This window comes from Haloferax sp. Atlit-48N (genome assembly GCF_003383015.2).
GTDB lineage: Archaea > Halobacteriota > Halobacteria > Halobacteriales > Haloferacaceae > Haloferax > Haloferax volcanii.
This window is the reverse complement of the sequence record NZ_CP137691.1, coordinates 112555-170225: the sequence shown is the minus strand read 5'-3', so window position 1 is coordinate 170225 and position 57671 is coordinate 112555. Positions and strand designations below refer to the sequence as shown.

The window sequence follows — 57671 nt, the reverse complement described above, 5'->3', positions numbered from 1 at the left end:
TCCGCCCCCTCTGCCGCCGAGTCCCGCGACGGCACGTAGCCGAGGGCGTCGACCAGCCCCGACGCCTGTCGAAGCGTCGTCTTCTTGTGGGAGACCAATCTGACCGTCACGCCCTCGCGGGCGGCCGCGACCGCGCTTGCCATCCCGGCGAGTCCGCCGCCGACGACGAGCACGTCGCTCTCAATCGCCATGGCTGCCCTCCGGAACTTCGGTCCGTCCCCCGTCGAAGGCGCGGTACTCGATGTTCTCGTCGCCGGCGACGTGATTCGCGTCGTGATTCATCGTCGTCGCGTGAAGCATGGCGTTGAGCATAGCCTGCGAGAGCTGTTCGCCCCAGAGGGCGTGACGCTGACCCTTCCAGCGCTCCTGATACAGTTCGTCGACGGCGTCGCGGGCGACCTCGGCTCCGTGGTCGGGATAGAGTTCGGCTCCCAGCCGATGGCTACAGAAGCCGCCCTGACAGTTCCCCATCGACGCACGGGTTCGGAGGCGGACCCCGTTGAGGTCCGCGCCGACCTGGTCGATGGCGTCTCTGACCTCTGCGCGGGTGACGGCCTCGCACTCGCAGAGCGTCGGGTTCGGCTCGTCGATGTCGAGCACCTCGGGAGCCCTGTCGCCGAGTCGCTGACCGCTTCTGCGGGCGATGGGCGAGCGCAGGTCGAACTCGTCCATGTACTCGTCGAGCGCCGAGGGGTCGGCGCTCCCGGGGAGCGGAACCTCGTCCGTCCGGCAGGGTTCCTCGACGCCCAGTACCTCGCAGACGTGGTCGCTGACGGACTCCGCCATCTCTCGGTAGGTGGTGAGCTTGCCGCCGACGACGGAGGCGAACCCCGCGACTCCGTCGCGCTCGGCGTGGTCGAGCACGAAGTAGTTCCGCGTCACGTCGCCGGGGTCGGTCGTCGACTTCGGGTTCGGGTCGTACAGCGGTCTGACGCCCCAGTAGGCGCGTATCATGCGGGCGTCGGCGACCACCGGAACCATCTCGGAGGCGATGTCAATCATCATGTCCACTTCCCACTGCTCTTCGGGGTAGTCGTCTGGGTCGTCAACCGGGTCGTCGTTTGCGCCGAGCAGGACCGTCGTCTCGTGGGGGATGATGGTATCGCCCTCGCCCTTCGGGAGACAGCGGTTGATGACCGTGTCCAACTGCCGGACGTTGGTGACGACCATCGCGCCCTTCGAAATCGCCATTTCGAGGTCGACGCCGGCCATCGCCGCCAACTGTCCCGCCCACGCGCCGGTCGCACTGACAACGTAGTCCGCCTCGAACGTCTCGGTGTCGCCCGCCGCGCCCTCGCTGTGGTGGTTCGGCCCCTGTCGCTTGACTTCGACGCCGGCCACCCGTCCGCCCTCGACGACAAGGTCGACGACTTCCGCGTGCGTCTCGATGCGCGCGCCGTGTTCGACGGCGCTCGCGGCGTTCGCCACGCAGAGGCGGAACGGGTCGACCGCGCCGTCGGGAACCCATATGGCACGCTCGACCGCGTCGGTGAGGTAGGGTTCGCGCCGTCTCGCCTCCTCGCCCGAGATGACCTCGGTCGGGATGTCGCACTCCGCACACCCGGCCAACTTCCGTTCGAAGTAGTCGTCGGAGTCGCCCTCCAACTGGACGAACAGCCCGCCGGTGTCCTCGATACAGTGGCCCGCGATGCGGTGGAGCACCCGGTTTTCCCGCATGCAGTCGACGGCGCTCTCTTTGTCCGACACCGCGTAGCGGGCCCCGCTGTGGAGGTGGCCGTGGGTGCGCCCGGTCGTCCCCTCTGTGAGATTCCCCCGCTCCACGAGCGTCACGTCGAAGCCGCGCATCGCGAGGTCGCGGGCGGTCCCCGTACCGGTGGCTCCACCGCCGATAACGACGACTGAGTAGCTCATATAATTATGAAAAACCATGGGTAGCGACGTAATAATTGTTGTGCTCACCGAATTTTCCGCGGTCGCGGGTCGGACGCGGCGGCGGCACCGCTCACGCGCCTTCCGTGACACGGGTCTCGATTCGGCGATGCTCCGAGCCGTGACCGGCGATTCGCCGGTGTGCCGACTCGACGGTCGCTCCGAGGACGGCCCGTTTAGTGGTCCTGTCCGTAGTCGGCGAAGCGGTCGAGGAGGGTATCGATTTCCTCGTCGGGGAGTAGCGAGGGCTCGCCGATGTTGAGCGCCTGGTAGTGGATGCGGGCGCAGTACTCGACCATGAGCGCCACCTCGTACGCCTCCGCGACGGAGTCGCCGACGGCGACGACGCCGTGGTTTTCGAGGAGACAGGCGTTGTAGTCGTCGCCCAGTGCCTCCAGAGCGAGGTCGGCCAGTCCCTGCGTCCCATAAGTCTCGTACCCCGCGACGGGAATCTCGTCGCCGGCAAAGGCGATGAGGTAGTGCGAGGCCGGAATCGGCTCGCCGAGGCTCGCGAAGGTGCTGGCGTACGGGGAGTGATTGTGGACCACCGCGCCCGCGTCCTCGCGCTCGCGGAGGATGCCGGTATGCATACGGACCTCGCTCGACGGCTTGCGGTCGCCGGCGACCCACTCGCCGTCCAGCGTGACGACGGGCACGTCCTCGGATTCGATCTCGTCGTAGGGCATCCCCGAGGGACTGATGGCGACGAGGTCGTCGGCCTGCGCGCTGATGTTTCCGCCGGTCCCCTCGGTCAGTCCCTGATGGAGCATCTCACGGCCGAACTCGCTGACCGCCGAGCGGTGCGACGCGAGGTCGGATAGTCGGTCGGCGGGGACGCGATTCTCCCCGGTCGGGTCCGGCCCGTCCTCGTCGGCCGACTGCGTCTGCCCGTAGTCGGCGAAGCGGTCGAGGAGAGTGTCGATTTCCTCGTCGGGGAGCAGCGAGGGCTCGCCGACGCTGCGCGCCTGGTAGTGGATGCGGGCACAGTACTCGACCATGAGCGCCACCTCGTACGCCTCCTCGGCGGTCGCACCGGTAGCGAGGACGCCGTGGTTTTCGAGGAGACAGGCGTTGTAGTCGTCGCCCAACGTCTCCACCGCCACGTCGGCGAGTTCGGCGGTCCCGTAGGTTTCGTAACTCGCCACGGGAATCTCGTCGCCGATGAACGCGATGAGGTAGTGCGAGGGGCCGACTGGTTCGTCGATACTGGCGAAAGTGCTGGCGTACGGGGAGTGGTTGTGGACCACCGCGCCCACGTCCTCGCGCTGGCGGAGCACGTCCGTGTGCATCCGGAACTCGCTCGATGGCTTGCGGTCGCCGGCGACTCGTTCTCCGTCGATGTCGAGTATCGGTACGTCTTCGGGTTCGATTTCTTCGTAGGGCATCCCCGAGGGGCTGATGGCGACAGTTCCGTCGTCCGCCCTGACGCTGATGTTTCCGCCGGTTCCTTTCGTGAGGCCGTCTGCCAGCATGCGCTTGCCGAGCGTACTGACTAGACGCTGAGGCTCGTTCACCGTCATGATTGTTCTATCCAGATGGGGGGTGATAATTCTAGGGGTTGCAACAGCGACGGTCCGACGCGACCCGTGTTTTTCTCGGCGTTCGTCGCGGGCGGGCCGCCGCAGTCGGACAAACTACTTTACGACCGCGGATCGTCGGTTCGCCCATGGAAATAACCGGGTACGAACTGTTCGAAGTCCCGCCCCGGTGGGTCTTCCTCAAGCTCGAAACCGACGCGGGCGTCTGCGGCTGGGGGGAGCCAATCGTGGAGGGCTACGCGAAGACGACGAAGGCCGCCGTCGAGGAGATGGTCGACAACTACCTCCTCGGGACTGACCCCCTCGAAATCGAGCGCCACTGGCAGGCTATGTACCGCGGGCGGCACTTCCGCGGCGGCCCGATTCTCATGAGCGCTATCGGCGGTATCGACCAAGCGCTGTGGGACATCAAGGGGAAACACTACGGCGCACCCGTCTACGACCTCCTCGGCGGAAAGGCCCGCGACCGGATTCGGGTCTACCAGTGGGTCGGCGGCGAGACGCCCGAGGCCATCGCGCGCGCCGCGGCCGAGGAGGTCGACCGCGGCTACGACTGCCTGAAGCTCTCCGCCGTCTCGCAGTTAGACCGCATCGACTCCCCGGCCGCGGTGGCCCGGGTCCGCGAGCGCCTCGAAGCCGTCCGATCCGAGGTCGGGGACGACGTGGACATCGTCGTCGACTTCCGTGGGCGCATCACGACCGGGATGGCGAAATGGGTCGCCGACGAACTCGACCCGCTCGATCCGATGTTCTACGAGGAGCCTGTCCTTCCTGAACACGCGCGCTCTCTACCGCGCATCGAGAACCGAACCAAGGTCCCTCTCGCGACCGGCGAACGCCTGTACTCCCGCTGGGACTTCGAGCGGACGCTGGAACTCGACGCCATCGACGTGCTTCAGCCCTCCCCGTCCCACGCCGGGGGTATCTCGGAGGTCCGCAAGATAGCCACGGCGGCCGAGGCGAAAGATGTGCTCGTCTCGCTTCACTGCCCGCTGGGGCCGATTTCGTTCGCCTCCTGTCTCCACCTCGATATGGTGCTCCCGAACGCCATCGCACAGGCGCAGAACCTCGAAATCCACCGCGCCGACGGGAACGACCTCCTCGGGTACCTCGACGACCCCGCCGTCTTCGGGTTCGACGACGGCTTCGTCTCCGCTCCCGACGCCCCCGGCCTCGGCGTGAAGATAGATGAGGAGGCCGTCCGCGAGCACGCGCAGTCCCGCGTCGACTGGCAGAGCCCGATATGGTACCATGAGGACGGGAGCGTCGCCGAGTGGTGAACCACCGACGCGGCCGATTCGGCGATAGTGAATACTTTTATGGTAAACTCCGTTCTTCGTTTGGCCATGAACGAGCGCGGAGACCCACCGGTGAAGGCGACGACGACGAGCGGGCGCGTGCTGGACGCGCTCTCGAAACTCGGCGACGCCAACCTGACCGAGGTCGAGACGGAGGTCGGCCTCTCGAAGAGTTCGGTGCACAACCATCTCGAAACGCTCCGACAACTGGGGTTCGTCGTCAAGGAGAACCAACGGTATCGACGCAGTCTTCGGTTTTTCGAACTCGGCTGTTCGGTCCGGTCCGAAGCCCCCTTCTACGGGGTCGGGAAGTCGGAGGTCGACCGACTCGCGCGGATTTCGGGACTCGCCGCGGGCCTCACCGTATTCGAGCGCGGACGGGGCGTCTGCATCTACGAGCGGACCGGCCAGAACGTTGAGGCCCCGCCCGTGACCGAAGGACAGACGGTCCCACTCTACTGCACGGCCCCGGGGAAGGCGATGCTCGCACAACTCCCGGCGGACGACCGCCGCGACGCCGTCGATGCGACGTCACTTGACCGCCACACGGACCAGACGATTACGAGCGCGGCCGCACTCCGTAAGGAACTCGACACCGCGGAGACTCGCGGCCTCTTGTCGGACCGCGAGGAGTGGCAGACCGACCTCCGCGGTCTCGCCGCTGGCGTCGTCGACCCCGAGGACGGTCGGGTCGGGTCGATATTCGTGTTGAGTTCCTCGGAGAGCATGTCCGGAAAGCGTTTCCAACAGGACGTGCCCGGACTCATCATCAGTTCCGCTAACCAGATTCGGAAGGCGCTCCGCGAGTCGGTCTGAGTCGCGGCGCTCCGTGCCTCGCGGCCGCTCAACGCCTACTTCTGTTCTCTCTTCGTCCGATAGCAGCTTCGACCACCGAGCGAGTTCGCACCCCACACGGAGCATTAGTGGACGACTCGTCCCCTTCGAATTGTGTTCACTATATCCGAATACTACGTTGGGACACCCATTACTGTCGTGCCTGTGTCATTACGTGTCTTCACCGACGGTCAAGACATCCGTCTCATGCCGCACAGTAGCGATACGATAAGGATTAGTGACTGTATCATTTGTTCATACCTCGATCGGAGGTGGTAAGCGCACGGTCTCAGCCCCGGCACCAGACAGTCGCCCCGACGACTGGGTGGGAGGACCCTCAACTGGATGTTCATATCAAAAATGGAACGTACAATCACGAGGGCGGTGTCGCTTTGAGTCGGTGTGCGACTCGTAGATCGTCCATACATGACAGACGCACCGCTGTAACGTTATAAATTACAGAATTACATGTGTAATTGAGGACCACCTCATCAACTGTTACGAGGCGTGGAGCGAACGGTCATTAGGTCGCCAGTCAAGAAGAGGGTCTACCCGTGTGGGCCACAACTCTACTTACCGCCAAGAGAGTCATAAGAGTGTTCAGTTTTGTGAGCCACTAATTTTAGAGAGATTGAATGAAACTACTGTATATCGTAGAATGAATGGAGATGTGTGAATTATATGACTTATTCAGATACTCAATCAACAGGAAGTCTAGTTAAGCCAGTTTGAGGCACGAGCAGGTCGTTGAGTATGTTTGGGATGAAGCCCGCAGACCTGCTCAGTGAGTACTTTGCGACAGATTTAGAAGAAACGTGGGAGCGTGAGCGGACGGCGATACTCGTCAGGGCGCTCGCCGTCCAGCTCCACACGACTGGTTGTTCACTCAGAAAGACAAAATAGATTCTTCGATATCTCGGCATTGAGCGCTCTCTCCAAGCTGTTTGGCAGTGAGTACATCGGCTTGCTGACAGTTATCACAACCCGCCTGAGGCGAAACCGAAGCGGGTTGCGGTCGACGAGACTGCTATCAAAATCAACGGTGAGTGGTCTTGGTTGTACGCTGCAATATACTTCGACATAAAAGTGATGCTTGACGTTGCGCTGTTCAAGCGTCATGGAACCGATCCGGCGGTTGCGTTTCTCCACGGAGTCTGTAAGAAACACGACGGTTCAGAGGCGGTGTTTCTGGCTGATTCCTTCGGATATCAGACTTCCTGCTCTCGATTAGGGTTGAACAGTCGGGTTGATTACACAGACCGAAACCTGATTGAAAAATGGTTTCACACATTCAAAATGAGAGTTGACCGTTTCCACAATTCATGGGTGGAAGTCGGCTGAGCGTCCGCCAATGGCTTGCAGTTTTCATCCATTACTGTAATTTTCAGCGACCGCATCAGTCGCTCGACGGAAGAACGCCAGCTCAGGAGGTTAACTAGACAGTGCCCTGGCTCAGATTGAGTCCACAACCTAAGTTAGGAACAACAAACCACCGGCCTCACGGTGAGTCAGACTCCTGTTTCGACCGGCACCTAGCTCGTCGAACGACGAATGTACCAACCAACATAGCGATTACTGTAAGTACAACGCCGAATCCCGGTGAGTCACTAGCCGTCGTGGCTGGCTCGTCAGTTGTGTCTATCGTGTCCGTTATGTCCGATTCGGTTGTCGCGGCTGACTCGTCAGTTGTGATTGTCGTGTCGGTCGTGTTTGCAACTGGAGTCGATCCGATTACGAACGTCGACAGTCCTGGCGATGTGGCTTCCAGCGTATACCGCGCATCAGTCTCCTCAACGATAGTGGTTGGTAGTCGATTCCACTGAGTCGTCTCGGCGCGGTAAAGCGCGACGGAGTCGGAATTGAGGCCCGAGTCGGCGAACTGTGACTTGCGGAGACTAACGGTGAATATCACGTCTTCGATATCCTCGTCGGCAATCGTATGGTCGACGGTAATCGTCCCCATCGACTGCGCTTCCGTCCCAGAGGTAAACGACGGCTCGGTTTCGCCACTTCCGGCGTCACTGGTCGTGATGTCGAGTTCGAAATCCGAATCGTCGTCGATATTCATCTGCAGGCCGGTGAGTGACAGATTGCGTTCGGTATCGTCAGAACTGGTGTCGCTGAGTAGGATCTCGACTGGTTCGTCAGTCGAGGGGTCCGAGACGTCGACGCGCCACGTACCCTCTCCCTTATCTCCGGCGGTTACACGAACTTCGGGATCATTACTGGACGACGAAGATGACCCCAAATCATGGGGCGTTGGTTCGTCAACGCCGATGATCGTTACCGTAATCGTCCCACGTGCAGTATCACCGTCGACATCCGAAACAGTGTAGGTAAAGTTGTCTGTCGTATTTTCCCCATCCTCAAGGGACTCGAACTGCCCGTTCGGGTCGTACGTCCAACTTCCGTTCCCATAGACGGTGAGGTTCGCCCCCGAGCCGAGGGTGAGGACTCTACCGCCGCTGAACATCGTGCCGTTGACCGCCGTCAGTGAGTCGCCAGCGCTGGTAGCGGTCCCTAGTTGTATGAGGTTGACGCTCTCGCCGTCGGCGATGGAAAGCACGGTGTCCTCGCGAGTTGTTTGTGAGCTGTTGTCGGGTGCGATCCGGGGTTCGGCAGCATCGATCACGGTAACGGTGATTGTCTCGGTGGTGTTGATGCCGAACTCATCAGCCGCCTGCACGTCGACCACGTACTCGTTGTCCCCGTCGGCATCGGTCGCGTTCTCGAAGTCCGGTGCGCTGTCGAACGAGAGGGTGCCGGTGGTTGCGTTGGTGCTGAATGCTGATCGATCTACCCCACCGACAAGCGAGTAGGTGATGTTGGTATCGTTGCCGTTTCCGTCGGTAGCGTTCACGTCGGCTACAATGACGGTGTTTTCCGCGACGGCCCAGTTCTCACTAGTGGTGAACGTCGGCCCTGTGTTGTCGACGGTGAACGACTCGCCGCCCGTATAGCTCCCGTCGGTACTCCCGGCTGCTCCGGATTCGACCAGCGCGTTACCGTCGGCGTCGGTAATACTGTCGTCGTCGACGAGGTCGACTCCGAGGTCGCCCGTGCCCGAGACGGTGTCGACGGTGACGATGTACCGGCTGTCAGCACCGGTAACCGAGATGTCGTCGTCTCCATTGGCTGTTGTCGCAGTACCAGTCGTTGCAAGCGTGAAATCGTCAGCGTCCACGCCGGTGACCGGCTCCGAGAATGTCACGGTGAGGTTCACGCGTTCGGCGGTGGTTGCCTGAACGTCTGGGTCATTCCGGGTAATAGACTCGACGACTGGCTTTGCAATACCCTGCGCTTGAAGCTGTTCCGTCCGGTCGATTCCCCGCAGTATCGGATAACCGTCCATCGCCGCGTCCGTATCCTCGCGTTCGACCATTCCCCACGTGTTGGTGAAGTCGAGACCGGTCATGTTCGTCTCCGCACTCGCCCCCTGCATCTCGGGAGCGGGAGCGGTGTCGGCCGTCGCTCCGAAGCCGCTGACGTCGGTGAAGGTTATCGGCTCCCACCCATCTCCCGTACTCACACTGTCCTCGTTCGTCGTTCCTACGTCCCAGTAAGCCTGCTCCACGGTAGTCGGTTCAACAGCGGAGCCACCGACGAGGCCACCAATCCCCTGCGTCTCGTCGTCGATACTGAGAGACCCAGTGGCGTACGAACGCTGAACCGTTCCTCCAGGGTCCGCTTGGAACGACCCGAGTACTCCACCGGCGTACCAGCTCGCAGTAACCGTGCCAGTAGCGTAGGAATCCGCTATCGTTCCCGTGGAGACGCCGACCAGTCCGCCAGCAGACGTGCTGCCTCCCCCTCCGTCGACGGCTCTTGCAGCGAAGGAGCGATTGACCGTCCCCTGGTTGAAACCGACCAGTCCGCCAAACCAATCGCTTCCACGAGTCGGTTCTCCAATCGCGTAGGAGCGACGAACCGTCCCATCGTTACGGCCGACTAGGCCGCCAACTCGATAAGTCCCGGTAACCTCACCAGTGACGTGAGAGTTCTCGACGGTCCCATCGTTATACCCGGCGAGCTGTCCGGTTCTTCTCGCGCCGGTGACGGATCCACCCTCGAGACCGATGTTGGTGATCGTTCCTCCCGACGCAACCTCACTAAACAGGCCAACGGAGTATGTCCTTCCTCGGTTGATAGTCAGGCCGGAAATCGTGTGGTCGTCGCCATCGAAGGTGCCCGTAAACTCGTTGTTTTTGTCCCCGATCGGGTCAAACCCATTGTTGCTGTCCCACGTCGATGTCTCGCTCGCGTTGATATCTCGGGTTAGAACGTAGTTATTCCCCAGTCCCTTGTCATCGATACACTGGAGTTTGTCCAGCGTATCGACCTCGTAGTACGTTTGCCCCGAGATGGTCTGATTGGTCCATGAAACGGCGCTACACTGCGATGTGTCCGGCATATCGGCGGCTGCCACCCCCGAAAAGGCGGTGACACCGACACCCAAGGAAACGACGAGGAGTGTTATTACCACGAGTAGCCACCGACTGACCCTCGCACCCATCAGACACTTACTCCGTCCAACCTTCGGTTGCGTCGATCGCGGTCCACGGTCGCCCGTAATGCGGTTTTATTCATATATTCAGTACGAATTCAACCGCAAGTATAGTCATTGGCTGAGACGGTGTTTCACGGCATGAGACATCAGTCATTCAGACAACAAGAACCGCAACCACAGCTGTGTGACGGTGACGCCGACACTCCGACTGCGTGGCGTGATATATTGGAGGAGACGAAATACGTATCATTCATAGCCTCATGATAGTCGTATGAATCGCTACAGTCGTGATCCCACCCGACTGTTGAACCACCAGCCACTATTGGCTGTGGCCCGTGCTCGGTCGGTCGACCGGTCGACATTAGAGACTGAACTTGACGTGTCAAGAGCGACCGTCTACCGCCAGACCTCCGCGCTGGTCGACGAGGGACTGCTCAAACGGACCAACCGAGGGTACCGGACGACTGGCGCGGGAACGGCTGTTCTCGACGCTGCCGAACGTTTCGAGCGCTCGCTGGCGGCGGCAGACCGACTGAAGCCGCTGCTCGAACACCTCTCGCCGTCCGTCCTCACCGAAAACCTCCATCTTTTCGCCGACGCGACGGTGATGGCAGTCGACCCTGAGTCACCCTATGCCATTGAGCAACGCCTCGAATCCGTCATCAGCGATGTCGACGAGCGAATCTACGGGGCTGCAACGAGTTTCGGCTCACCGGTGACGCTCGCTCGGACCGTTGACTGCGTTGAGGGAGGCGTTGACTTCGAGTGGGCTCTCCCGCAGGCGGTCCTAGAACGCCTCGAATGCCAACACGGCGAGCTGCATGAAACAGTACGAGCCCACGACAACGCTTCCGTCTACGTCACCGAGGACGTGGTTGACCTCTCGTTGTACGACGACACGCTCGTGCTCACAGGGTTCGACACCGACCGGGGGACGCTGGCGGCCGTCGCCATGACCGACAGCTCTGCAGCCGTCGACTGGGCTTGCGACGTCTTCGAAACCCACCGTGAGCGCGGCGAGCGACTAAGCTAAGTGGGCCACGGCGGCGCCACCACCGAAACCCACGGTGAATAACCTTCTCGCTCCGTATTGGTATAATTCTGAATGTGTGATTTTCATTGCTCAATAGGGCACTGTCTAGTTAGTGACCTCCTCAATCGGTGTTCCCATCGAGCGCTTGATGCGGTCTCTGAAAATTGTAGTATTGCACAAATTGTATGGAAGATTTAGTTAATCCTACGGATTGGCGTGGAATATCCAGCCTGCCATCGACGGTGGACTGCGTAGGAAGTGTCGGATTCACTCCCGCCGTAAACGGCGGGATGCTCTCCTCGAAGAAAGATAGCCTATTGGACATTCCATAGTGCCGTGTCGAACGCAGTCAGATTGCGGATGTGACGGAACGGTCCGGACTGATCGAACGCCTTCTGGGTGTCTCCTCGATTTCACTAGCACAGCGCGGTAACAATCTCATACACTCTGCTGTCTCGATACTGCCGACATAGCAGTCTTCAATCTCGGTAAGCAACCCGTTAGCGTCTGATCTTGTCAGTTCGGGAGAGGTCACGAAAAGCCAGCCGATTTACAGTCTGGACGAGGGGTGTGTCACCATCGAAACCATCTGCAGGGGAAGAACAGTTTCCACTCTCAGTCACTTCATTCACTGCCGCTAGAGAGCGTGACCTCTTCCTAGAAGTTGCAAAGACGATGGAGCGGGCATTCGACAAGGCTCAAGTGGAGGCGTAAGTATGCCACGAGGAATGGTTGAGCGGTTCGAGAATCCATCAGACGAAGGGGACGATGAGAACACTAAGGCCGAAGAGGAAACTGCAGCGACGTCGTCAAAAACAGAAGCAGAAACTCGAGGGTCAGGGAAGGCCACGGGTAACCAGTCGAACCAGCAACAGGGCTCGACCGCGGGTACCACCGAATCGTCCGCAAGTGAAGCGAGAGAGACAGACGACGAGCCGTAGAATATCCGTGAGGACTGAGACTCAGCCACGATATACGTAGAACCGGAGCAGAGCGAGGATATCGAGATTACATCTACTCGCCTGAAAAAGCAGCTGAAACGCGAGGGTGTCACGCTGGAGAAGAACAAACACTTCTATCGTGGGATCTTCGAGGTGGCGTTTGGCGAACACCAAGAGGAAACGAAAGAGAAGATTCGGGACTCGCAAAGCAAGACGCCAATCAGTGAATCACTGATTCACGGAGTGTCGAATCTATATCAGGTCACAACTTCACTTTCGACTCGATAACGGTGGCCAATCGACATTTTGTGATTGATTCAGACGTTAACCAACAGAATCACAAGCTCGGAGATTTTTGTTGGTTAAGGAATCGAGAGTTTGACTCGAATTTCTGAACCGGAAGGAGAAAATTGTGGGAACACACACCCCTCGTCAAGAGTGAAAACGATTGAAAGGGTGAGGGGTGTTATCCACAAGAAACAGAGGTCGAAAAGACAGAACACGGACGAACCCACGGAGAGAGTCGTTAAGACTGAGATTGACGGCGAAATAAGAGGAAAGCAGATGAGTAGTTCTTCACGAGATCCAGACGAATACTAATTCGTCTCTTTTGTTGTGGAGAATACAGTTAATGGGCTATTCGAACCAATAAGATATAAATCTTCTAGATAATACTAAGAATTCTGATGGGTGTGCGTTCTGGTTGATTCCCCGGAAGCTCGATGCGTGTGTTTCCGTCTCTCTTCCTGTGATTCGTGTCGTTTGCAGGCGATACAGTCGTGCAATTCTCATCTTGCTACCCGGATCTTCTCGTGCTGTTTCACTCTGGACGAGGGGTGGGTGGGTGTCTTTACGTCGTGACTTTTATGTGATTATTCTCTCGATACCCCAAACTCTCGACACCCTCAAGATTGGTGCAGAATACAGGTCAACAGCTGTGTTTTGTGTCGATGGCTACGACTGAAAACAGGAAGCATCTCCTCGAACTTCTGTTCAACCGAATAACGAACCTCGCGACTGTTTTCACTCTGGACGAGGGGTGTATGCCGTGCGTCAGACGTCTTTGTGTCTGCTCAATGTTTGACGTCTTTGCTCTGATTGAGTTATACTCTTGATGGGGGGTGTGCATTTTCGAGCCCAGTGGAAGATTAGTGGTAATTCACTCGGGACGAGGGGTGGTCAAATATTGGTTTCTGTCCGCTATACAGTCTTGGTGAGGGGTGTTTCATCGTCCAAATCACTTGCACGGGAAGGACGCCTTTCACTCTGGATTACCTCGTCTCTTTTACCGACTGACATTGGACGCTCTAGGCAGTAGGTCCTAGTCATGGGCTGATTTACACTCTTGTCGAGGTGGGAGAATAATTAAGTAGCCAGGTTGCGCGGTATCTGGTATCGATGGCTGATGACCCGTCGCAACTCTCTGACTTCAACGACCGGTACGAAGACCCGGCTGAGGATCCGCTGTTCAATATCGATGGAGACGATCCCGACCGGGTCGACATTTTCACTCGCAAGGAACTCCTGAAGGTTGGTCACGTCCCGGAAAGTGCCCGAATCGTCGGCCGTGACGAAGAAATCAAAGACATCGCTGCTGAACTCAGGCCGATCGTTCAAAATGACCCGCCTAACAACGTCATGATCTACGGCAAGACAGGGACGGGCAAGTCGCTGGTTGCTCGCCATGTCACAGAACGTGCCCGTCGAGCCGCAGAGTCAAATGGGGTTTCGGTCGGGACTGTCTACGTCGACTGTGCACAGCACAATACTCAGACCCGTGTTGCCCGAACAGTGACACGGGAGCTCAACAAGACCGAAAAAACTGACTTCAACGTCCCACGCGCGGGGATTGGCAGTGGGGAATATTACGACTACCTCTGGGAGATATTGAATCTCGCCTATGATGCAGTTGTCATCATTCTCGATGAGGTTGACCGCCTGAACGACGATGATATTCTGATGCAGCTCTCACGAGCCCGTGAATCTGGGAAAGCCGATTGTCACCTGGGCGTTATCGCGGTGAGTAACAAAATCGAGTATCGGGACCAGTTGAACGAGCGCGTCAAGTCAAGCCTTCGTGAAGAAGAGTTCGTCTTCCAGCCCTACGACGCGAATCAACTCCGTGGGATAATGAAGCACCGCCGTGACGCGTTCCACGACGACGTTCTCTCTGACGACGTCATCCCGCTAACTGCGGCACTCGCCGCACAGGAACATGGCGACGCCAGGAAGGCGATCGAGATTCTCCGACACGCGGGCGAACTCGCTGAGCGAGAAAACGCTGACCAGGTCGTCGCAGAGCACGTTCGCGATGCTCAAGAATGGGCAGAGGTTGACCGATTCGAGGAGTTACTTCGTGGATCGACGACTCAGGTCAAGTTCATTCTCTACTCACTTGCATTGTTGACCGAGGAGAGCTCGAACGAAGACGAATTCTCGACAAGCCGTATTTACAAGCGCTACCAGAACACTGCTGAGACGGTCGATGCGAAGGTTCTGAGCGAACACCGCGTCTATGAACTGCTGAAGGAGCAGGCGTTCCTCGGCGTGGTGGAATCGACCCGAACTGGCGGTGGACGGGGAGAAGGGAGCTACCTTGAGCATCGACTGGTTCAGGATACTGGTATTGTGCTGAAATCTGTGCTCCGTGATAGCCGACTGGAAGATCTCGCGTAATCTCCGTTTTCCCCGACTACACACCCCTGGTCACGAGTGTAAGTTCTGACTTGTTCAGTCTGGTAACCCACACCCCGTGTGCAAAGTGTAAATATGCGCTATTCATGCGCGAGAGCGCTTAAGGAACAGTTGAGGTCTTTGATTATTCATCTTGTACACGGGGTGTCTCCCTCTCAACTTGTCATTCGATTATCTCTCACACGGGGTCCACGGATGATGAGAAAATTCACTTCGCACACGCGGTGTGGTGGCCCTCGATCTCATGGAAGTTGCCCTTCCTATTCACCGGAATTGACTGGTCCTTTATACTTAGACTTGATTTTGTCACCCTCTCGCCACTGCCAGTAGTAGTAGCGATTGTCGTTGATCTCTTTGATCGTAATCGTCGCCTTCGTGGGGACATCATCTGGAAGGTCATCCGACCGTTCTTCGAGTTCCCCTTCCGGTGGCTCTTCCTCGCGACGAACCTCACGCTCCTTGTGTTCGGCCAACTCTTCGGCATAGCGGGCAACGTCTCGGAGACTGTTCGGCGATAAGTTATTCAGGGCGTCGACGACTTCTGTGGAGAGGCTCGTCGGCGGCGTCGGTGGTTCGTAGGACATCGGCAGCTGCCTCGTGTTAACCAACACAAGGGCTAATCAAAAATTTTGTTGGTTAAACTGCTGATGCCGACTTCCCGTTTTCCTCTGGTTGTAACGCTACTCGAAACTGGTATATCAACAAGTTTCGCGCTACGTTACACATGCTGCGAGGAATCGACCAACATCCGGACGCAAGCCTAGACTTCCTCGTGAACAAGTAGCGCCAGTTCGTCACTCTGGTCGGACGACCTCGTCGCAGGAATAGCACTCAGCGAAAACGCCAGTTGACCCATCCGCCATCCTCGAACTCGATGATCGACTGGTATGCCTCAATCTCTTCGCCGCAGTCAGAACATCGACCAAGCGCCGTCGAATCACTCGTCATGGGGGTGGAGACGCATGTGACACAGTCCGGTTCGATAAGGGTCACGCGATGCCACAGCAAAGTTGTTTGGTCGAGCCGGTGACGCCGAAAGTAGTTGGTGAACCGTCGGGCTACTTGCGCCTCAGGCTTCCAAGAGCCGTGAGTTACACGCTGTTGGTTATGTCATCTAACCCAAACAGCCGCAAGTCACCCCGCTTTGCAACTGCTTCTTGGACAGTTTGGGTCGCCCCGCTCCGAGTAAATAGTGCATACTCTTTGTCGATATCTCCGCCACTGTCAGGGGTCCATCTGATCTCTTCTGTGTGTTCTTCGAGTGACGCAAGAGCACTGTAGTCGAGCGGAGCATTCGTGAATTTACACTCGCCGACGACCATTGTCCCCTCCGTAGTAAAACCGACGACGTCGACTTCGTGTTCTTTGTACCACCACCGGCCGAGATCTAAGAACGTTTTGTCTGGATACAATCCAGGAAGTGCGTCTTGACAGAGGACTTCAAATTGTGAACTCACGAAGTCAGGGAGTTCGGGCTCGATGACTGCCTTATACGCTTCGTCGCCCAATCGCTCGTATCGGTCTTCGTTCCCGTAGACAAATCGGAACCAGAACCGAAACAGTGGGTCGAGAATCCGGTAGCGGCCACGGCGGGAGCGAGCTTTCTCTTCTGTGAGTGGAACTTCGCGTTCGATGAGCCGAAGGCGCTCTAATTTCTGGGTGTAGGTCGAAATCTGCTTTCCGTCGATTCCAACCATCTGTGCAATCTCATTTGACGTGGTATTCCCTGCAGCGATGGCCTTGAGAATCGCAAAGTATCGATTCGGCTCAGTTAACTCAGTTCGGAGGACGTACTCCGGTTCGTTATGGAGATATCCCCGCTGTGAGAGGAGAGATTCAGAAATCACGGTTCCAAAGTCGTGATCAAGATCGATGCCATCGAGATAGTATGGAACACCACCGAAGACACCCCATGCAAATATCCGGTCTTCAGGCGTGTAGCTTTCTGGGAAGAACTCCTGGGCAGCAGCAAATCCGAGTTGTCGGAGATCGATTTTCTCGGTGAATCGCCCGTAAAGCGGGCTGTTTCCTAACAGCGTTGCTTCCTCCATCATACTAATCGATGACCCAACGAGAATGAGTGTTCCACTCGTGTTCTGGAGGCGTTGGTCCCACAATCGCTGAATCACCGAAGGAACGCTCTTGTCGGCGTCGATGAGATATGGGAACTCGTCGAGTACGACAATTCGTCCCTGTTCGACGAGGTACCCGAGTAGTGACTCCCAATTCTGTTTGATGTGTTCAATTCCAGGGAAGGAACCTGAGGCGGCGTCAACGAATTCGTCGAGTTGCACCTGTGGTGTCGTCTGCGTCGCTTGGTATACGACGGCATCATCTCTCTGCGTGAGTGAGTGTTGAACGAGTTGCGTTTTTCCGAGACGACGCCGTCCAAAGATGACAATCATCTCTGGGCTGTCGGACGCGTAGCACTCTCGCAGCCGAGATAGTTCGATTTCCCGATCCACAAAGCGTTCCATGAACCTCATATATTCTCGCAAGAAGTTAATCGTGCCGATAACCAAATTCAGAATAGGCTATTCTGAAATAGGCTATTTTCGATTGCTCTGTCAGACACACCACTATTGCCAGTAAAACCAGCACCCATCAACAGTCGCTATGAAGACGTGATTTAGAATCGATAGTGACCCGGCACTCACATAGTAGTAACTCGGTCGAGAATGGCGATTCCGTTCCTCGTCACGGGAGTTCCTCGGCCACGTCAACTAAGTCACTCATTCAGATTCATTTTGGTTTACCCCAGAGTGATTTACCCGAAGGTAAACTACTTTGCGTCAGAGTGTGAACTGTGATGTATGAGTACCGATCTGGGAACCGCTGGTGGAGAGAGGTCCCGTGAACTGATCCATTTCGTCACCCAGCAGACGCGGTTCGCGCTCGTCAATAACATCCTCCAGCATCCCAAGCAGCCTTCGATGTACGAACTTGAGGAGCTCAACCCCAGCGTCAGCGATGCCACCGTCTACAAGCACATCCAGAAGTTGATCGACGCCGGCATCGTCAAAGAAGTCGCACTTGACGACGACCAGCGCCGACAAGGCTATCCTTGGAAGTTCTACGGCCTGACTGAGGACGGTCGAACATTCCTTGAGGAACACAATCTGCTCGCCGCTGAGGAGACGCTCCAGCAGATCTACGAGACTATCTCCGACAAGCCCGAGAAGATGGTCAAGTACGAGAACGCGCCCCGTCCAGAACAGCAGTAGTCAAGCTACTCCTGTGCAGCGACCTCGGTATCATCCGCCTCAACGCCAAGGTCGTACTCTACGTGGATATGGCTGTACCAGATGATCGGCCGCTTTGATCGGCCATCCTGCTCAAATTCGACAAGTCCGAGTTCTGCGAGGTCGTTGATCGCGGTCGAGACGTTCTTGATGTCACGATCAACGAGTCGTGCGAGTTCGCGGAGACTCTTCGGTTCTTCGCGGGCAGTAGTCCGGATAAGTTCGAGATTTTTTTCGCTCAGAACACGTGCAAGTGCAGTCTCGTCTGGAAGTGAGACGCCAGTGTGGTCATCAGTCAGTTCACCAGCGTCGGCTTTCGCTGCGGCTTCGAGTGCACGGTCGAAGAACTCGTCGTTCGATTCGACACGGACGGTGAGTGTGTTTCTAGTCATGGTTTGTGGTGGAGATGATTCCTATTGGTATTCCAGTGCATTTCTACAGGCAGAGCAGCCCAACCGTTCTGTGAAATTGAGTTCCGCTGCATCTTGAATCTCCCCGAGAAACTCGCAGAGAACTTTAGGCCAAGAGTAGGCGACTCCCCCCTGACAACGCCCATTGATGCGGATACTGTGCCGTCTCTGGCTTTCAACAGTCCCTCGCTAGATAACTCGCCACTCTGCGGATACTCTGTCAGACACACCACTCTTGCCAGTAAAAACTAGTGTCCCCCAACGACTTCAGATTCATCGCACTTCTTTTGGGAGAACGCGTCGATCGAGACCTTCCAGCGTCCAAAGAGTACTTTGGAACAACTACTCCGGCAAGTCTATTACTTCCCGTTACATACTGTTATATATCCCCGTTGATTTCGAAAACTACCAGCCATCGGATCTTCCAAGACCGAATACGAATGGACGGACCATTCTTCGCTTCCTTGCAGCGACTCCAGAAACAGGCTATCGAGCGGGTGAGATTGATGAGGCGCTCGACATCCCACGAGGAAGTGTTGGGACGACGCTCAGCAGACTCCATAACCAGGGGTTTGTGCGTCACAAGGGCGAGTATTGGGCGATCAATCCCGATGCACATACTGCGAGCTTGATTGGCCTCTCGGCCGTGAGCGAGCAGTTTGTGGGCGACTACTACGACGAGAATCCGAATTGGGACGCAAATCTCCCAGGTCTCGATGAGTCTGAAGATACAGACACTGGTACAGAGTGAACCACCTCGGGGTCAAGCTCCGAGGCACTCGGGTTGATACCTGAACTGCGATTGCGCTGCCGCCCTTCGTTACGACGGCTCGAGTCTACTAACAAGCCCCACGGGTCCAGTTGGGATCACTAACAACGAACCGGTGTGTACAACACGAGAGCTACTGTCTGCTTGGTCCAGTTTGAAAAGCGAGCAGATTGTGCGTGGTTTGGGTTGTGATCTTCCCACCGAGAGGGCTGACGTTTTAGCCAGGCAAGTATTTATACGACAGAAGAATCAAGATTAGATTGACCAATGAGTCTTGATGAAGCGGTTGACGAAGCACTCGCGACGTACAACATGTCGCGCAGCGAAGAGGCCGAGGAAACAGGCCGAGCAGTCGCCACGCTCCAAGACTAACAGAACCGTTTAGTTGAGGTTCCGAATCTTTTCAGCGAACGCTGTTTTCAATCGACCTGGCGTTTCCTTCAGCTCCGGATAGTCTGCGCGTTCGACAGCCTCCTCAACGAACTCTGTCCAGAGTTCTTCGTGTTGCTCCGCGTGAACTGCTTCGGGGTCAAGCCCCGAGGCACTCGGCCTTCTCCGCCTGTAGAACCGCAGCGAGCGACTGCCTCTCGGCGAGTGGCAAATCGATTGTGAGTTTGGTCCTTCCCCGAATGTCTTATCACGAATTATGGATAATTCGTAAGTAAGATGGCGCAGTCACCTCCACGGTCAGGCCGCCCACCGATTCAGCAGCTTCAGACGGTGGCCAACCTCCTCGACACACCCACACTTGCTCGGCTGTATGCCCATACCTTACAACACGGACCGGTCACCGTGTCCGAGTTGGTCGACGAACTCGATATCCCACAGGGAACTGCTTACGACTATATGCAGAACCTCGAAACAGCTGGGTTAGTAGAGAAAGTCCGTGAGCAGCGCCCGTACGAATACGATGCCGAGTCCATCGCACTTACGCTCTCGACAGACGGTGAAACCCAAACAATCACACCAGCACTTATCGCCGCTGTTGCCCGCCGCGACCAGGACGAAGATATCGACATCTACATCGAGCGACATGGTCTCGACGGGCTTGCTGTCGCCCTCGAGTACGCTTCCGAGTACGTCGACGGTACGGTCAATCATCGGATTGCGTCCCGGGAACTTGACCTTTCACCGCTTGAAGCCGAGATCATTCTCCAGGCGCTGGAACCAGTTGCCACTGAGTACGCCGATTCCGGTGCATGACGACGGTGTATATCGCCGATACCGGTGTCTTCGTTCGGTGTGGTGGGCCCGACAAAGACAAATTTCAACGGCTCCGTCGAGCACTCTAACAGGCTGGTGTCTCATTGCGTGTCCCCCAACGCGTCTACGAAGAACTCGGTGGCGATCCGGCAGCGGACGCGTATCCCTCGGGAAATATTCCCTATCCCGATGGATTCGAGGAGGGCTGGATCGTGGTTGCCGACGAACTTGACTACACCAACCCGCTTGTCTCGACGGTGATGGACGAAGCCCGCCGGTTTATCGCTAACGAGACTGGCCGTGACGAAGATATCACCGAGAAAGCGGACACGGCACTCGTGGAGCTTGCTGCTCAGGTACTCGATACAGAGCAGGCGAATCACGTCGTTCTCTTGACGACCGACAAACCTAACGACGAATGAGTCAGCCATCACAGAGCGTATCGACCGCTTCATCGAGACGGGACACCACGAACGAATCTGGCGAGATTGGAACCCCGGTGAACGGACCATCCGTGTGCTCAGAGATGCGATTCGAGACGCTCCAGACGAGGTCGTCTCACTGGGGGAGTTCCACTCGGCGAAGGAGTTGTTTGAAGCAGTGGAGGCGTACGACCCGGAAGGGGGCTGGAAGCGAGACGTGTGTAATCGCATCTCGAGTCCTCGGAGTCTCGGAAACCTTCTCGCATCCCAGCGCAACCACCGGAGCCTGACCATTCGAGAGCACGGAAGTACGAACCAGTATCGGATTCAGGGGTCTTCGCGTGGCGTCCAGTCCATCGACGTCGAGACAATCGAAGACCTGTTCGAGCTTCCCTGTATGGCGAATATGGCCGAGCGCCTCCACGAGAAGAAGCCAGTCCGAAAGGACCTGTACAACTTTGCCCGGATGGTGATGTGGCTTCCCCAGTACCAGGATAGTGACCTCGAGACGATTGTCGCAGACCTCAAGGACGTCTTCTCGCGGTGGCCCTGGTACGACGAACAGGTCACCGATTACCAGATTCGCTACGAGTTCTCGAACACCATTGGAGGCGACACCCCGCTTCCGATGAACTGTGACAACGACGATATGCAGCGGTACTGCATCGGCCAGGAGCAGTGCCCCTACTCGATCTGGGGAAGTCTCCCATTCCCAGACGAGATGTATGACCAACTAAGTGGAACGGAGGGTAACGGAAACGAGTTCTGACGCAGATAGCCAACTCTCAGTTAGATTACTATTCTCAGCGGACAGCGATGTGACGGAGATTGAAAACCCGTCATGCACTTTTCAGGCATTCAGTCGACCAATTCGGGCAAGAATGGGTATCGTGCTGGAAGGATAGTCTCGCAACTCATCAGTTGGGGTTGGTCAGTTCTGCTAGGGCTTGATTCTAATTTGACTCCAATCCTCTCGAATACGGGGCTTTCAACACCTCGTCAAGCACAATCTCGCTGAATCACCATCTTTCGGAACCCGTCGAGGACATTAGTAACGCCTGAAAACTGCCCGACGGGCCTCTTGCTAAATCTAAGGGCGTTTCAACTCTCTCTGCACCTCCAAAATCATCCAAAGGAAGGCTGGGGTACACGGGTGCAAACGCCGCTGGCTCTCTCCGGCCGAAGGGTCATCAAACGACGACAGTCTCTAGCCGATATATCAGAACCCACTCATTAGATGAGGGTGCGATCCGCGGTGGAGTTTGTCACCCCGAGAGGGGCGAGGGGGGCTGTCGTAGGCCCCCACTCAACAACCATGTCTTCCGAACACGAGCAACAGCAATCACGACTCTCTAGCGAGCAGGCTGAGCAACCGAGCGAAGAACCGTGGACAGATCTCGAACTGACGCTCCCGCACGGCAGAAGTCCGACTGGCATCGTCTCATTTGTCGAGTGCGTACTCGTCGAACTCACCCACGAAGACGTCGGAGCTGAGTTCGTCTCAACGAGCGTAGCGGGCGTGAAGCGGACACAGTTCATCGCCGTCGACGACATCGGTCAGCGGTTCAAGAAGCGGTATTTCGACGAGCGTCTCGGCTGGCACGAAACGACAGTCAGCCGTGAAGCGGTTCGTGAAGAGTTGGTCAACCGACTCTCGCGGTCGTCACTGGGCAGTGATGTAGGTCAGCATGGCGTCGTCGACGATCAAGACAAATTCAAGGTGATGCCCGTTCGGGAGCTTTGAGTTCAGGACTGACGCCTTAACCAACAATAGCACAAGAGAATAACGCACGTTGGTTAAGATTGTGGTAAGTTGGTGAATTCCACCCCGCACAAAGACAGGAAACTATTCCTCGAAGTAAGAACTATATCCTGTGCCGCGCAAGAACGAGTATGTCCAACAGCGAGTCTCCAGATGGCCCGCCCTCTTTCGAGGATGCGTTTCGTGGCGACGACGTTGAGCAACGCATCTACGGGACGGTTCTCCAGACTCGCGAGCCGACGACAGCAAGCGCTATCGCCAACGCCGCCGACTGTGACCCGAAAACGGCTCGGAAATATCTGGGCTGGTTCAGTGAACTCGGTATCGTCACGCGCCACAATAGCCATCCGGCCACGTACGAGCGCAACGACGCCTACTTCGAGTGGCGGCGAATCAACCAGCTCGCGGCCGACCACTCCGTCGAAGACCTCCAACAGCGCGTTCGGGAACTGAGCTCGCGGATCGAGGCGTACGAGGACACGTACGGTGCCCCGACGCCAGCGGCCGTCGACGCCGTCGTCGCTGCCGAATCGAGCGACGACCGGACGATCGACGACATATACGGTGACCTCGGCGACTGGGCGACCGCTCTCGAGGAGCGAACACGCTACGAACGTGCCCGTCAGCAACGCGCCCGTAGCGACTGCCAAGAGAAATGACGGACGTCGAGTGTTACAACACGGAAGAAACGACTATTGGCTAGCGCGAGAGAGTCGCAATTGTGACTGACGACGTCGCGTATCCTTCGGTCGAGCTCATTCTCGATCTCCACGAGCAGATCGTTGACGAGGGCGACGCCACAGAACCCGGAATTCGATCGGAGGATGCAATCGAATCTGCAGTGCAGTACGTCTCTGAAGGATACTTTGGGGAGGTTCCACAGACACTGCATGAAAAAGCGGTACATCTGATGCGGCTTCTTGTTGCGGATCATCCGTTCGTCGACGGGAACAAGCGAACGGCGCTCCGAACGGTAGTCGTCTTCTACATGCTGAACGGGTACACGTTCGACTACGGTGACGAAATTCGCGCCTTACTGCACCGCTTTGCGACCGATGAATCCGCCGTCGACACTGAGACCGCAGTGATCTACTTCCGAGCGTGCGCTCGTCGCAACTGATAAAGGGACACACAGAGTATGTTCGACACAGAGATGGCGTCCAGCACCGATTCCTCGGCGACGGTCGATGAAGAAGTTCGCCGATTATACGAACGGTATCAGGCGGCCGATAGCGACGAGGAACGTCATGCGATCGCCCTTGAGATGGGGAAACTTGACGGACGCCGCCACGCAGAGATATACGCCGCACTCGAAGACGAGTAAGCCAACAGAATTCTTCTGACTCCCCGCCGACTGCCCCCACCCCCGGCGACGACGCTTCGTGGCCGACCGACCATCGCGACGTGCTTCGGCTCGTCCTCGACGAAATTGAAGACCGGATAGCGGCCCTGTGGAGTGAGTAAGGGATGTCCCAAAGGTGAGCCTGTATCGCGAACGGTTTTATCACTCCGCCGAAGGTTAACCAACACAGAACCATGGCCCTCCTCAGTGTTGGTTAACAACGTGGCAGCGAGTAGTTTGTCCGCACCTGAGAGGCCGAGGCGCGTCAATACGCGTCAACGTACCTCCATCTCGAGAGGATTGTTGGCTCGGTTGATTTCGATGTGAGAACGAACGAAACAGTCGTCCGAAGTTGTTTCTTGGAAACTCCATAGACTGCATCATACCTCATGAGTGGACAGGTATGACTGTGTGAGAATATTTGGAAAGATGCTGGGTTCAAATCATGAACTCGGCGGCGATACAACGAGTATCGTAACCGAAGTAAACAAACCGATATCTGCCTTCTGACAGGGAATTACAGACATAGTATTCTGGATTCGTGTCGTTTTGCCGTGAGAGCCCTCCTTGAGTAAACTCAAATTCCCAAGTAAATCCGGCACCTGGTTTATGCTCTACCGCTTCGTCCGACCACGCTGGTCTGGCATGGACCCAGAATATCGATTGCCACCTTTGGTCTGTCTTTTTTTGGATATCGTACTTAAAACGGTTTCCGGAATACTTCGTTTTCTCGGTGCTATTCGTCATCTGGACTTGAAGTTCCTCACCGATCGAACTAGGAGAGCGAGGAATCGAAAGATCGAACGCCGAATTCTCTGGGCCCTCACACGTAATTTGAAGTCGGTTTAAATCGTCACACATTGATTTGGACGTATTATTTGGGTCTGAAGATGATTCATCGTCAGTTCCGTTTAACGTCTGCTTCCCAAGACAGCCGGGGAATGCTAGTGAAGTTGCTCCGAGTGACAGTAGTAACTTTCGTCGGTTCATACACGATATCTGTCTCATATAATAAAAGGCACTCCGGTGGGTTAAGTATCGATTTTAGTTACTGGATATTAGACAGTCACATTAAACTGTGATTCAATAGCAGACATTAATGTACCAATGGCGTCATCGCTACCATCAGTTCGGTGTCCGTAATTGATTCCAGCGATAAGTGGTCGTCCATAATCGTCTTCTCTGTAGTGGGGTCCACCAGAGTCCCCACCGCGACTAATTGCATCGGTGTCGAACGTAGAACCGTATGCATACGTCACATGACCAGAGCAGATGCCTGTATTAGCACCCTGCTTTTTCACCTCCCAGCTCGTATCGCCTTCACGGTCTTTGATCTTGGTACCCGAGATGATCCCGAATACGTTTGGTCCATACGGCGCAGAATCCGTATTCTCGGCGAGACTGTAATCAACGTTCGCACCGTTCCGCATCTGTATCACACCAGCATCAACCGGCAATCCCGGATCAACACGAGTGTCGTCCGGGGTGCCAAAGCGGTCTTCTTCAACTTCGTCGTTCTGGTAACACTTATCAACCCCTTCGTCTAGGCAGTGACCTGCACCAACGATTACCAACTCGTCATTCAAGTCGTCGTGTGCAGGCGTTCCAGTCGTACAGTATCCCGACTCAGGTATATAATAACATCCACCGGGGATATCAGGGAAGTATTCCGTGTCGTAGTACTGGGTGTCTGGATCAGTATCGCAGGGGAAGTCCGGCTTAACAGTTACCTTCTCTGCCTTCACCGGGATATCTTCAACTGCACGTTCTTCCTCGGTTCCTCTACCAGCGACACCGGTAGCCGAGGCTGGGAGATGATCTTCAAACTGAGTGAACGCCATGTCGGGGCGAATCTCGTCTCCACTTGATGTTTCCTGAATAAGGTATTGAACGGAGACCACCTTCCGTCGACGATGGCCGGAGGTATCAGTCGTTACTCCCACTCGTACCGGAACTGGGAGTGATGAAAGTTGTTCTTCTACTTGTTTGCGTACATCATGAGCACTCTCAACGATAGCCCATTTCTCTCGGCTGATCTTGTAGTATTTGGGCTCTCGATTTGGTTTTACTGCTTGGTTTACCACTGCGTCGTGGTTCGTATGGACTAGTCTACCAAGGCGAGGGACTTCGTCGTCGAGGTTCACATCTAACTCTGCAAACGCATCCTGGGACATGAACGAAATCGCTGCGCCTCCTACGCCCAAACTGCTGAGAGTATTCAGGAACCTACGCCGACCCATTCGAGTCAACTTTCTTCTTTTCTCAGACACCCTGTCACCAGTTAATCTTGTTTCATTCAGGATATATAACATTTACTTGCATTTTCAGACATCGCTCTTCTGTAGACGTTCGTTGATAGCGTCCAGCTGTCACTCTGGGATCGAAGAGGGGAGCGACACTGCGTTAGCGGTGTCCAACACGAATGATATAGAACAGTTTGTCCGCGCCTGAGAGGCCGAGGGGTGTCAATACGCGCCGACGTGATTCCCATGCCCGGTACAGACGCACTCGACGATGCATCAGCCGACCACGAACGGTTTGAAGCGGAACTCGTCGCACAGGATCAAGATGCTGCCCGCGTTGCAGTAGCGGATATCGACGACAGGAGAGCCCATTCTCTGGTCAATGGCCTCGTCGACGACGACGTCGTCACTCCCATGCCCGACGAACGCGTTCTCGTCCACGAGACAAGCGACAAGGCATTCGACTCGATTCTCCAACTCGCAGTCTTCTATCGAGGCTGGACCGCCGCTCGCGACGCCGGCGAAGGAGAGCAGTAATGCAACAGACACTTGCTGGCTGTGCCTTCTGTGACGCACCGTCGCGTCACCGAATACGTCGTTTCCTGACCAACGGGTCCGAACGCATGCTCGTTTCGTACCGGAGGATCGGATACATGTTTTCTCCCCTTGGATTGGACATGCCGTGGACCCACCCACACGGTTTAGGCGCCTGCCAATCGAGTTTGACGTATGGAATGTCCGGACTGTGGTGAGCCGTACGTCTCTCGAGAGGTCGGCCCCGGGCGGCCGCCATCGACGCCCCTTGCCAACGCAATTCTCGATACCGAACAGGGCGAGGAAGTTATTCTCCACCGGCAGTGTTGGACGTGTGGGTGGAGCGAGGACCGCCACATCGAGGTGGCCGCAATCGAGACGGAGCACGGCGACCCAGAAATCGTCGATCGTCAGCAACGGCTAAGCGAACTCGTGGGGTTGCTTGAGGGAACTGAGGATACTGAGACACTCGAATCGGTCCTCCAGTACGTCCGTCAGCATCAGTCTGAGGGCGGTTCGGTACCACCGTCACTGGAGGAGGACCCGTGACGGAGACCACAAAATGTCCGGACGCAACACCGACAGCTCCTGTCCAACCACCGGAGTGACTGAGGCTTTATATGACACAGGCACGTGGGTCATGATGATGAGAACCGTTGAGTCAGCAGACATCGACGATTCCCTTCCGCTCGAGACACTTCGAGCGATTTTACAGGAGCATTCGGTGCAGTGCGCACTCCTCTTCGGTTCCTACGCCACGGAAACGACACATCCAACGAGTGATATCGATATTGCAGTGGAACTTGAGACGATCGACCGTGAGGACCCCGCGTACAACGACGCGTTTTTCGGCCTTAGTGCGGATCTAAGCGATGCACTCGGAACGGACGACGTAGACCTCGTCGACATCCACACACTCTCACCACACGTTGCTACGTCAGTCTTCGAAGACGGAGTTCTGCTTGTCGGCGATGTGGCCCATGCCGAGGACCTCCAACGGCGAGTGACTGACACATCATCGACCGACAAATCTCCACGCGAGCGCTTCGACAGTGCACTCGCAAAGATTAATGATCATCTCGGTAGTTCTGCCGTCACAGCAACTGATGGGCATGACGATGACCGATGACTGACGACGTGTTCCCAGCAGACCGCCTCAATCGTATTCTCGTTGCTGTTGAGACAATTGACGAGAGTCTTGGGACACTCGCTCGCAAGCAACAGCTCACTCGAGAGGAGTACAAACACGACCCGGATACGCAAGATATCGTCGAACGTCGGTTCGTGAAAATGACAGAGGCAGCGATCGATATTGGTGAAGAGATTCTTCAAGCGCTCCGCCCCCTCGTCCACGAGCACTACGATTTCGAGGAGGCTGGGGCAGGGCTCGGTGAGTTGGACATCGACGGCGACGGCGCTGACGACGCGTGAGCCGGCTCCACATCGCCGACACCGGCCTGTTCGTCGCGATGGGACAGCCGTCGAACAGTCGGTACAAGGCTGTTCGGCAATTCGCCCGCCGAAACGACATCACCTTCGTCCTGCCGGAACGGGTGTACGAGGAGCTGACCGTCGACGACCCCGACATTGAAGCCCTGCCTGTCGACGACGCAATCGACGAGGGGTGGGCGACGGTTGCGGCGCCACTCGAGTTCTCCGAGCCGATCGTCAGGGAGTCCGTTGACCTCGACCGCGTGCCGGACGGCTACGAAGCGATGGATGAGCGAGAGGCAGTGAAGACTATAGTGCAAGTCGATCTACAACACCCTGTTAAGCGATAACAATGAGTTCATGGCCAGAAGACGAACTGACCGAGATTGCTGAGTCCGATGACCTGCACGTTGCACCGTTCCGTGAGGACGGCGAAACCTACGGCACACCGACGCGGATCTGGAGCGTCGCTGTAGATGGCAATCTCTATGTGCGCGCCTACAACGGTCAGGATTCGAGTTGGTACCAGGCTGCCGTTCGGGAAAACGCCGGGCTAATCGAGGTGGCCGGCATGACGAAGGACGTCTCGTTTGAGTCGGTAACAGACGAGGCGCTGAACGACCGTATTGACGAAGCCTACCGCGCGAAGTACCAGGGAAGCCAGTACCTCGACTCGATGATTAGCGAGCGTGCCCGGTCCTCGACGATCCGAGTCCTCCCGAGAGATATCTTCGATCGGCTGAAAGCCGGTGAGCCGGTCCCGATGGACGACCCAGGGTATCAGAAGATCTCCGAGGAAGTAAATAGAACAATAGGCTTGAAGAGGAAGCTGAATACAGCGACAGACGTAGACGAGATACGGCACTATGTAGGAGAGATAATTGGCGAAGAAGTCGACGAGAGCACGACGATTTTCCCGCCGTTTCATATCAACGTTGGAAAGCATACCAGCGTGGGACGCAACGTTTTCATCAATCACGCCTGCTCATTTCTGGACCTGGGAGGCATCACCATCGAAGATGAGGTCATGATCAGTTCGATGGTAACGATTACGTCCGAAGGTCACCCGGTGGATGTGGATCGTCGAAAGACGCTGGTTCCGGGGGAGGTCGTTGTCGAACGCAACGCGTGGATCGGTGCCGGTGCGACGATACTGCCCGACGTAACGATCGGTGAAAATTCGGTCGTAGCCGCCGGTGCCGTAGTAACGAAAGACGTGCCTGCCAACACCGTCGTCGCGGGAGTGCCGGCAGAAGTCGTTCGGGAACTGTAGAAGGAGCCTGATAGTGATTTCGTGAAGAAGGGGAGCATGAGTTCAAATACCATAACGAGGGAAGCCATTCACAAGAGAGGACGGACCACTACTCTGATTTTGAGGAACACGACCACTTGGCGAATTAGCCCACGTTCCTGATGACGAGCTTTATCCACGGGGGAACGCTGGACGAGCAGAGCGAAAGGAAGAGCTCGGATCGTATCCTGATCGAGTGAGATCGACGCGAAGCGAATGTTCCTCGTACAGTACGTCGATTCCTGCGAACCGTACCAAGTGTCGGTTCTGCCTCACAAACCATCTCGGTGGAACCCGCGACGATAGTCGCACTCCGAATACAGAGGGGACGCGACTCCACGTCGTCCATCTGCTCGTCGAAACGTCGGCGACGTCAAGGCCGTCGCGTCGGGCCGTTTCAGTCGTCTTCGTCGGCTGTCGTCTCGGTCTCTAAGTCGGCTGAAACGGGGGACAGACCGTGGGCGAGTGCCTCGCCCGACGCCGTCTCAAAGAGGTGGACGTTCCCCCGGTCTATCACGACTTCGACGTCCGTGTCTTCTCGAATCGTCGAGTCGGGGTCAACACTCATCAGCAGCTGGTCATCGGCTCTCGACTGGTCCATCGATGTGCGGCGTTCACCCAACAGCATGTACGCGAATATCTCGTCGCCCATCGGTTCGAGAATATCGACACGCGTGGAGATGAGCGAAGAGGGGTCTTCCACTTCGACGCGCGTTCCGCCGGGATAGATATCTTCGGGACGAATCCCGACAGTCACCTCGTCGCCCACGTCCACAGCCTCGACAGACGCCGGATCGAACGCGAGCGAGAAGTACGCCGTCGAAAGTGAGTTTTCTGTGACCGTCGCCTCGGCGAAGTTCATCGACGGCGAGCCGATGAAGCCCGCGACGAACAGGTTCGCCGGCTCGTTGTAACAGACGAGCGGCGGGTCGATCTGCTGGAGTTGTCCGGAGTCGAGGACGGCGATACGGTCCGAAAGCGTCATCGCTTCCTCTTGGTCGTGGGTGACGTAGATGATGGTCGTGTCCAGTTCCTTGTGGAGGCGCTGGAGTTCGGTCCGCATGTGGACCTTGAGCTTCGCGTCGAGGTTCGCGAGCGGCTCGTCCATGAGAAAGACATCGGGCTCACGGACGATGGCGCGGGCGATGGCGACGCGCTGTCGCTGCCCGCCGGACATCTCGTCGGGCATGCGTTCGAGCATTCCCTGCAACTGGACGATTTCGGCGGCGCGCTCGACGCGGCGCTCGATTTCCTCCTTGGCGTAGTTGCGGAGGCGGAGCCCGAAGGAGATGTTGTCGTACACGTCCATGTGGGGAAACAGCGCGATGTTCTGGAACACCATCGCCACCCCACGGTCCTTCGGTGGGAGGTTCGTCACCTTGCGGTCGCCGATGTGGATTTCGCCCTCACTCGGCTTCGTAAGTCCAGCGATGCTTTCCATCGTCGTCGACTTCCCACAACCCGACGGGCCGACAAAGCAGATGAATTCGCCGTGGTCGATGTCGAGGTTCATGTCATCGACCGCCGTTACGTCGTCGTAGTGCTTGCTTACGTGTTCGAGTCGTAGTCGTGCCATTATTATTCTTTAAGTGCTCCTGCGGTTAGTCCGCTGACGATGCGTTCCTGTGCGATGATGACGAGGGCGACGACCGGGATGACCCCGACAACACTCGCTGCGGCCATGAGGTTGTACTGCGTCGTGTACTGGGTCTGGTAGCTGAGAATCCCGCCGACGATTGGCGACCACTTGGACGCTTCGGGCGAAGTCGCCATAATCGAGCTGAAAAAGTACTCGTTGTAGACGCTGATGAACGTGAGGACGCCCGCGGTCGCCACGCCGGGTGCTGAAAGCGGCACGATGACGCGGAACAGCGCGCCTAGCCGGGTCGTCCCCTCAACCCGCGCCGCATCCTCCAACCCGTCGGGGATTTGCCCGTAGAAGGTCGTGAGGATGAATATCGACAGCGGGAGGAACAGCGCGCTAAACGGCATGACCATCGACCCCGGGGTGTTCAGCAGTCGGGGCGGTGTGAATAGCGGGACGCCTATGAAGGGTATCGTTATCGGAGCGTTACCGGCGAACGCCTGAAACAGCGGGATGACGAACGCTGCGGGCGGGAAATAACTGATGGCGAGGATACCGAGCATCAACAGCGCGCGCCCGGGGAACTCGATTCGTCCGAACACGTAGCCTGCGAGGCTCGCGACGATGAGGACGATAACCGTCGTCGTGGTGGCTAGCACGAAGCTATTCAGCACGTACAGGTGGAACGGGACCTGCTCGAAGACGGTAACGAACGCTGTCGGATTGAATCCCTTCGGAACGGGGAGCGGAAACGTACCGCTGACGCCGAACAGCTCGACAGTTGGGAGGAAACTCCCGGACAGCAGGTTCCCTTGCGGCGTCACCGCGAGGACGAGTAACCAGTAGAACGGGAATACTGTCGTGACCATGAAAAACGCCATCGCGACGTAGAACAACGCTCGATACACACGTCGTGGGTTGTGGATCGCATTCCGCGCCCACCGTGCGAGCGGTCCGGTGTCGTCTGATGTGCCGTCGGTTTCGCTGGACATTATATCGCGTCCTCCCCCTGCCACAGGATGATTCCCATCACGACGACGCCGATGATGGCCGCTGTCACGAACGCAATGGCGGCAGACGTCCCCTCGTGTGTGTTGAACGTCGAGACGACCATACAGGAGAGTGAGGGAACGACGGTACAACTCGAGACAGTATCGATGATACCGTACACACGCATCGCCTGCACCGAGCGGAATAACACCGCAACCCCGATGGTCGGCAGGATGAGCGGGAGCGTGATGTATCTGAACTGCTGCCACTTGCTCGCACCGGCGACGCGGGCCACGTCGTACAGGCTCCGATTGATGCTCTGGAGCCCGGCAAGGATGAGTAGCGCCATGAACGCGGAGGTCTTCCAGATGTCGGCGACGATAATGATGAACGTCGCGCTGACCGTGTCGTTCAGTGTGTTTGTCGGTGCTACTACTCCGAGATCGGCGAGAATCGGCGTCGCGAATCCGACGTTCGAGTCGAACATTAAGAAGAACATCATCCCCTGGATGACGATTGGGACGGCCCACGGAATGATAATCGCCGCACGGACCCACCGTCGGCCGTAGAAGTCTTGGTCTAAGACGAGCGCTTGTCCCAGTCCGATGAGGGTCTCGAACAATACGCTGGCCACGGCGAAGATGAGGGTGATTACGAGGGCGCTATCGAGGAGACTCGCGGCGTCGAACCCGGTCGGGAGGAACGTCGTCCCGCCGGGGAGGAACCGATTTTTCTCCCCGGTGAACAGCGCGACGTAGTTGTCGAGACCAACGAAACGGACACTAGAGAGGTCGGTCGAGACGGCGTACAGTGACAGCTCGAACGTCCGCAAGAGCGGGTAGATAGCCACGATACCGAGCAGGACGAATACCGGGGTCAACAGCAGGTACGCGTACTGCGTGTCGCTCAGGTTCTCCAGCCACCGCAAGAAGCCGACGACTGGTCCCGCCCGTCGTGACTCACGTGCCGGTTCTGCAGCCGTATCGGCGCTCATACTATCCCTCCGAGAGGTGTGGGACTCATGGTTTGATCTGGTAAGTGTGGAGCTCTCCGCTCGTCAGTTGCTTCTCTCAGTCTCTTCGAGGCTGGACTGGAGCGTTGCCATCGCCTCGGACGAGGCCACCTCTTGTCCGACCGCGCGATTGGCCTGCTCCGCGATCTTGCTCGATTGGTTGTTCCAGACCGACGTAACTGGTCGAGCCATCGTGTTCTCACCGGCGACGCGGAGCGTGTCCATGTAGTCGCCGGCCGGTTCGAGCTCCGCAGCCGTCTCGGAGTTAAACAGGCTCGCCCGCGGCGGTAGCCACCCCTCGATCTCCAGAAGGAACAGCTGGAACTCCTCGCGCATCGACGCTTGGATGACCTGTGTGACAGCGTCGAGCTTCTGGCTGTTCGGGTTGACAGTGATGTGCCAGCCACCGAGTGCGGAGGTGGACCCACCGGTTCCGGGGAACTGCGCCTCGCTTTCGGGGACGCCATAGGGAAGCGGCATCGTCCCGAGGTCGTCACCGAACTCCGACGCTGCTTGATTAATCGCGTACGGCCAGTTTCGGTGGAACACGGCGTTCCCGTCGATGAACGGTGCGAGCGAACTGTCTTCGATCCACCCGAGGATGTTCGTCGGTGTGAAGCCGCCGCCGTAGTCGCTGAACTCCCCGTCGAAGCTCTCGTCGTGGACGAACTTTCGCATCATATTCAACGAGTTGACCACCGGGTCCGAATCGACGGTGACGGGTCGTTCGCCGACGGGGCCGAACAGGTTCTCGCGACCACCGAAGTAGGCGCCGCCCCACGAAGACAGCACCTCGTTGAAGGTACAGCAGGCGGTGCCGACGTAGATGTCCCACTGGGTGGTAAAGCCGTAATCGACGCCCGAGACGTCCTGTGCCTCGGCAGCGATGTTCGACCAGCGTTTCCACGTCATCGGCTCGGTGGCCCAGTTCTCCTCGGTCGGATTGTAACCCGCCTCTTCGACGAGGTCTTTCCGGTACAACATCGTCGGGTAGTCGGGGTACAGCGGAACACCGAACAGGTCCCCGCTGGCGGGGTCGATGGCCGTCTCGGTGAATCCGCCGAAGTACTCGTTTTCGATGGTTGAAAGCGCGCTCTCGGGGAGAACCTCCGAGAGGTTAGCGAGCTGTCCCCGCTGGATGAAGATGTTCACCCAGCCGTTGTCCATCATGAACATATCCGGCGTCGTCTCCTGAGAGCTCAAGAGCCGGTTGTACGTCGCCCGACGCTTCCCGCTGTCCGGCTGGCCCGGCTGAAACTCGACACGGATGTCGTCCGACAGCCCTCCTTTCTCGTGTAGCGCCGTGCGGAGCTGGTCCGCGTGGTCCTGTGCGACAGTCGCGTCAAAGCCCCAGACGACGGTTGTTCCGCCGCTTTCGGGCTCACCGACCTGTGCACCGGTGTCGGAGCCGTTGCCAAACATACTCGCACAGCCGGAGAGGCCCGCTGTGGCCCCCGTCGCACCAGCAGCGGTGATAAACCGCCGTCGTGAGACGCTCTTCGTCGTCTTGCTCGTCTCTGGGTTCGTTGTCATCGTCCGAATTGTTCATCAAAATAGGGCCACTTATACTTTAGGGATTAGCTTTGAGATATCACAAGAACTTTATCTGAACTCTGTGGCCAGTAGGTGTATGGGACTCCGACGGTCACTCGACGATTACAAGCAGAACGAAGACGCGACCGACGTATTTCCGGGCGAACGGCGCACGCGGCGAGGCAGATTCAGCGGGTCGGACCAACGCCTCGTTCACGTTTCACCAGCCGGGTCGCTCCGAGACTACTCGTACCCACTTTCGGGACTCGGCGGCATCGTGTCCTCTCGATTCGGCATCTGTGTCGGCGACGCCGTCGAGTGGTTCGATGCGCTCGACACGGGGAGCCAGACGTACCGAGCGGGTCGCTCGCTCGTCGAGACGACGCACCGTCTCGACGGATTCGACGTGGTACAACGCGACGTTACTGACGGCCTCGCCCACACGACGGCGTTTGAGCTTGGCGACGGTGCACCCGAAGATATCGAACTGGCCGGGTTCGTCGAGATCAGCCCGGAGGGGCGAGATGGGCGCGTTGGGCAGCTCGTCCACGACGACGCCGTTGAGGTGTATCACAACCGAGAGCACGACTATCTCGGCACCTCGACTGAGTTCGTGGAGTGTACGCCCCAAGTACTCGAGCGGTTCGACGAGATACTCGCCGCGGAATCGCGGTCGTTTCCGGAGTTCGGTGCGTCCGAAGAGTACGAGGAGAGTCGCCTCACCGGCGGTGTTGGAGTCCGCGTCGCTTTCGAGGATGGTGAGACCAGTCTCGTCACCCTGCTGTCGGACATCGAAACGCAGTCGCGCTCGGATGCGCTCTCTGCGGTCGCGACCCGGACGCGACGACCCAACAGCGATTCAGCCGCACTCCTCGCGACGGCCCGGCAGGACGGACAGTACCCCACGGTCACGGACCGGCTCGTCGCGACTGACCTTTCAGTCCTTGAGTTACTCTCCGCACCGACTGGGGCTCGAATTGCGGGACCGGACTTCGACCCGTTCTACCAGTACTCCGGCGGCTATGGTTACACGTGGTTTCGAGACGACGGAGAAGTTTCGACGTTTCTCTTGGAAGCCGACGAATCACTCGGGTTCGACGCGGCCGAGGCACACCGACAGAGCGCCGAGTTCTACTTGCGGACGCAGTTACCTGACGGCCGGTGGCCCCACCGAGTATGGCCGATGAACGGCCGGCTCGCGCCGGGTTGGGCGAACGGCCACATCGAGGGCACGGAAACGCAGTATCAAGCCGACCAGACTGCGAGCGTCCTCGTTTTCCTCGCCGAGTACCTCTCGGCACACCGACAGTCGCTCCGAAACGTCACCGTCGAGGCCATCGAGAGCGCATTACAGTCGGGAGTCGATGGGCTCGACAGCTCGCTGGAAGACGATTGCTTTCCGACGGTATGCGAAAACGCGTGGGAGAATACGAATGGCCGTTTCACGCACACCGCCGCGAAGTTCGTTCAGGCCTACAGTACGATTGCGGCCGTCACGTGCGATGCAACCACCAGAGAGCGTGCAGCTACGCGGGCAACGCAGGTCTTCGACGCACTCGATATGGCGTGGGTCCCCGACGAGGGTATCTACGCGCTCCGATTAGACGACGGGGACGGTGACTTGGACGACCGAGTCGACAGCACTACCTTCTCACTCGTCGACGCCTATCTCGCCTATCGGGACATCGAGGACATCGGCGACACGCGATTGCGGCGGCTCGAACGCCATCTCCACACCGCGTTCTCCAGGCTCTGGAAAGAGACCGACGACATCTCCGGACTCACGCGATTCGAGGACGATACGTGGCGGCGGCGGGGGCAGGGAAGCGAGAAGGTTTGGACCGTCTCGACTGGCTGGGGCGCGTACGCGGCCGAGAAGTCGATTCGACTCTTCTCGTCGACCGACGAATACGACCCCGAGAAGTGGGCGGACCGATTGTTCGACGAGATTGACCTTGATGGCAGTCTGTGCCTTCCATCGGGGTATCTCCCAGAGCAGTTCTTCGACACCGGCGCGCCAGACAGCGCGACGCCGTTGGGTTGGTCCCACGCTATTCGATTAGCCACGCACGCGTCCCGTGTCACCCGAGGTACTTGCACCGAGTAGGGTTGTTACATTCAAACAGCGGAGTCCGAGGCGGTCATGCGTCGGACAACTCCCTACCTGTACTCTCATCTTTACTAAGATTTATCCCCCGCGTTGGCCGAACACTTGGGTATGGTTGAAGACGAGGTGGTGGACAGCCTCATGAGAATTGGGCTCTCGGACAAGGAGTCGCGAGCATACGTGACAATACTCCGTAACGGGGCGACGACAATCCGAGTCGTCTCTGAAGAGGCTGACATCTCTAAGAGTTACGCGTACGATATCGTCGGAAAACTCGAAGAGCGCAACCTCATCGAAATCGACGATCACGTCCAACCGACGCAGTTGCGAGCGATTCCGCCCGCAGAGGGCATTGACAACCTCGTTTCCCAACTACAGACCGTCGAGTCCCAGTTAGAGGATCTGTTTGACTCCGAGAGCTACGAACAGCAGAAGTTCAGTATCATCAAATCTCGACGGACGATACTCGCTCAGCTCAACAAGCTGATCGATGCCGCTGAATCGGAACTCGTTCTCGCACTTCCCGCATCGGTGCTTCATCGGGTCGAAGACTCGCTCAGAGAGGCGCGGAGTCGGGGAGTATTTTGTATGCTTCTCGTCACGGAGTATGACGGCACGAGTTCGATCGACGATGCGACCGCGAGTATCATTCAGACGTGGAGCGCCCCGGCCCCGGTGACGCTTACTGTTGACCGGAGTGACGGTATCATCGCCTCGGCAGATGCGATACTGAATTCGAACTCCGATGAATATGCCATCTACCACGCTGAGGAGCACATCGTCTCTTCGTTGTTCGACTCGTTTATCGCGAACTACTGGCCGATGGGCGAGCAGGTGCACGTCGGGTCGAAAAGCCAACTGCCGGCGACGTTCACGAGTTTCCGCCACGCGGTGTTCGACGCGACGCTACATCTGATGGACGGAGCTGTCGTCACGGCCGAGATGGATATCCGTCCCACCCAGAGTAACGCGGTGTTCGAGACGACGACTGGGACGATCGTGGCGGTGAAACAGAGTCTCGTTCGGCCCTTCTCGAACGACTTCCCGACCCAGGAGTCGTTCGTCGTTGAGACGCCTGACGACACGTTTACCGTCGGCGGCTCGAAGGCGTTTTTGGAGGATTTCGAGGCCCGGCGCGTCGTCTTTCGTTCGGTCAGCGACGCAAAACAGGGCTAGATTCCTGCTCTTTCTCACCGACTAGTCGGAATGGACGGCCCCGCGTGGGACTCCTCTACGTTCCTCTCGGTTGGGTTGACCCGACCGCCTTCGATGTCACTCGATTAGCGGAACGTCCATTTTGTTCATCCGCGAACGGGGTGCGGACACGTTGATAGTCAAATTCCTTCGTGAGGACGCTGACGACGTCGTCGACACACGCCGACCAATCACGAGCCATAGATGCATACATGATCTCTCAATTTGGAACGTAAGCACCCTACTCAGTCGGTTTACTCGAGCGAGTTCATCCCGCGCTCGCATCAGCACTCGACTGAGACGACACGATTGCTCGGACCGCTCAGTAGTGACTGACGACTTCAACAGAGTCGCACATCTGTACGATTAAGTCTCTCGAACGGACACAGTGGATATGGATTTCTTCAGTACAGAAACCCCAATTATTGGAATGGTCCACTTGCCGCCCCTCCCAGGTTCTCCCGGGTTCGATGGAGATCGAGACGCACTTCGAACCCGACTCCTCGAAGATGCGGCAGCACTCGAGGCGGGTGGTGTCGACGGCATTATGCTCGAAAACTTCGGTGATGCGCCGTTTTATCCAGACCGAGTCCCCCGTCACGTCGTCGCTGACGTCGCAGCACTCGCGAGCACACTTCGCGAGCATGTCACCGTCCCATTTGGCGTGAACATCCTCCGGAACGACGTTCAAAGTGCCCTCGGCATTGCCGCTGCGACCGATGGTGCCTTCGTTCGCGTGAACGTCCATACCGGTGCCCGACTGACTGATCAGGGCGTCATCGAGGGGATGGCACACGAAACGGTCCGGCTGCGTGATCAACTCGACACCGATGTTGCCATTCTTGCAGATATCGACGTGAAACACTCTGCACCACTCGCTGACCGGTCACACGCAGAGGTCGTTGGTGAACTCATCGAACGTGGCGGTGCCGACGGACTCATTGTGAGTGGGACCGGCACGGGCGAGGCAGTCGATACGACGGTTCTCGAAGACGTGGTCACCGCTCGCGATGCACGTGGCCTCGATGCCCCTGTGTTGATCGGCAGCGGAGTCACCCCCGAGACGGCACCTGAACTGCTTTCGGTCGCCGATGGTGCAATCGTTGGAACCGCGCTCAAAGAAGGTGACAAGACGACGAATCCTGTCGACGAAGCAGCAGTCGAACGGCTTGTCGCGTCCGTCCGCTAGAGCTCGCTCACCCTTGGCGGTTCACGTCTCGAGAAACTCGTGAACGTCGGATTCGGATGGGAGATTGCCCCGTGCGCCCAGTTCAGTACAGTTGAGTGCGGCTGTGGCAGCGGCAAAGCGTCCTGCGTCGCGTGCTGGGTAGTCGTTAAGCAGCCACGTATGGATCAGGCCCGCGGTGAAGGTATCACCGGCGCCGGTCGTATCATTCACGTCCACCTCGAAGGCCGGGATGTCGGTGACTGTGTCTCCTTCGAGAAGACGAGCTCCGTCACTTCCCTGAGTAATCGCCGCACGAGAGACGTTCTGCTGCGTAAGCGTGGCAATCGATTCGTCGGCCCCACCATCAAAAAACGAGCGTGCGGCAACCTCACCGACCACGAATAGATCAACAACAGAAAGCAGACGATCAATCGTCCCGGGTGTTGTCCCTCGGCCCTCAAGTTCCGAGAGTGGTCCGGCGAGGTCGAAGACGAGTGTCGAAATCTCACCACGCTTGCGGGCAGTCACCAGTCTCGAGACGACCGCATCAGGTGCATAGGCGCTCGTGAACACTACACTGGCGTTACCTGCATACTCGATATCGTGAGCATCAAGTCGGAGGTTCGGAACGCTCTGGCCACCGGCAACGATCATTCGTTCACCGTCTGGTCCACGGAGAATCAGCGTGTACGACGATTCTTCAGAGCCGGCTTGAAGCCGAGAACAGTCGATCTCGCGTGCGTGGAGGTCAGCTTTGATTTCGGTGGCATCGTCGGCCCCGACGCGGGTGATAACCCCCGTCTTGTTCCCAAACTCTGCAAGCCCAGAAGCGACATTTGCAGCGACGCCGCCCACGTTGGTTGTGTGGTCGCGAGCGAATGCCCCACCGTCAGGTTCCGGGAGATTCGACAGAGAATAGATGTGGTCGAGAACGGCGCTCCCGACCGTCACGACATCAAACGATGACATACGCCTACTCCACGGTGGTGCGTCTTGAACATACAGGGATTGCAGTTTACTGGTCTGTATCGAGTCCGTGGTCTCGCTGTTGCATCCATTCCCGTCGATAGTTATCACCACGAGAATCGATGGCGACTATGTACCTCACAGCCTCGGATATCACCGGATGAGGGTCGAGTAGACACAGGACGCTCCAAGTGCAACGGAGTCGGCGACGAGATCCCTTGTTCAGGTCAAGTGATGGGGTGAGTACGAGCCCTCCCCGATTGTGACTGCAGACAATATGCTCACACTGTTGAAAAAATGAAAGTTGATTATATTTGATTCTGTAACTGTTAATGTTGATGAGAACCAAATGACGGTCCACTCGGAAAAAGCAAAAATGATAAATATCTAACTATAAAACTAATAGATTAGAAATGCGCAGACGAGACTTTCTGTGCGGAATTGTTGCTGCATCTCCCCTAGCCACCGCGGGATGCTCAGCGGTTACTGGGGAAAACGAGAGTGAAAGGACTACTCATCATCATGTAAAATCAAGTACCGTCAGAAATGGGGTTCCGTCCGAGGTCAAACAAACAGTATTCATACTAGACCTTTTCGAGAAGGACGGGAATGTGGAAATGTTGGTGTCTCCCCAGCTAGATCTAAATGGATACGACATACCTGGTACGAAACAAACAACGGTCCATCTGATCATCAACGATTTTGTTGACCAGTGGCAGCAAAGTTGGACTGAGCAGAAGGGTTTGGCAGGTATTCTTACGTTTGAATCGGGGAGTGATAACCCAGTCACAATTACCGCAGAGACAGAGTTCGAGGGCGGTGGTTCAATTCAAACGAGTCGCCACGAAGAAATTCGGTATGCTTCGGGTACCAAGTAGGATAGAAATATCGCTTCTTTGAGATTTAACTACTATCATAATTTGTTGACGGTACTTATGATGAAAGAACTCTTAAGTAAGATTAGAAATGAGGCAGACCAAGAGCTACAGCATCCATTGCCAGGGGTTATTCTCGTCGGACTCGCTGCTGGATTAGGTGTACTCCTCATGGGTAACTTGGCCAAATCGGTTCTGGGTGGTTCGAGTATTATTGCTGATTTTGCAGCGATTCTTGGAGCAGGTTTCTATGCCGCAGTTGCGTACTACGCTCTCGCAAAGATTGGGCTTTGACTGTGCAGGTAAGTCTCTTCAGAGGTACAATAGTTCCCTTGAGAGAGCTTTAACCAACAAAATGGGTTGTTGACATTTGCTGTTGGTTAACACGATCTGAGCGATCATACTATGAGCCACCGACACCCCCAGAACTTCCTCTGACATCATCGATACCCTCAACGACTACTCGCCCGAACCCTTCGACACGTTGCAAGATACGCCGAAAAACTCGCAGAATCCATGACCGAGAAGTACGGCTAGCGGAAACCGAAGGGAGCAACCGGGTCAGAGCACGGCCAGCGGACCGTCCGGACATCGTCCCCTCGAAGGCAACAACACGGTAAAAGAGATCAACGATAATCGCTACTACTGGCAATGGAGAGAAGGCGATAGGGTGCTTTCTAAGTACAAAGGACCGGCCGATTCGGATAACTAGTCCTCGTTTGTCGGTGAGACGGAGAGACGGTGTTTTACTGGAAATAGTGGGGAGGGGGTGTTCCGTCATTCTCGTCAGCTGTCACCCTCCGCGGTCTACCGGTTCGTGTTCTGACCCAGTATACTGGAAACGGTGGTGTCTCCCAAGTGTATAAAGAAACATTTACTGGAAATACTGGAGCCCCGTGGTCTGTCTCATTCGTGAACAACCACTTGGAGTCCTCGCGAATTACTGGAAACGACGGGGTCAATACCGAATAGTGGAACTCTCGCTCCAAGGCGGTTATACTGGAAATAGCGGAAACGGTGGAAGGCGAAGCAATCGATGAGTCAGAACAGTGACGCGCCGGTTCTGTTCAAGGATCAAATACAGCAGAAGGTGTGAGTGGCCTGTCCCAAACTTTGTTTGGACAGGCAGCGGGACTTCCGCAGCCATGGGTGCAAGAGCGACCACAGCCACTCTGCCTAATTAATGTGAACGCCATTCGGCGGAAGTATATAAAAAATATAGTCTTAAAAACATTTTATATTGAAAGGTATTTTATCCTAACAACTTCACGTTAGATTCATGGGTGAGAAGAAAGACCCATCCGGTAGTGGTGTCGCCCGACGAACCTTCATCAGAGCCCTCTCTGCAGGCGCCCTCACTGGAACCTCCGTCATCGGCCTCAGCGGAAACACCCGTGCTACCTCCCAACCCCAACCAGGAGCCTCGCTTGAAGGGAAAACCGTCTTCCAAGGTCCAAACGTCAACCTCCCACTAAACGACACAGCCGCAACCACTTACGAAGCAACCCAAGCCGAAGGCGAAGTTGCAAAGCACAGTTCGTTCGACGTGGGTATCTTCTCCTCCGATACCCCCGTCACCAAGCAAGAACGCCGAGTCTTTGTCGATAGTAACGTCCCCGTCTTTCACGTAGGCGGTGGCGCCGAAGAAGCCGCGGCAAGCGTCCTCTACGACCTTCCCATGAGCCAAGTGACGACTGCAAACATCCATCAGGCGACCCCGAACGTGGATCGCTCTGTTGGGATGGAGTACAATCCCAGCATGCCGAGTTACAACTCGGCAATTCTCCCTGTTGATGGAAAGTCAAAATCGGACGGTTCAACCATCATCCGGAAAGCGCGTCAAGTCCGCCGTGGGCCAGGAGTTACGGGCAAGCTCCGGAAGCAACCAGTCGTGGCATCAGACGGGAAAAGTACTGGGCAGCGACAGTTAAAACAGATCGACAAGGCTCTCGCCCGTAGCTCTGATGTCTCGACCCAAGATGACGTTTCGACTCAGAGCAACGAAAAGGACAACGACGGCGATGGCTGGGAGGACAAAGACTACGACGGGTCGCTTGAGACGATGGGCGACGACTGGATCGACCTCGGCATGGACGATGACGAGCTGGAATTTCAGTGGGTCGTCGCCAGTCACACCACAACAATCGGAACCTCAGTGAAGAAAGTCGTCGGTGGAAAGCTCTCACCGGATGCCGACGAGACTGAGCCCTACGACTACTGGGGATGGCAGGTTCAACTCGACATGGACGCCAACGACGAGGTTTGGGTTGAGTCTCGGAACATGTGGCGTGATTTCCAGATCAACGACCCGAGTTCAGAGGTCGATACTGACATCGAGCGGTACGGTCCCCACCAGACATCGAACACGACCTCGAAGAGTGTCTCTATCGGCTTCGGCGTTGACTCAGAGAAGAGCATCGGTGCAAACGCATCTTGGGGGTGGAGCACTACCTCTAAAGATGTCGACGTCACGCCGAACTACTACGACGGCCGCGACGGAATGGAACACCACTGGGAAATCAAGACCGGTGCGCGAGACGGCGTTATCAATGCCGGACCGGGATACACGGTCCAGGTCGAACCGGGGACGGACTCTGTCGGCTACGACGCAGAGACCGAGTGGGAGTTCCTACACGGTACCGAAGACTTCAGAAAATACACCCAGAGCGCGTATGGTTCCTGGGACACGGCAGACCAGTACTGACCGAACCAACATCTGAATCTGAAAGGGAAACGGACGACAGAACGAGCAGGCCGACACCCACGGCTTCTCTTTTTGACGCGAGAAATCCAACAACGGTCTTATGCTAGCTTCCACAGGGTGCTGTCAGTACCCGTCCCGAAGATTGCGTTGTCAGTAACCGCAAAGTGGACGATATGGTGGTGTGAAACGAGTTGGTCGAAATCGCCTGTTTTGAGGTCAAACGCGCATAATCCAGACGTTACCTGTTCGTCTGAGCTCCCGTCGGTCGTACTAGACTGAGTCGTTGAGGTGATTTGTGTTGAAATATTCGAGGGGAGATTGTCGACTGGCACGAGCAGGGTCTCGTTGACGATCGCTGGGGATTCGACAGCTCGTCCGAATGATGTTTCCCAGGAGATCTTTCCTGAGTCTGTATCCACCGCACGACAGATACTCTGTGATGCGGACCAAAACACGACCATTGAGTCATCTACCGCGACGTCGAGACACTTGCCGATGTTGGCCTCCAGTTGCCAACGCTCGTTGCCGGACTGGAGGTCTCGTTTATGGAGGCCAGCATCCGTGGCGAAGTAGACCGCGCCATCGTCGATTGCGGGACGGGTCATATACCGTGTATCGTAGCGTTCCTCCCAGCGTTTTGTCCCATCTGATTCATAGCAGACGACCGAGTACGGACCTTCGCTAAACCCGAATGTGACGAGGACTTCCTCGTCAGTTGCCGCAAGGCCTCGAGGAACATCTTGGTCTGGGGGACTCTGATGCCATTGTGTTTCACTGCTGTGTATGTCGATGGCGTAGAGCCTATCGCTACAGAGATAGAGTGTGGACTCGACAGTAGTCGGTGGGACCGGTATGATGTTGCTGGCGAATCTCTGAGCGGGTTTCCCCCAGGATTCTGTTCCGTCGGCTTGATTGAGCGCAACCACGCCTTTAGATGTCTGAACGAAGACGTAATTACAGGTTACAGTCGGGCTCACAGAGATTGTTGAATCGGATTGAGACCGCCAGGTCCAATCGTGTTCGCCTCGGGCGATGACGATTCCAGCATTTCCGGCGGCGAAGACGGTGTCACCGGCGATTACTGGTTCAGTTTTCACCGTTCCGGCTAATTGGTCAGGTTGAGGGATTCGTTGTAATGTTGGCTGATTTGGGAGGGGGGTCTCTTTTATCGTATTCGTGCGGGTATGAGATTGGCCGACTGACGGCCACGAGGCACCTGAGAAGTCACACGAGTCTGTGGGATTGGTCGCGGGTTCAGAGCGGGTTGGGAGGGACGCACACCCAGGGACTGTACTGAGGGCAGCTGCCGATAGTAAGACATCGCGTCTCGTCTTACCCATACTTATTTTATATTGTTGATCTGAAGAAAGTTTTTCGCCGAGTTGCAATCCATGAACGTTCTTCTTGACATCCTCCCGCGCCTGAAGACGCAGGAATCCCACGGCACCGCACCGCTGAGTTGGGATATTAAGGTTCGCGGTTAGCAACCTGTTCTCGTGGGGCGAAACAGCCCTCACTACGTTCGAACAGGTGAACCGCTGGCTGTGCCAACCAGCCATTATCCCTATCACCGCCATCCGTGGCGAGACTCGGGAGTACCTTTTGCCGAATGTTCTCCGCTCCGTTCACGTCCGCGTTCGCAACCGTGTCGCACTTCTCACACACGTACAGGCCACGTTCAACTCGCTGATTGTCATCTGTGTGGCCGCACGCCGAACACTCCTTCGACGTATCGCGTTCCGACACCAACTCCACGTTGATACCTTCCGCTTCCGCCTTGTAGTCGAGTAGCGTCGTGAATCGATCGAACGCCCACCCATGCAAGTCAAGATTGCCGTGGTCGCCCCAATTCCGAGGGTCGCCGTTCTCGTTGTCTTCACGGATGCCGCCAAGGTCGCCAACGACAAGCGTTCTGACGCCTCGTTCGACACACTGTTCCACGATTGCTTTCGAGAGGGAGTGTAAGAAGTGTGTCCGGCGACCAGTCCGCTTCCGGTCAAGACGAGTCGCCTCACGGGACGAGGAATCGTCGCACTTGGCCTTCTTTTTCGTGAAGTAGTATTCGTCCTCTTTGAGTGCGCCACCGGGATACAACACCGACTCGCCACCGAACGAGACGGCGGCAAAGTTGCAAACCCCAAGGTCAACACCGGCCACCCCGTCACCCGGCGGTTCCGGGTCGATAGTGGTGCGACAGACGAATTGCAGTCGCCATCTGTCGCGTTTGTGGACGGCGCGAACCTGTTGAATCTCCCACTCGGTCAGGTCAACATCCGGGCGCGTCTGGTACTCGCACAGGATGAAGTCTGAACGGTGTTCTTTGAGGTTGCGACCTTTTGAGAGGCGAACGCGGTTGAACTGTGCGTCGTGCTTGAAGCCAGCCGCTTTGAACGACACGGTTGAACGTGGGTGGGCGTCTCCGTTTTTGCGGTAGCCGGGCGGTCGGGCACGGTTGTCGCCGTTCCGACGCTTGCCGAACCAGCCGTTGAACGCTTCAGCGAGTTCTTCGAGAACGCGCTGACTGGATTGAGAATGTAAGTCCGTGTAGCGTTCGTGGCCTTTGAGTTCGGCTTTGAGTTCCCCGTCATCGGGAATCTCGCCCGTTTCGTCCCACTGTTCTTGTGCGTAGTAGCGACCGACGTTCCAGAGTTTTGAGGCGGCCCATCCGAGTTGGTCGAGGTCGTCACGAACCTGTCGCTGGTTCGTAATCGTGACCTCGAAGGTTCGGATGGTTCGACTCATTTTCTGGCTTCATAACTAGTTATGAATGCCGTTTTGTTGATAGTGGGGTTGGCGTGGAATATCCGGCTTACCATCGAACGGTGGTTGGTGTAGGGTATTGTCGGATTCATCCTGCGCCTAAAGGCGCAGGTATTCTCCTTGATTCTGTATATAACTAGTCCTCGATTGTCGGTGAGATGGAAAGAGGGTGTTTTACTGGAAATAGTGGTGTGGTGGCTGGCAATCTCGTCTCATCAGCTCGTCGAACACGAGTAGAAGTCGATACTACTCACGGTTGGCCATTAACCAACGAGTGAACAGTATACCCCTCCACGTTGGTTAACTTATCCAGATTGTCTGACGAGTGTCAGATCCCACCATTTCCACTAATACACTTACACGGTGAGGGCTAGCGGCTCTAGTCACCCACTCTCCCCCCACTATTTCCAGTAAAGCTAGTGACGAAGGTCCCCCGAACTCTCGAGTTGCTTTCTTTCACTAGAACAAACCGCAACAGTAACCGCGCTCTAGCTCTCCTACGGACTAGCTCAAACGCTATTAATATAAACTTTTCTCTAGTTTAGAGTTGCTTCTCACTAGGTGGCTCTCTTTCGTGGTGGTTTACTGGAAATAGTGGGGAGGGGGTGTTCCGTCATTCTCGTCAGCTGTTACCCTCCGCAGTCTATCGGTTCGTGTTCTGACCGAGTATACTGGAAACAGTGGGGGGTCTATCGAGTATATAAAGAAACGCTTACTGGAAATACTGGAACCCTGTGGTCTGTCTCAGTCGTGACTCACTACCTGGAGTTACCGCAAATTACTGGAAACGACGGGGCCGATATCGAATAGTGGAACTCACGCCCCATGGCGGTTATACTGGAAATAGCGGAAACGGTGGTCGAAACAGTTATGATTCTAGCCTGAATCAGTCGAGGACAATATGACTCCCCGATTTCAGCCAGACGATACGCTGTACAAACGGCGGAATACACTCAAAGTCGAGTACGTTCCAGACGACATCGTCGGGCGGGACAACGAGATCGAGGAGTACGAAGCGGCCCTGCAGCCGATCATCAACGGTGAGTACCCCGACAACATCTTCATCTACGGCAAGACTGGCGTCGGCAAGACCGCTGTAACGAACTTCCTCCTGAACGAGCTCTTGGATTCGGCGGAACATTTCGAAGTTGACCTCTCTGTCATCTCGCTCAACTGCGACGGTCTCAGCACGAGCTACCAGGCGGCGATTAGTCTGGTGAACAACCTCCGAGAGCCCGAACACCACATCGCCGAAACCGGCCATCCCCAATCCAAGGTCTATCGTCTTCTCTGGGATGAACTCAACAAGCTCTCGGGGACCGTGATCATCGTTCTCGACGAGATCGACCACATCACGGACGACACGTTCCTCTACCAGATCACCCGTGCCGACAACAACGGATACATCGACAACATCCAGCTCGGCCTCATCGGGATCAGTAACGACTCGACGTTCCGAGAGCAGCTCGATGCGAAGGTTCAGTCGTCGCTGTGTGAAACCGAGATTTCGTTCCCCCCGTACGGTACAGAAGAGCTCCAGAAGGTCCTCGAACAGCGGGCAGACATCGCGTTCCACCAGAGCGCGCTCGAAGAGGGCGTGATTCCGCTGTGTGCTGCCCTCGGTCGCCAGGATGGTGGTGACGCCCGACGAGCGATAACCCTTCTTCGGAAGGCGGGTGATCTGGCACGCACCGAGAACGCGGAGTCGGTGACGACTGACCACGTCGAACGCGCCCAGGAGAAACTCGAGGCACAGCAGAGCATGGACATTATGCGCGACCTCACCGAACACGAGCAACTCACACTCTACGCGCTGACCACGCTCGCTGCCGAGGAGTCTACGCCGGCGCGGTCCCGGGTCGTCTACCAGCGCTACAAAGAGCTCTGTGAGTATCGTGGCCGAGACCCCCGTACGGCTCGCCGAATGCGTAGCTTCTTGTCTGACTTCGAGATTCTCAATCTCACGCTCTCGCAGATGGAACACCGTGGTCAGGATGGGGGTACATATCGTGAGCATGAACTCAATCGCGATATCGCGACCGTCGTCGACGCCCTACAGACGATTATTAGCGACTTCGGAGCCCACCGGAGCATTCTCGAGTATCTTCCCGACTCTGGCGAAGAGTTCACTACGATCTGAACCTCCCCACCTAGTTTAGTGGTGTTTAGTGATTCATCCGCTCGTGACCATACTTTGAACTACTGCACGTACTGCAGACAGCGCACGGAGAGTCGGTTATTCACGACTTGCCGGCACGTGTCTGTTCGACTGGTGGTGTTTAGCAAGAGGAGATAACCCACGATGTTGTTCTGATTTTATGTTCACTAGTTGTGCTCATTAGTTGTGTTCACTACTGAAGAAGCGATCGGGCCCCATGAATCGGTCTTGGATGGGGCGTGGACGGGGCAACCGATCTGGGAGTGTCGGGTGTGTGGCTCGGCTCGCTACGGATCCAGTCTCGAGTAGCGCCAGTGCTGAGCGTCGATTAACCAACAACTTGTGAGTAGCGTCGAGGTTCGTTTGGTTAAGACCGCGAACTCCTGCAAGCCCGACGCCAGTCTCGATGGGGCGTCTTTCCGCACCGGCGAGCGGTGAGGCGCTTCCGATGGAGCAAGAGTTCAAGCAAGGCTACCGGATGCATATGCTTTCTGCACAGGTGAGAGATGCAGAGCTTCGCTCTTCATCTCCGTATGGCGTCTAGTCGATTGGTCATGAAGACATAACCCGGATGATAGAGCACTGTCTGTGCAACCTCCGCATTCTGTGCATCATTCACTAAGTGGTGTAAAGACGGTTCGGTAACAGGGATGTACTGGACGCAAGTCTGTTAATCGACCGTAAGAAGTCATCTATGCCCCATTCACAAAAGAACTACATTGGTCTAGAGAGGATTCGAGGGTGATGAAGCGAGCTATTCCGATATTGGTTCTTCTGGTTTTCTTTGCCGGATGTATGTCTGGCGCTGGAGCCCCGACGGGCGAACGGTGTGACATTTCGTTCGAGGAAGTCGCGTCTAGTTCGGTTGTCGAGATCACCCAGGCCGTCGAAAATGATGGAGCATTGGAGGTCTCCTACGAAGCAAATCAGATCGTGAGCACGGTTGAGTTGGTCGCAAGTGGTCAGGTAGTAGAGACGAATCAAACGGTGCCGGAGGGAACTCACGTGATCTCGGTACCTACCGAGCAACTTGAGAACGGAACTGTCACCCTACGCGCTAGCAATCCTGAAAACCAAACTATCGCCGAGTACCGGATAATTTACTGTCGAGGGGATTCCGCTCGTGTCTCACCGGACGGTGTTGACGTCATCATCGAGGACGAATCGCAGTCCGTCGGCGAATAACGACTTGTGGTTCCAAGACAGGGATTGTTCCTGAAAGCCCTCGGCCGCTTGACGCCCCGCGACCACGTGAGACTGCGTCTCGCTTGCTCCCGTTCGCTTCGTCGCCGGCGCAGAGCGCCGGCTTCCAGCGGGACTAAAGGTCACGCACGACTCACGAGGACGCCGCTGCGCGCCTCACCCCCTGCGGTGCCTTCCGGTTCCCCCTGAGGACTAGCGAGCGCTTCGCTCTCACGTCGCTTGCGGATCCCGGCGAGCATCTCGTTCGTGAAACCGTGTCGCAGTAACCGTTGCCCGGCCCGTTCAAACGGTGTTCCCCTACCGATGTGCAAGTTCTGCACATCCGACGAAACCGTTATGGATCTATGTGCAGAATTTGCACATAGAATGAGCGCGAGTGACAAACCCCGACGGGTCCACTTCCAGTCGCCCGAGTACCTTGTCGACCGACTCGACGCGATTGCGGCACTCTTCGACAAGGACCGGACAGACCTCCTCGTCGAAGCGATCCGCGAGTACATCGAAGACACTGCCGACAGCGAAACGTTCCAAGAACTTGTGGCAACGAAGTACTACGACGACCAGCTTGAGTTCGAGACGGTCAAGCAGTTGGTCGGCGCTGAAACCGCCCAACGGCTCCGCTTGCTCAAGGCAGACCTCGAGGGCGAGCCATTCGATCTCGCTGCGCCCACTGACGTCGACATCTACGGCGACGACGCGACGACGGTCGAGACTGGTGACGGCGACGAGCGATGAGCAGGCTGCGACTGCGGACAGTCGTCGCCGACACGAGTGCGCTGGTCAGTCTCGCCGTCCCACGAGCCGACGCTGCCTACGGCACCGACACGGCTCCGGATCCCCTCCAGTATCTGCTCACCTCGTGTGACGTGTTCGTGCCGCCAGAAGTCGTTGCAGAGCTCCGTGACATCACGCAGTATCAGGACATCCACGCCGCGGCTGCGAACAACGTCCTCGCCGCTCGCACCCACTACACAGTCGAGGATCCGTACGAACGCGACGAGACGCCGGACGCCCGGCCAACGTTCGGCCTCGACGACGGCGAAACCGACGGTATCGTTCTCGCGAACGCCCTCAACGTCGATGGATTTCTCACTGACGAGTTCGGCGGGACGAACTTTCCGCTGATTCACGCCGTGCTGCAGGGCCCGCGGATCGTCCCGACGCCGCGGCTCCTCGTAGATTACGCTCGAAACGGGCATATGAGCCACGAGGAAGCTGGAACGCTGATCACGACGATCAGCCCGCATCGGAGTTGGGAGAACAGCCCCTACGTCACGCAGTTGCTCCAACACCTCGACGCGTAACCGGTCTCCAAATGGGGACGCCGAAGTCCAGCGTCGGCGACGGTTCTTGAAAGCTCTCGGCCGTTCACGGGCGGCGTCGCCGCCCGTTAGCTCGGGAGAGCTTCGCTCTCCCGCTGCTCGGCATCCCGCGACCACGCGAGGCTGCGCCTCGCTTGCACCCGTTCGCTCCTGAAGACTCACTTCGCTCGTCTTCCGGCTCCCGCTCGCTACACTCGCGGGAACTCCGCCCACGAGAACCCCGCTGCACTCCTCGTGCCTGCGCTGCGGTACTTGCGGGGCCGGGAGACGTTCACGGCGCGAAGCGCCGTGTGCTCGGGAGACGTAGTCTCCCGGTGACCGAAGCGGCCGTTTCGACCCGAAACCGGTCGTGTTCCCGTTCGAGGAACGTCGCCGTCAGTTCGGTGAAGTCCTCGTCGTCGTCGACGTACAGGACGACCACCTCGTTCACTAACTCGCTCATATCTACTTCGCCTGAATGTTCGATAAGTAGATACTTAAGGATGGGCGCGGCCGGAGGGGAACGGCTCATCTCAACACCACGCGAGTGACATCCTCCTCGCCTAAAGCAGACCACGAGTGTACCAGACACGCGCTATTCAACAATCTTGAACGGTGCAGCGAGTGCGATACCTGCATCGTGTTCGGAGAAACCCCAGTAGATGAATCAGTACGTGGCTGGTTCGTGTGTTGTACACCGTTGGTACGGGCCTGAAAATTCGTTGGCGCGGAGTCTCATTTCCCACTGGAGTTCTTCACCAGGCGCTAGAATCCGTTGGGACGACGACCACTCGTGTTCTTCGGCTACACCGATGGAATTCCGCCACGTACCGTCCGGTCCTAACTGCTGAATCATATACCTAGATTTTCCGAGTGTGGTGAGTGAGTCAGCGGACTCGTTTGTGAGTCTCGCTATCAGTGTTCCACCAAGTGAAACCGATTGCGGGACCGTCAACGACGCATACCTCAGATAGTTCACTATTGACCGCTTTGTGAACGCGTCTCCGACATCACGATACCCCGGAGCACAGACTTGATCCTCGTTTCCTGTAACAACGCCGAGACACCCAGTGAGGGAAACTGTTCCGACTGAACTACTGAGCAAAAGTAGCCGACGACGTGAGAGTGGAGGGCTCATAGCAGAACCATCTGAACTCATAATTATATATTTTTACCACTACGCTTGCAAATACTCATTGCGTATGACGCGCCGGGGTTCAGCTTCGAAGCAACTGACGACCCCGACCGCTTCGTGGATACCCCCGAAATACGTATTTCCTGAGAGAATTAGCTGCCGTGCCCTCCCACACGCGCCGCCAACTCCTCACAGCCCTCGGTTCGACAGGTGTTGCGCTTGCTGGCTGTCTCTCGCCGTCTCGCCCCTCGGGAGACTTCGGAGACGTCGACGGAACGTGGCCGATGAGCGGTCGAAATCCCGGTCATACTCGACGGGTGGCATCAGGTCCGAGGGCCGAAGACAGTCTGGCAAACCGACCTCAGTCAGGTACGCGCTACTGAAACACCGGCAGTCAACGCCGGACGATTATACGTCCCCGTCGATGCGATTTCCGATACGGCACGCCATCGGTACCGGCTTCACTCGTTGAGCGCAGCGACAGGCGAGGAACGGTGGCAGGTGCCACTTCGCTCGGGGCCGAATGGGCCACCCGCAGTAGCTGGTGACCACATCGTCGTGACGGCTAAACGGGGCTCGAACAGGGTCGTATCGTCGCATTTCGGAAGCGGTACGGCGAGGAGGACTGGCTCGTCGACATCGACGCCCGCCTCACGGCGGCACCCACGATTGATGGTGGAACGGTCTACGTCCCCGATTGGAGCGGCCGGGTCCACGCACTATCGGTATGGGACGGGTCCGTGCAGTGGTCACAACAGATAGGCGCAGCGGATGGTGGACGAACGTTCACCGAACCGGTTGCCGTTCTCGGCGACACGTTCTACCTCGGTTCGCAGTCGGGGTCTACCGGCAACCGGGGAAGAGCGATGGACCACGACTCTAGGTGGCGTCAGTCGCGCCATCGTGACTCCAGCGGCGGTTTTCATGCCCGAATCGGACGGAACCGTGGTTGCACTTGGGGAGACGTAGGAGGACAGTCTAGTAGACAAGTGACAGTAGCTGAGACCGGGCTACTCAGCGCGGCAGAACAGTGCTGGTTGCGCTTTACCGGTGGCCGAAACTCGTGTCCGTTCCAAACGACGTTCGACGCTGTCTCGTCGGAACCCTTCATCATTCCATCCCAATCGAATAATAAGGTTTAATATTTAATGTCGGATTAGTTATTATATGGCTGTCGTTAGCGTCTCGATGCCGGAAGAACTACTTGAGCGAATCGACCAGTTTTCGGACGACCACGGATATACTGGCCGGAGCGAAGTGCTCCGAGAGGCGGGTCGAAACCTCCTCGGTGAGTTCGAGGACAAGAAACTCGAAGACCGCGAACTGATGGGCGTCGTAACCGTCGTCTTCGATTACGAGACAACGAGCGTCGAAGAGAAGATGATGCGACTTCGCCACGAGTACGAGGACATCGTTGCGTCGAACTTCCACAGCCATGTCGGCGGGCACCACTGTATGGAATTGTTCGTTCTCGAGGGATCGCTCGAAGATATCTCGACGTTCGTCGGGAAGATCAGAGCGACGAAAGACACGCTTACGATCGATTATTCGGTACTTCCGGTCGACGACTTCGGTCCGCTCGCGGATATGAGCTAACTTCGCTTTTCACGTTCGGATATTCCAGACTGACATCTCCGTCCGCTGTAGGCGGAGAAATAGCGACTATAGTCGGCTATCGTGGTTTGCAGCCCGATTCGTGTCTGAGAGTGGAGCCGATTCCAACCTCAGCCCTTCGAGTTTCTCGTGCCGGTGAGGTCCGAGATGAACGGTCAAACGGCCGTACACACCGGACGCGTCTCTCATACTGACTTACTTCTTCGACTCACCGTTCTCGCACTACGGACACCAGCGACTTCTTCAACGTTGACTCGACCATCGGGAACTAATATTAACGAAACATATCTAAATCATAGTTATTATTATACTCTGTTTTAAAATTAACAACAACGATGGTCGAACTCACGCGACGAAGATTGCTCCAGAAAGCGGGTGTAAGCACGGTCGCTGCGACGGGAATCGCTGGCTGTCTCGGTCAAAGTGGTGGGTCACTCGACTCTGTGACCGTCGCGTACGTCCCGATTTACCCGAACATACAACACTACGTGATGGAACAGGAGGGCTACTACGAGGAGGTTCCGGCGGAGGTCTCAATAGAGCGGTTCAGCTCCGGCCCCAGCGTCGTCAAGGCCTTCGCCAGCGGGGATGTCGACGTCGCGCTTTTCGGTATCACCCCTGCGATGGTTCTCGCCGACAAAGGGACCGACACCGGTATCCTCGCGGCAAATTCGAGAAACGGCTTCAAGGTCATGGGGACGACCGAACTAGCCGAGCTCTACGAACAGGAGGAGACAGCCACGTTCGAGCGCTTCGAGGAAGAACACGGTCGCAAGGTCCGGTTCGGTGCTCCGCCGGATGGGAGCGTCCCTGATATCGTGCTCCGGTACTGGATCCAAGAGGACCTCAACGTCGGTGAGATAGAGTCCGTCATCAACAAATCGAAGGTCCCACCGGCGAAGGCGGTCCAAACGATCCAATCGGGTGATATCGACGCGACTATCATCCAAGAGCCGTTCGCGACGATAATCGGCCAAGAGGACGGCTTCGAGGAACTCGTCTGGTCCGGTAACATCTTGGAGAACCATCCGGTTACGGTGCTGTTTGCGAACCAGCGAGTGATTGACGACAGCGAGGTCGCCCAGTCGCTGGTCGAACAGCACACGGCGGCGACCGAGTTCACGGCAAATTCGCCTGATGTGGCCGCTACCCACGCCGCGTCGGTGATTGGGTCCGGCGTGAGCGAACAACTGGCCACGAAAGCAATGGACTCCCAGGCATCTGCGTTCATCTCGGATCCCCACGCAATCACCGAGCAAACCGCGACGATGGGTGAGTTCGTCGCGAACGTCGGCAACATCGAGACACCGGTCGCGACCGAGGACCTGTTCGCGTTCAGCCCCTACGACGCAATCCAGTAATGAGCCTCCAGACCGACTCCAAATCCAGTGCGACCACGATGCCCCGTTTCGAGGGGGACGCGCAGAGATATCTGCGCGGACTCGGCGGGCTGACCGCGTTCCTCATCGTCTGGTGGATCGGCGCGATGATGACCCAGCCGTCGTATCTGGTTCCGGGGCCGGTCGCGTCGGTGCGCGCGTTCGTGGATCTGTTCGCAACCTCGACTGCGATTGTCGTCCCCGTTTTGGGGTCGGAGATGGTGCTTCCAACGGGGCTCGCACACCTCGCGGGACTCATCGCGCTGGTCGTGAACATCTTCTCGGCGGCGCTCGGACACGGTGCGGTCGGCCTGCTCGGTGCGAACACGCTCGTCAACGCTACTGAGGCTATCGTCGCCTACTACGCGTTTAAGGCGCTGATGGGAATGGACTGGGATGTCTTCCCCGCCAGCGCTAGCGCCGCGACACTCGGCCTGTCGGCAGGAGCGGTCCTGATGGGCGCGATCATCGTCATCAGCGGCGTGAACGGGAGTGCGCTCCCCCGGGGCGACCTGACAATCGCCGTCGCCGGCCTCGTCGGACTCAACCTCGGCGTCGCTGTCATCGAAGGTATCCTGACGGGCTTCGTCGTCCAGTTCCTCGCGTCGGTCCGTCCCGATCTCGTCGGCCTCACCGACCAAGAGACTCGTGAGGAGTCAACCGGGGTGACCGCGTGATGCAGCGCTGGCAACAGTACGGGGGCCTCCTCGGTCTGCTCGCGGTCTGTTTCGCAGCCGGGCTCTGGGGGTTCACTTCGACCGGCGGCGCGCTCCCGTGGGCCAAGCGGTCCGCGAAGGCGCTCCAACGTGGAGTGCAGGAGGGCGGCGGCGCACTCGTCGACTTCGGTCGCGGCATCGTCGTCGCCGGGCCGATTCGGAAGGGCGGGATGATGCTCGAATTCGGGGGACTCGTCGCCCTGTTGTTCGTCCTCGGCATCGGACTGTACGTCTACGTCGACCGCTACGGCGGCTTCGGCGAAGAGGGACGCTCGGCACAGTAACTCGTGACGACGCTCTCGAACCACGTTCCCGACCCGCGGCTCATCACGGCGTTCGCCGAGCGGCGGGATGGGCCGCTCCACCGCGTCAATCCGTGGACCAAGGTGGGAATCGTCGGCGCACTCGTCCTCGCGGTCACTGTGTTCGACCACGTTGTACTCCTCGCTGGACTGTACGGTGTGGTCCTCGCCGCCTACGGGTTAGCGGGGCTTCCGTACCGCCGCTTAGCGGGCTGGTACACGCTTCCGCTCCTGTTTATCGTCTCGGTCGCCGGCCCGTTGGCGTTCCTCGAGCCGGGCACGCCGATTGGCGGTGCGCTCTCGACGCCGGTCGGTGAACTCTCAGTCACGTGGTCGGGTCTCGTACTCCTCTGTGAACTCAGTTTCCGGTCACTGACAGTCGTGACGTTCACGCTGGCGGCGTCGATGACGACGAAGTACACCGCGGTTGCGTACATGCTCGGACGCTTGCTCCCCCGACCAATTGACCAGGTCGCGCTCCTCACCTATCGGTTCACGTTCGTCATGGTCGAGACGCTCGAAGACCTGGTGAAAGCCGTGCTCACCCGGGGTGCGAATCTCTCGGAGTTCTGGTCGAACAGGCGACTGTACGCGAGAATCCTCGGGATGACGATGCTGTCGGCCATCGAGCAGTCCGAACGGCTCGTCAAATCGATGGAAGCCCGCGGCTACGACGGCGACATCACGCTGTACGGCGACGTCTCGCGGCCGCCCCTTCGCGAGCTACTTGTCGTGGTCGGTTCGTACGCGGTTGTCGTCGGGTATGCGGCTGTCTCGGTCACCGGGGTGGGACTGTGACTCACGCTGAGACGCCACTTGTCGACCTCCGGTGTGAGGCGCATACGTATCCGGACGGAACCGTCGGCATGCACGACGTCGAGTTTAGCGTCTTCCCCGGCGAGATCGTCGCGCTCGTCGGCGGCAACGGCGCGGGGAAATCGACGCTCCTCGAACACCTGAACGCCACGCTCGTCCCCGACGATGGCGAACTGGTCGTCGGCGGCACACCAATCAGCGAAGACAACAAAACACGCGCGCGAAAGGAAGTCGGCTTCGTCTTCCAGGACGCCGATACGCAACTCGTCGCACCCACGGTCCTCGATGACGTGATGTTCGGCCTCCAAAACTACGGCGTCCCCACTGACGAAGCGAAACAGCGCGCTCGCGAGGCGCTCGAAACGGTCGAGGCGGGTCACCTCGAAGACCGGATTCCGCACTACTTGAGCGGCGGCGAGAAACGCCTCGTCGGTCTCGCTGGCGTGCTCGTCCTCGAACCGAGCGTCGTCGTGCTGGACGAACCGCTCGCGGGCCTGGACCCGGAGCGGTCGCGACTGGTCGCCGAGCGGGTCCAGAAGATTCACGCGGATGGCATCAGCGTCGTCCTCTCGACGCACGACCTCGACTTTGCCGCCGAGGTCGCCGACCGCGTCTGCGTGATGACCGACGGCAACGTCGTTGGGGGCGGAACCCCGAGCGAAGTATTCTACGACGACGCGCTGTTGGCGGAAGCGAACCTGCACCCGCCGAGTGCGGTTCGCGTGGCCCGCGATGCGGGGCTGGCGTCGGCGCAGCCAGTAACGGAAGC

46 protein-coding genes and 13 pseudogenes (2 of these 59 only partly in view) are annotated in these 57671 nt (G+C 57.3%); 41 read left to right on the top strand and 18 right to left on the bottom strand.

Going from position 1 to position 57671, the window contains the following annotated elements:
• The 3 genes from glpB to DEQ67_RS16275 form a co-directional block, all read right to left on the bottom strand.
• On the bottom strand, positions 1–191 hold the 5' end (the start) of the coding sequence (gene glpB / locus DEQ67_RS16285; RefSeq protein WP_004043185.1) for a glycerol-3-phosphate dehydrogenase subunit GlpB. It extends 1168 nt beyond the left edge of the window; 191 of the gene's 1359 nt are visible here — the first part of the coding sequence; its start codon is at positions 189–191; its stop codon lies off the left edge, out of view.
• Positions 181–1872 carry an anaerobic glycerol-3-phosphate dehydrogenase subunit GlpA gene (gene glpA, locus DEQ67_RS16280; protein WP_115891651.1) on the bottom strand — a complete coding sequence of 564 codons (1692 nt, stop codon included), beginning with the start codon at positions 1870–1872 and terminating at the stop codon, positions 181–183. Before glpA ends, glpB begins: the two co-directional genes overlap by 11 nt.
• 194 nt (positions 1873–2066) lie before the next feature.
• Positions 2067–3410, bottom strand: a complete 1344-nt coding sequence (locus DEQ67_RS16275; protein ID WP_115803479.1) for a class II aldolase/adducin family protein — start codon at positions 3408–3410, stop codon at positions 2067–2069.
• Between the two features lie 146 nt (positions 3411–3556).
• Between DEQ67_RS16275 and dgoD the strand changes: the two genes are divergently transcribed.
• The 3 genes and pseudogenes from dgoD to DEQ67_RS16260 all read left to right on the top strand — a co-directional run bounded on the left by dgoD (position 3557) and on the right by DEQ67_RS16260 (position 6999).
• Complete coding sequence (dgoD, locus tag DEQ67_RS16270) at positions 3557–4708, top strand: galactonate dehydratase (RefSeq protein ID WP_115803478.1); 1152 nt, start codon at positions 3557–3559, stop codon at positions 4706–4708.
• 66 nt (positions 4709–4774) lie between these two features.
• Positions 4775–5542: an IclR family transcriptional regulator gene (locus DEQ67_RS16265; protein ID WP_004043181.1), complete on the top strand. Its 768-nt coding sequence runs from the start codon at positions 4775–4777 to the stop codon at positions 5540–5542.
• Positions 5543–6322: 780 nt separating this feature from the next.
• Positions 6323–6999 (top strand): annotated as a pseudogene (locus tag DEQ67_RS16260) (IS6 family transposase).
• 59 nt (positions 7000–7058) lie between these two features.
• Here DEQ67_RS16260 and DEQ67_RS16255 read toward each other — a convergent pair.
• Positions 7059–10073: a GLUG motif-containing protein gene (locus DEQ67_RS16255; RefSeq protein WP_115803477.1), complete on the bottom strand. Its 3015-nt coding sequence runs from the start codon at positions 10071–10073 to the stop codon at positions 7059–7061.
• A 265-nt stretch (positions 10074–10338) separates the two neighbouring features.
• Here DEQ67_RS16255 and DEQ67_RS16250 point away from each other — a divergent pair, with 265 nt between their 5' ends.
• The gene (locus DEQ67_RS16250) at positions 10339–11100 is read left to right on the top strand and encodes a helix-turn-helix transcriptional regulator (protein WP_233509332.1); all 762 of its coding nucleotides are present in this window, start codon (positions 10339–10341) and stop codon (positions 11098–11100) included.
• A gap of 105 nt (positions 11101–11205) precedes the next feature.
• Here DEQ67_RS16250 and DEQ67_RS16245 read toward each other — a convergent pair.
• Positions 11206–11287, bottom strand: a pseudogene (locus tag DEQ67_RS16245) (IS6 family transposase); the annotation flags it as partial.
• A 541-nt stretch (positions 11288–11828) separates the two neighbouring features.
• Here DEQ67_RS16245 and DEQ67_RS16240 point away from each other — a divergent pair.
• A pseudogene (locus tag DEQ67_RS16240) lies at positions 11829–12268 on the top strand (hypothetical protein).
• Positions 12269–13439: 1171 nt separating this feature from the next.
• Positions 13440–14717 carry a Cdc6/Cdc18 family protein gene (locus tag DEQ67_RS16235; RefSeq protein ID WP_115891652.1) on the top strand — a complete coding sequence of 426 codons (1278 nt, stop codon included), beginning with the start codon at positions 13440–13442 and terminating at the stop codon, positions 14715–14717.
• A gap of 278 nt (positions 14718–14995) precedes the next feature.
• Here DEQ67_RS16235 and DEQ67_RS16230 read toward each other — a convergent pair whose 3' ends face one another.
• A complete protein-coding gene (locus DEQ67_RS16230; protein WP_115803704.1) occupies positions 14996–15319 on the bottom strand; it encodes a hypothetical protein in 324 nt (107 codons plus the stop codon).
• A gap of 507 nt (positions 15320–15826) precedes the next feature.
• Positions 15827–17212: an ATP-binding protein gene (locus DEQ67_RS16225; protein WP_115891708.1), complete on the bottom strand. Its 1386-nt coding sequence runs from the start codon at positions 17210–17212 to the stop codon at positions 15827–15829.
• Positions 17213–17548: 336 nt separating this feature from the next.
• Between DEQ67_RS16225 and DEQ67_RS16220 the strand changes: the two genes are divergently transcribed.
• Positions 17549–17959 carry a helix-turn-helix transcriptional regulator gene (locus DEQ67_RS16220; protein WP_004062242.1) on the top strand — a complete coding sequence of 137 codons (411 nt, stop codon included), beginning with the start codon at positions 17549–17551 and terminating at the stop codon, positions 17957–17959.
• Positions 17960–17964: 5 nt separating this feature from the next.
• Here DEQ67_RS16220 and DEQ67_RS16215 read toward each other — a convergent pair whose 3' ends face one another.
• Positions 17965–18369: a winged helix DNA-binding protein gene (locus DEQ67_RS16215; RefSeq protein WP_115891653.1), complete on the bottom strand. Its 405-nt coding sequence runs from the start codon at positions 18367–18369 to the stop codon at positions 17965–17967.
• Between the two features lie 403 nt (positions 18370–18772).
• Between DEQ67_RS16215 and DEQ67_RS16210 the strand changes: the two genes are divergently transcribed.
• From DEQ67_RS16210 to DEQ67_RS16175, 8 genes and pseudogenes are all read left to right on the top strand, one after another.
• Positions 18773–19138: a MarR family transcriptional regulator gene (locus DEQ67_RS16210; protein ID WP_115891709.1), complete on the top strand. Its 366-nt coding sequence runs from the start codon at positions 18773–18775 to the stop codon at positions 19136–19138.
• Positions 19139–19822: 684 nt separating this feature from the next.
• Entirely contained in the window at positions 19823–20359 is a 537-nt protein-coding gene (locus DEQ67_RS16205; RefSeq protein WP_013035102.1) for a winged helix-turn-helix domain-containing protein, read from the top strand.
• Positions 20356–20769, top strand: a pseudogene (locus tag DEQ67_RS16200) (hypothetical protein); the annotation flags it as partial. The gene DEQ67_RS16205 and the pseudogene DEQ67_RS16200, both read left to right, overlap by 4 nt.
• Positions 20762–21550 (top strand): annotated as a pseudogene (locus DEQ67_RS16195) (primase-associated protein); the annotation flags it as partial. The pseudogenes DEQ67_RS16200 and DEQ67_RS16195, both read left to right, overlap by 8 nt.
• A gap of 546 nt (positions 21551–22096) precedes the next feature.
• Positions 22097–22525 (top strand): hypothetical protein, encoded by a 429-nt coding sequence (locus DEQ67_RS16190; protein ID WP_115891710.1) that lies wholly within the window; start codon positions 22097–22099, stop codon positions 22523–22525.
• Positions 22526–22674: 149 nt separating this feature from the next.
• Positions 22675–23202, top strand: a complete 528-nt coding sequence (locus DEQ67_RS16185) for a DUF7342 family protein (protein ID WP_115891654.1) — start codon at positions 22675–22677, stop codon at positions 23200–23202.
• 62 nt (positions 23203–23264) lie between these two features.
• The gene (locus DEQ67_RS16180; protein ID WP_004043161.1) at positions 23265–23663 is read left to right on the top strand and encodes a type II toxin-antitoxin system death-on-curing family toxin; all 399 of its coding nucleotides are present in this window, start codon (positions 23265–23267) and stop codon (positions 23661–23663) included.
• Positions 23664–23681: 18 nt separating this feature from the next.
• Positions 23682–23867 (top strand): hypothetical protein, encoded by a 186-nt coding sequence (locus DEQ67_RS16175; RefSeq protein WP_004043160.1) that lies wholly within the window; start codon positions 23682–23684, stop codon positions 23865–23867.
• Between the two features lie 1076 nt (positions 23868–24943).
• On the opposite strand, the gene DEQ67_RS16170 is transcribed toward DEQ67_RS16175, so the two are convergent.
• Positions 24944–26059 carry a hypothetical protein gene (locus DEQ67_RS16170; protein ID WP_128081386.1) on the bottom strand — a complete coding sequence of 372 codons (1116 nt, stop codon included), beginning with the start codon at positions 26057–26059 and terminating at the stop codon, positions 24944–24946.
• Between the two features lie 315 nt (positions 26060–26374).
• Between DEQ67_RS16170 and DEQ67_RS16165 the strand changes: the two genes are divergently transcribed.
• The 8 genes and pseudogenes from DEQ67_RS16165 (at position 26375) to DEQ67_RS16130 (ending at position 29366) form a co-directional block, all read left to right on the top strand.
• Positions 26375–26665 carry a hypothetical protein gene (locus DEQ67_RS16165; protein ID WP_199522552.1) on the top strand — a complete coding sequence of 97 codons (291 nt, stop codon included), beginning with the start codon at positions 26375–26377 and terminating at the stop codon, positions 26663–26665.
• A 192-nt stretch (positions 26666–26857) separates the two neighbouring features.
• Positions 26858–27211 (top strand): hypothetical protein, encoded by a 354-nt coding sequence (locus DEQ67_RS16160; RefSeq protein WP_115891656.1) that lies wholly within the window; start codon positions 26858–26860, stop codon positions 27209–27211.
• 97 nt (positions 27212–27308) lie between these two features.
• Positions 27309–27791, top strand: a complete 483-nt coding sequence (mntA, locus tag DEQ67_RS16155; RefSeq protein ID WP_199522553.1) for a type VII toxin-antitoxin system MntA family adenylyltransferase antitoxin — start codon at positions 27309–27311, stop codon at positions 27789–27791.
• Positions 27788–27943 (top strand): annotated as a pseudogene (locus DEQ67_RS16150) (hypothetical protein); the annotation flags it as partial. The gene mntA and the pseudogene DEQ67_RS16150, both read left to right, overlap by 4 nt.
• 36 nt (positions 27944–27979) lie before the next feature.
• A pseudogene (locus tag DEQ67_RS16145) lies at positions 27980–28093 on the top strand (ArsR family transcriptional regulator); the annotation flags it as partial.
• Positions 28090–28347 (top strand): annotated as a pseudogene (locus DEQ67_RS16140) (hypothetical protein); the annotation flags it as partial. The pseudogenes DEQ67_RS16145 and DEQ67_RS16140, both read left to right, overlap by 4 nt.
• Positions 28348–28445: 98 nt before the next feature.
• A pseudogene (locus DEQ67_RS16135) lies at positions 28446–28820 on the top strand (DUF2255 family protein); the annotation flags it as partial.
• A gap of 36 nt (positions 28821–28856) precedes the next feature.
• Entirely contained in the window at positions 28857–29366 is a 510-nt protein-coding gene (locus DEQ67_RS16130) for a DapH/DapD/GlmU-related protein (protein ID WP_282352459.1), read from the top strand.
• A 415-nt stretch (positions 29367–29781) separates the two neighbouring features.
• On the opposite strand, the gene DEQ67_RS16125 is transcribed toward DEQ67_RS16130, so the two are convergent.
• From DEQ67_RS16125 to DEQ67_RS16110, 4 genes are all read right to left on the bottom strand, one after another.
• Positions 29782–30960, bottom strand: a complete 1179-nt coding sequence (locus DEQ67_RS16125; protein ID WP_004043074.1) for an ABC transporter ATP-binding protein — start codon at positions 30958–30960, stop codon at positions 29782–29784.
• A 2-nt stretch (positions 30961–30962) separates the two neighbouring features.
• Positions 30963–31961 carry a carbohydrate ABC transporter permease gene (locus DEQ67_RS16120; protein WP_049916473.1) on the bottom strand — a complete coding sequence of 333 codons (999 nt, stop codon included), beginning with the start codon at positions 31959–31961 and terminating at the stop codon, positions 30963–30965.
• Complete coding sequence (locus tag DEQ67_RS16115) at positions 31961–32953, bottom strand: carbohydrate ABC transporter permease (protein ID WP_049916472.1); 993 nt, start codon at positions 32951–32953, stop codon at positions 31961–31963. The genes DEQ67_RS16120 and DEQ67_RS16115 overlap by 1 nt, the downstream gene beginning before the upstream one ends.
• Before the next feature lie 63 nt (positions 32954–33016).
• Positions 33017–34504 (bottom strand): extracellular solute-binding protein, encoded by a 1488-nt coding sequence (locus DEQ67_RS16110; protein WP_115891660.1) that lies wholly within the window; start codon positions 34502–34504, stop codon positions 33017–33019.
• A gap of 97 nt (positions 34505–34601) precedes the next feature.
• Here DEQ67_RS16110 and DEQ67_RS16105 point away from each other — a divergent pair, with 97 nt between their 5' ends.
• From DEQ67_RS16105 to DEQ67_RS16095, 3 genes are all read left to right on the top strand, one after another.
• Positions 34602–36611: a glycoside hydrolase family 15 protein gene (locus tag DEQ67_RS16105; protein WP_004062247.1), complete on the top strand. Its 2010-nt coding sequence runs from the start codon at positions 34602–34604 to the stop codon at positions 36609–36611.
• Between the two features lie 111 nt (positions 36612–36722).
• Positions 36723–37787 carry a TrmB family transcriptional regulator gene (locus DEQ67_RS16100; RefSeq protein WP_115803455.1) on the top strand — a complete coding sequence of 355 codons (1065 nt, stop codon included), beginning with the start codon at positions 36723–36725 and terminating at the stop codon, positions 37785–37787.
• A gap of 412 nt (positions 37788–38199) precedes the next feature.
• Entirely contained in the window at positions 38200–38994 is a 795-nt protein-coding gene (locus DEQ67_RS16095; protein ID WP_115803454.1) for a BtpA/SgcQ family protein, read from the top strand.
• A gap of 21 nt (positions 38995–39015) precedes the next feature.
• On the opposite strand, the gene DEQ67_RS16090 is transcribed toward DEQ67_RS16095, so the two are convergent.
• Complete coding sequence (locus tag DEQ67_RS16090; RefSeq protein ID WP_115803453.1) at positions 39016–39942, bottom strand: carbohydrate kinase family protein; 927 nt, start codon at positions 39940–39942, stop codon at positions 39016–39018.
• Between the two features lie 932 nt (positions 39943–40874).
• Between DEQ67_RS16090 and DEQ67_RS16085 the strand changes: the two genes are divergently transcribed.
• Together DEQ67_RS16085 and DEQ67_RS16080 are read left to right on the top strand one after the other, a co-directional pair.
• Positions 40875–41108: a hypothetical protein gene (locus DEQ67_RS16085; RefSeq protein WP_233506121.1), complete on the top strand. Its 234-nt coding sequence runs from the start codon at positions 40875–40877 to the stop codon at positions 41106–41108.
• A 74-nt stretch (positions 41109–41182) separates the two neighbouring features.
• Positions 41183–41526, top strand: a pseudogene (locus DEQ67_RS16080) (hypothetical protein).
• A 329-nt stretch (positions 41527–41855) separates the two neighbouring features.
• On the opposite strand, the pseudogene DEQ67_RS16075 reads toward DEQ67_RS16080, so the two are convergent.
• Positions 41856–42014: pseudogene (locus tag DEQ67_RS16075) on the bottom strand (IS1595 family transposase); the annotation flags it as partial.
• A gap of 79 nt (positions 42015–42093) precedes the next feature.
• On the opposite strand from DEQ67_RS16075, the gene DEQ67_RS16070 reads away from it, so the two are divergent.
• Positions 42094–43518, top strand: a complete 1425-nt coding sequence (locus DEQ67_RS16070; RefSeq protein WP_147301755.1) for a hypothetical protein — start codon at positions 42094–42096, stop codon at positions 43516–43518.
• 98 nt (positions 43519–43616) lie between these two features.
• Here DEQ67_RS16070 and DEQ67_RS16065 read toward each other — a convergent pair whose 3' ends face one another.
• Both DEQ67_RS16065 and DEQ67_RS16060 read right to left on the bottom strand, forming a co-directional pair.
• Positions 43617–44615 carry a PQQ-binding-like beta-propeller repeat protein gene (locus DEQ67_RS16065; protein ID WP_158543175.1) on the bottom strand — a complete coding sequence of 333 codons (999 nt, stop codon included), beginning with the start codon at positions 44613–44615 and terminating at the stop codon, positions 43617–43619.
• 370 nt (positions 44616–44985) lie between these two features.
• Entirely contained in the window at positions 44986–46260 is a 1275-nt protein-coding gene (locus DEQ67_RS16060) for an RNA-guided endonuclease InsQ/TnpB family protein (RefSeq protein WP_115803450.1), read from the bottom strand.
• Positions 46261–47179: 919 nt separating this feature from the next.
• Between DEQ67_RS16060 and DEQ67_RS16055 the strand changes: the two genes are divergently transcribed.
• The 4 genes from DEQ67_RS16055 (at position 47180) to DEQ67_RS16040 (ending at position 50943) form a co-directional block, all read left to right on the top strand.
• A complete protein-coding gene (locus tag DEQ67_RS16055) occupies positions 47180–48418 on the top strand; it encodes an orc1/cdc6 family replication initiation protein (RefSeq protein WP_115862171.1) in 1239 nt (412 codons plus the stop codon).
• Between the two features lie 762 nt (positions 48419–49180).
• Entirely contained in the window at positions 49181–49621 is a 441-nt protein-coding gene (locus DEQ67_RS16050) for a hypothetical protein (RefSeq protein WP_199519442.1), read from the top strand.
• Positions 49622–50005: 384 nt separating this feature from the next.
• The gene (locus DEQ67_RS16045; RefSeq protein WP_115803448.1) at positions 50006–50374 is read left to right on the top strand and encodes a hypothetical protein; all 369 of its coding nucleotides are present in this window, start codon (positions 50006–50008) and stop codon (positions 50372–50374) included.
• Positions 50371–50943, top strand: a complete 573-nt coding sequence (locus DEQ67_RS16040; RefSeq protein WP_115803447.1) for a hypothetical protein — start codon at positions 50371–50373, stop codon at positions 50941–50943. Before DEQ67_RS16045 ends, DEQ67_RS16040 begins: the two co-directional genes overlap by 4 nt.
• A 334-nt stretch (positions 50944–51277) precedes the next feature.
• Here DEQ67_RS16040 and DEQ67_RS16035 read toward each other — a convergent pair.
• Positions 51278–51403: pseudogene (locus DEQ67_RS16035) on the bottom strand (HTR-like protein); the annotation flags it as partial.
• A 969-nt stretch (positions 51404–52372) separates the two neighbouring features.
• On the opposite strand from DEQ67_RS16035, the pseudogene DEQ67_RS16030 reads away from it, so the two are divergent.
• From DEQ67_RS16030 to DEQ67_RS15995, 8 genes and pseudogenes are all read left to right on the top strand, one after another.
• Positions 52373–52606, top strand: a pseudogene (locus DEQ67_RS16030) (hypothetical protein); the annotation flags it as partial.
• 59 nt (positions 52607–52665) lie between these two features.
• Positions 52666–53217, top strand: a complete 552-nt coding sequence (locus tag DEQ67_RS16025) for a PQQ-binding-like beta-propeller repeat protein (RefSeq protein ID WP_424020185.1) — start codon at positions 52666–52668, stop codon at positions 53215–53217.
• Between the two features lie 25 nt (positions 53218–53242).
• Positions 53243–53671, top strand: a complete 429-nt coding sequence (locus DEQ67_RS16020; RefSeq protein WP_115803446.1) for a CopG family ribbon-helix-helix protein — start codon at positions 53243–53245, stop codon at positions 53669–53671.
• Between the two features lie 353 nt (positions 53672–54024).
• On the top strand, positions 54025–55050 hold the full coding sequence (locus DEQ67_RS16015) for an ABC transporter substrate-binding protein (RefSeq protein WP_199506001.1): 1026 nt from the start codon (positions 54025–54027) through the stop codon (positions 55048–55050).
• On the top strand, positions 55050–55745 hold the full coding sequence (locus tag DEQ67_RS16010) for an energy-coupling factor ABC transporter permease (protein WP_115803444.1): 696 nt from the start codon (positions 55050–55052) through the stop codon (positions 55743–55745). The genes DEQ67_RS16015 and DEQ67_RS16010 overlap by 1 nt, the downstream gene beginning before the upstream one ends.
• Entirely contained in the window at positions 55745–56068 is a 324-nt protein-coding gene (locus DEQ67_RS16005) for a hypothetical protein (RefSeq protein ID WP_058567855.1), read from the top strand. The genes DEQ67_RS16010 and DEQ67_RS16005 overlap by 1 nt, the downstream gene beginning before the upstream one ends.
• 3 nt (positions 56069–56071) lie before the next feature.
• Positions 56072–56884: an energy-coupling factor transporter transmembrane component T family protein gene (locus DEQ67_RS16000; RefSeq protein WP_058567856.1), complete on the top strand. Its 813-nt coding sequence runs from the start codon at positions 56072–56074 to the stop codon at positions 56882–56884.
• 68 nt (positions 56885–56952) lie between these two features.
• Positions 56953–57671: the 5' portion of an energy-coupling factor ABC transporter ATP-binding protein gene (locus DEQ67_RS15995; protein WP_199180626.1), read on the top strand. 82 nt of this gene lie beyond the right edge of the window; only the first 719 of its 801 coding nucleotides appear in the window; it begins with the start codon at positions 56953–56955; the stop codon falls past the right edge of the window.

What these genes read in the sequence shown, in the direction of transcription:
- DEQ67_RS16050 (WP_199519442.1), top strand. Translation starts at nt 49,181, where the DNA reads ATGAAGCGAGCTATTCCGATATTGGTTCTTCTGGTTTTCTTTGCCGGA.
- DEQ67_RS16215 (WP_115891653.1), bottom strand. Translation starts at nt 18,369, where the DNA reads ATGACTAGAAACACACTCACCGTCCGTGTCGAATCGAACGACGAGTTC.
- DEQ67_RS16090 (WP_115803453.1), bottom strand. Translation starts at nt 39,942, where the DNA reads ATGTCATCGTTTGATGTCGTGACGGTCGGGAGCGCCGTTCTCGACCAC.
- DEQ67_RS16220 (WP_004062242.1), top strand. Translation starts at nt 17,549, where the DNA reads ATGAGTACCGATCTGGGAACCGCTGGTGGAGAGAGGTCCCGTGAACTG.
- DEQ67_RS16265 (WP_004043181.1), top strand. Translation starts at nt 4,775, where the DNA reads ATGAACGAGCGCGGAGACCCACCGGTGAAGGCGACGACGACGAGCGGG.
- DEQ67_RS16020 (WP_115803446.1), top strand. Translation starts at nt 53,243, where the DNA reads ATGGCTGTCGTTAGCGTCTCGATGCCGGAAGAACTACTTGAGCGAATC.
- DEQ67_RS16105 (WP_004062247.1), top strand. Translation starts at nt 34,602, where the DNA reads ATGGGACTCCGACGGTCACTCGACGATTACAAGCAGAACGAAGACGCG.
- DEQ67_RS16100 (WP_115803455.1), top strand. Translation starts at nt 36,723, where the DNA reads ATGGTTGAAGACGAGGTGGTGGACAGCCTCATGAGAATTGGGCTCTCG.
- DEQ67_RS16085 (WP_233506121.1), top strand. Translation starts at nt 40,875, where the DNA reads ATGATGAAAGAACTCTTAAGTAAGATTAGAAATGAGGCAGACCAAGAG.
- DEQ67_RS16005 (WP_058567855.1), top strand. Translation starts at nt 55,745, where the DNA reads ATGCAGCGCTGGCAACAGTACGGGGGCCTCCTCGGTCTGCTCGCGGTC.
- DEQ67_RS16225 (WP_115891708.1), bottom strand. Translation starts at nt 17,212, where the DNA reads ATGGAACGCTTTGTGGATCGGGAAATCGAACTATCTCGGCTGCGAGAG.
- mntA (WP_199522553.1), top strand. Translation starts at nt 27,309, where the DNA reads ATGAGAACCGTTGAGTCAGCAGACATCGACGATTCCCTTCCGCTCGAG.
- DEQ67_RS16060 (WP_115803450.1), bottom strand. Translation starts at nt 46,260, where the DNA reads ATGAGTCGAACCATCCGAACCTTCGAGGTCACGATTACGAACCAGCGA.
- DEQ67_RS16095 (WP_115803454.1), top strand. Translation starts at nt 38,200, where the DNA reads ATGGATTTCTTCAGTACAGAAACCCCAATTATTGGAATGGTCCACTTG.
- DEQ67_RS16250 (WP_233509332.1), top strand. Translation starts at nt 10,339, where the DNA reads ATGAATCGCTACAGTCGTGATCCCACCCGACTGTTGAACCACCAGCCA.
- DEQ67_RS16115 (WP_049916472.1), bottom strand. Translation starts at nt 32,953, where the DNA reads ATGAGCGCCGATACGGCTGCAGAACCGGCACGTGAGTCACGACGGGCG.
- DEQ67_RS16205 (WP_013035102.1), top strand. Translation starts at nt 19,823, where the DNA reads ATGGCGCAGTCACCTCCACGGTCAGGCCGCCCACCGATTCAGCAGCTT.
- DEQ67_RS16015 (WP_199506001.1), top strand. Translation starts at nt 54,025, where the DNA reads ATGGTCGAACTCACGCGACGAAGATTGCTCCAGAAAGCGGGTGTAAGC.
- DEQ67_RS16130 (WP_282352459.1), top strand. Translation starts at nt 28,857, where the DNA reads ATGGACGACCCAGGGTATCAGAAGATCTCCGAGGAAGTAAATAGAACA.
- DEQ67_RS16120 (WP_049916473.1), bottom strand. Translation starts at nt 31,961, where the DNA reads ATGTCCAGCGAAACCGACGGCACATCAGACGACACCGGACCGCTCGCA.
- DEQ67_RS16070 (WP_147301755.1), top strand. Translation starts at nt 42,094, where the DNA reads ATGGGTGAGAAGAAAGACCCATCCGGTAGTGGTGTCGCCCGACGAACC.
- DEQ67_RS16230 (WP_115803704.1), bottom strand. Translation starts at nt 15,319, where the DNA reads ATGTCCTACGAACCACCGACGCCGCCGACGAGCCTCTCCACAGAAGTC.
- DEQ67_RS16235 (WP_115891652.1), top strand. Translation starts at nt 13,440, where the DNA reads ATGGCTGATGACCCGTCGCAACTCTCTGACTTCAACGACCGGTACGAA.
- DEQ67_RS16110 (WP_115891660.1), bottom strand. Translation starts at nt 34,504, where the DNA reads ATGACAACGAACCCAGAGACGAGCAAGACGACGAAGAGCGTCTCACGA.
- dgoD (WP_115803478.1), top strand. Translation starts at nt 3,557, where the DNA reads ATGGAAATAACCGGGTACGAACTGTTCGAAGTCCCGCCCCGGTGGGTC.
- DEQ67_RS16255 (WP_115803477.1), bottom strand. Translation starts at nt 10,073, where the DNA reads ATGGGTGCGAGGGTCAGTCGGTGGCTACTCGTGGTAATAACACTCCTC.
- DEQ67_RS16185 (WP_115891654.1), top strand. Translation starts at nt 22,675, where the DNA reads ATGTCCAACAGCGAGTCTCCAGATGGCCCGCCCTCTTTCGAGGATGCG.
- DEQ67_RS16125 (WP_004043074.1), bottom strand. Translation starts at nt 30,960, where the DNA reads ATGGCACGACTACGACTCGAACACGTAAGCAAGCACTACGACGACGTA.
- DEQ67_RS16040 (WP_115803447.1), top strand. Translation starts at nt 50,371, where the DNA reads ATGAGCAGGCTGCGACTGCGGACAGTCGTCGCCGACACGAGTGCGCTG.
- DEQ67_RS16175 (WP_004043160.1), top strand. Translation starts at nt 23,682, where the DNA reads ATGTTCGACACAGAGATGGCGTCCAGCACCGATTCCTCGGCGACGGTC.
- glpA (WP_115891651.1), bottom strand. Translation starts at nt 1,872, where the DNA reads ATGAGCTACTCAGTCGTCGTTATCGGCGGTGGAGCCACCGGTACGGGG.
- DEQ67_RS16010 (WP_115803444.1), top strand. Translation starts at nt 55,050, where the DNA reads ATGAGCCTCCAGACCGACTCCAAATCCAGTGCGACCACGATGCCCCGT.
- DEQ67_RS16170 (WP_128081386.1), bottom strand. Translation starts at nt 26,059, where the DNA reads ATGTCCCAGGATGCGTTTGCAGAGTTAGATGTGAACCTCGACGACGAA.
- DEQ67_RS16275 (WP_115803479.1), bottom strand. Translation starts at nt 3,410, where the DNA reads ATGACGGTGAACGAGCCTCAGCGTCTAGTCAGTACGCTCGGCAAGCGC.
- DEQ67_RS16160 (WP_115891656.1), top strand. Translation starts at nt 26,858, where the DNA reads ATGGAATGTCCGGACTGTGGTGAGCCGTACGTCTCTCGAGAGGTCGGC.
- DEQ67_RS16045 (WP_115803448.1), top strand. Translation starts at nt 50,006, where the DNA reads ATGAGCGCGAGTGACAAACCCCGACGGGTCCACTTCCAGTCGCCCGAG.
- DEQ67_RS16055 (WP_115862171.1), top strand. Translation starts at nt 47,180, where the DNA reads ATGACTCCCCGATTTCAGCCAGACGATACGCTGTACAAACGGCGGAAT.
- DEQ67_RS16165 (WP_199522552.1), top strand. Translation starts at nt 26,375, where the DNA reads ATGCCCGGTACAGACGCACTCGACGATGCATCAGCCGACCACGAACGG.
- DEQ67_RS16190 (WP_115891710.1), top strand. Translation starts at nt 22,097, where the DNA reads ATGTCTTCCGAACACGAGCAACAGCAATCACGACTCTCTAGCGAGCAG.